This window comes from Pseudomonas sp. GW460-12-10-14-TSB1 (assembly GCF_017349775.1).
Taxonomy (GTDB): Bacteria; Pseudomonadota; Gammaproteobacteria; order Pseudomonadales; family Pseudomonadaceae; genus Aquipseudomonas; species Aquipseudomonas piscium.
This window is the reverse complement of sequence record NZ_JACNAC010000059.1, coordinates 1-40,725: the sequence shown is the minus strand read 5'-3', so window position 1 is coordinate 40,725 and position 40,725 is coordinate 1. Positions and strand designations below refer to the sequence as shown.

At 63.8% G+C, this 40,725-nt stretch carries 33 protein-coding genes; 14 read left to right on the top strand and 19 right to left on the bottom strand.

Features of this window, described 5'->3' with window-relative positions; translation table 11 throughout:
• Positions 1 to 137: 137 nt before the first annotated feature.
• Together J4D52_RS25695 and J4D52_RS25690 are read left to right on the top strand one after the other, a co-directional pair.
• The gene (locus J4D52_RS25695; protein WP_009047635.1) at positions 138 to 1,031 is read left to right on the top strand and encodes a LysR family transcriptional regulator; all 894 of its coding nucleotides are present in this window, start codon (positions 138 to 140) and stop codon (positions 1,029 to 1,031) included.
• Positions 1,032 to 1,041: 10 nt separating this feature from the next.
• Entirely contained in the window at positions 1,042 to 1,650 is a 609-nt protein-coding gene (locus J4D52_RS25690) for a tRNA-uridine aminocarboxypropyltransferase (protein ID WP_102676203.1), read from the top strand.
• A 106-nt stretch (positions 1,651 to 1,756) separates the two neighbouring features.
• On the opposite strand, the gene J4D52_RS25685 is transcribed toward J4D52_RS25690, so the two are convergent.
• Genes J4D52_RS25685 through J4D52_RS25675 form a run of 3 tightly spaced genes read right to left on the bottom strand, consistent with a single transcriptional unit; the run spans position 1,757 to position 6,660 of the window.
• Positions 1,757 to 3,112: an HlyD family type I secretion periplasmic adaptor subunit gene (locus J4D52_RS25685; protein WP_053277901.1), complete on the bottom strand. Its 1,356-nt coding sequence runs from the start codon at positions 3,110 to 3,112 to the stop codon at positions 1,757 to 1,759.
• A 10-nt stretch (positions 3,113 to 3,122) separates the two neighbouring features.
• The gene (locus J4D52_RS25680; RefSeq protein ID WP_063428942.1) at positions 3,123 to 5,282 is read right to left on the bottom strand and encodes a type I secretion system permease/ATPase; all 2,160 of its coding nucleotides are present in this window, start codon (positions 5,280 to 5,282) and stop codon (positions 3,123 to 3,125) included.
• A gap of 19 nt (positions 5,283 to 5,301) precedes the next feature.
• Positions 5,302 to 6,660: a TolC family outer membrane protein gene (locus tag J4D52_RS25675; RefSeq protein ID WP_025805133.1), complete on the bottom strand. Its 1,359-nt coding sequence runs from the start codon at positions 6,658 to 6,660 to the stop codon at positions 5,302 to 5,304.
• A 590-nt stretch (positions 6,661 to 7,250) separates the two neighbouring features.
• Here J4D52_RS25675 and J4D52_RS25670 point away from each other — a divergent pair.
• Positions 7,251 to 15,098, top strand: coding sequence for a retention module-containing protein (locus J4D52_RS25670; protein ID WP_207272171.1), 7,848 nt, complete (start codon positions 7,251 to 7,253; stop codon positions 15,096 to 15,098).
• 35 nt (positions 15,099 to 15,133) lie between these two features.
• Here J4D52_RS25670 and lapD read toward each other — a convergent pair whose 3' ends face one another.
• From lapD to J4D52_RS25650, 4 genes are all read right to left on the bottom strand, one after another.
• Positions 15,134 to 17,074 (bottom strand): cyclic di-GMP receptor LapD, encoded by a 1,941-nt coding sequence (gene lapD, locus J4D52_RS25665; protein WP_063428946.1) that lies wholly within the window; start codon positions 17,072 to 17,074, stop codon positions 15,134 to 15,136.
• 18 nt (positions 17,075 to 17,092) lie between these two features.
• Positions 17,093 to 17,800: a transglutaminase-like cysteine peptidase gene (locus J4D52_RS25660; RefSeq protein ID WP_025805136.1), complete on the bottom strand. Its 708-nt coding sequence runs from the start codon at positions 17,798 to 17,800 to the stop codon at positions 17,093 to 17,095.
• A 109-nt stretch (positions 17,801 to 17,909) separates the two neighbouring features.
• Complete coding sequence (locus J4D52_RS25655; protein ID WP_025805138.1) at positions 17,910 to 18,305, bottom strand: YbaN family protein; 396 nt, start codon at positions 18,303 to 18,305, stop codon at positions 17,910 to 17,912.
• A 10-nt stretch (positions 18,306 to 18,315) separates the two neighbouring features.
• A complete protein-coding gene (locus tag J4D52_RS25650; RefSeq protein ID WP_007929756.1) occupies positions 18,316 to 18,903 on the bottom strand; it encodes a YecA family protein in 588 nt (195 codons plus the stop codon).
• 274 nt (positions 18,904 to 19,177) lie between these two features.
• Here J4D52_RS25650 and recQ point away from each other — a divergent pair, with 274 nt between their 5' ends.
• From recQ to J4D52_RS25635, 3 genes are all read left to right on the top strand, one after another.
• On the top strand, positions 19,178 to 21,304 hold the full coding sequence (gene recQ / locus J4D52_RS25645; protein ID WP_063428948.1) for a DNA helicase RecQ: 2,127 nt from the start codon (positions 19,178 to 19,180) through the stop codon (positions 21,302 to 21,304).
• Positions 21,305 to 21,428: 124 nt separating this feature from the next.
• Complete coding sequence (locus tag J4D52_RS25640; protein ID WP_007929752.1) at positions 21,429 to 21,863, top strand: MarR family transcriptional regulator; 435 nt, start codon at positions 21,429 to 21,431, stop codon at positions 21,861 to 21,863.
• Between the two features lie 129 nt (positions 21,864 to 21,992).
• On the top strand, positions 21,993 to 23,219 hold the full coding sequence (locus J4D52_RS25635; RefSeq protein WP_063428950.1) for a FimV family protein: 1,227 nt from the start codon (positions 21,993 to 21,995) through the stop codon (positions 23,217 to 23,219).
• Here the strand turns inward: J4D52_RS25635 and J4D52_RS25630 are convergent.
• Positions 23,192 to 25,381: a patatin-like phospholipase family protein gene (locus J4D52_RS25630; protein WP_063428952.1), complete on the bottom strand. Its 2,190-nt coding sequence runs from the start codon at positions 25,379 to 25,381 to the stop codon at positions 23,192 to 23,194. The two genes, J4D52_RS25635 and J4D52_RS25630, sit on opposite strands and share 28 nt — an antisense overlap.
• Positions 25,382 to 25,452: 71 nt before the next feature.
• On the opposite strand from J4D52_RS25630, the gene J4D52_RS25625 reads away from it, so the two are divergent.
• Positions 25,453 to 25,740 carry a SelT/SelW/SelH family protein gene (locus tag J4D52_RS25625; protein WP_007929749.1) on the top strand — a complete coding sequence of 96 codons (288 nt, stop codon included), beginning with the start codon at positions 25,453 to 25,455 and terminating at the stop codon, positions 25,738 to 25,740.
• Here the strand turns inward: J4D52_RS25625 and J4D52_RS25620 are convergent.
• Positions 25,734 to 26,624, bottom strand: a complete 891-nt coding sequence (locus tag J4D52_RS25620) for a DMT family transporter (protein WP_025805143.1) — start codon at positions 26,622 to 26,624, stop codon at positions 25,734 to 25,736. The genes J4D52_RS25625 and J4D52_RS25620 overlap by 7 nt on opposite strands.
• Before the next feature lie 94 nt (positions 26,625 to 26,718).
• On the bottom strand, positions 26,719 to 27,477 hold the full coding sequence (locus tag J4D52_RS25615; RefSeq protein ID WP_063428954.1) for an AraC family transcriptional regulator: 759 nt from the start codon (positions 27,475 to 27,477) through the stop codon (positions 26,719 to 26,721).
• Positions 27,478 to 27,609: 132 nt separating this feature from the next.
• On the opposite strand from J4D52_RS25615, the gene J4D52_RS25610 reads away from it, so the two are divergent.
• The gene (locus J4D52_RS25610; RefSeq protein WP_063428956.1) at positions 27,610 to 28,431 is read left to right on the top strand and encodes a UDP-2,3-diacylglucosamine diphosphatase; all 822 of its coding nucleotides are present in this window, start codon (positions 27,610 to 27,612) and stop codon (positions 28,429 to 28,431) included.
• A 91-nt stretch (positions 28,432 to 28,522) separates the two neighbouring features.
• Here the strand turns inward: J4D52_RS25610 and J4D52_RS25605 are convergent, their stop codons facing one another.
• Together J4D52_RS25605 and J4D52_RS25600 are read right to left on the bottom strand one after the other, a co-directional pair.
• Positions 28,523 to 29,113 (bottom strand): HD domain-containing protein, encoded by a 591-nt coding sequence (locus J4D52_RS25605; protein WP_025805146.1) that lies wholly within the window; start codon positions 29,111 to 29,113, stop codon positions 28,523 to 28,525.
• A gap of 98 nt (positions 29,114 to 29,211) precedes the next feature.
• Entirely contained in the window at positions 29,212 to 29,523 is a 312-nt protein-coding gene (locus tag J4D52_RS25600; protein WP_063428958.1) for a DUF962 domain-containing protein, read from the bottom strand.
• Positions 29,524 to 29,685: 162 nt separating this feature from the next.
• Here J4D52_RS25600 and J4D52_RS25595 point away from each other — a divergent pair, with 162 nt between their 5' ends.
• Positions 29,686 to 30,747: an AraC family transcriptional regulator gene (locus tag J4D52_RS25595; protein ID WP_025805148.1), complete on the top strand. Its 1,062-nt coding sequence runs from the start codon at positions 29,686 to 29,688 to the stop codon at positions 30,745 to 30,747.
• On the opposite strand, the gene J4D52_RS25590 is transcribed toward J4D52_RS25595, so the two are convergent.
• A complete protein-coding gene (locus J4D52_RS25590; protein WP_025805149.1) occupies positions 30,704 to 32,158 on the bottom strand; it encodes a TrkH family potassium uptake protein in 1,455 nt (484 codons plus the stop codon). The genes J4D52_RS25595 and J4D52_RS25590 overlap by 44 nt on opposite strands.
• Before the next feature lie 120 nt (positions 32,159 to 32,278).
• On the opposite strand from J4D52_RS25590, the gene J4D52_RS25585 reads away from it, so the two are divergent.
• Entirely contained in the window at positions 32,279 to 32,845 is a 567-nt protein-coding gene (locus J4D52_RS25585; RefSeq protein WP_063428960.1) for a nitroreductase family protein, read from the top strand.
• Between the two features lie 136 nt (positions 32,846 to 32,981).
• Here the strand turns inward: J4D52_RS25585 and J4D52_RS25580 are convergent, their stop codons facing one another.
• The 6 genes from J4D52_RS25580 to J4D52_RS25555 all read right to left on the bottom strand — a co-directional run bounded on the left by J4D52_RS25580 (position 32,982) and on the right by J4D52_RS25555 (position 37,219).
• Complete coding sequence (locus J4D52_RS25580; RefSeq protein WP_025805151.1) at positions 32,982 to 34,322, bottom strand: HAMP domain-containing sensor histidine kinase; 1,341 nt, start codon at positions 34,320 to 34,322, stop codon at positions 32,982 to 32,984.
• 66 nt (positions 34,323 to 34,388) lie between these two features.
• Positions 34,389 to 34,826, bottom strand: a complete 438-nt coding sequence (locus J4D52_RS25575; protein WP_009047655.1) for a Spy/CpxP family protein refolding chaperone — start codon at positions 34,824 to 34,826, stop codon at positions 34,389 to 34,391.
• Between the two features lie 289 nt (positions 34,827 to 35,115).
• On the bottom strand, positions 35,116 to 35,793 hold the full coding sequence (locus J4D52_RS25570; protein ID WP_025805152.1) for a response regulator transcription factor: 678 nt from the start codon (positions 35,791 to 35,793) through the stop codon (positions 35,116 to 35,118).
• 7 nt (positions 35,794 to 35,800) lie between these two features.
• A complete protein-coding gene (locus J4D52_RS25565; protein ID WP_025805153.1) occupies positions 35,801 to 36,211 on the bottom strand; it encodes a translation initiation factor 2 in 411 nt (136 codons plus the stop codon).
• 110 nt (positions 36,212 to 36,321) lie between these two features.
• The gene (locus tag J4D52_RS25560) at positions 36,322 to 36,621 is read right to left on the bottom strand and encodes a YciI family protein (protein ID WP_063428962.1); all 300 of its coding nucleotides are present in this window, start codon (positions 36,619 to 36,621) and stop codon (positions 36,322 to 36,324) included.
• A gap of 1 nt (position 36,622) precedes the next feature.
• Positions 36,623 to 37,219, bottom strand: coding sequence for a septation protein A (locus J4D52_RS25555; RefSeq protein WP_025805155.1), 597 nt, complete (start codon positions 37,217 to 37,219; stop codon positions 36,623 to 36,625).
• Positions 37,220 to 37,306: 87 nt separating this feature from the next.
• On the opposite strand from J4D52_RS25555, the gene J4D52_RS25550 reads away from it, so the two are divergent.
• The 4 genes from J4D52_RS25550 to scpB all read left to right on the top strand — a co-directional run.
• Positions 37,307 to 38,170 carry a PHP domain-containing protein gene (locus J4D52_RS25550; protein WP_025805156.1) on the top strand — a complete coding sequence of 288 codons (864 nt, stop codon included), beginning with the start codon at positions 37,307 to 37,309 and terminating at the stop codon, positions 38,168 to 38,170.
• A gap of 13 nt (positions 38,171 to 38,183) precedes the next feature.
• Positions 38,184 to 38,813: an L-threonylcarbamoyladenylate synthase gene (locus J4D52_RS25545; RefSeq protein ID WP_009042694.1), complete on the top strand. Its 630-nt coding sequence runs from the start codon at positions 38,184 to 38,186 to the stop codon at positions 38,811 to 38,813.
• A gap of 120 nt (positions 38,814 to 38,933) precedes the next feature.
• Complete coding sequence (locus tag J4D52_RS25540; RefSeq protein WP_169915220.1) at positions 38,934 to 39,632, top strand: ScpA family protein; 699 nt, start codon at positions 38,934 to 38,936, stop codon at positions 39,630 to 39,632.
• Between the two features lie 12 nt (positions 39,633 to 39,644).
• Positions 39,645 to 40,725, top strand: a 1,081-nt coding sequence (scpB, locus tag J4D52_RS25535) for an SMC-Scp complex subunit ScpB (protein ID WP_102676204.1), incomplete at its 3' end; no start/stop codon positions are given.

The window sequence follows — 40,725 nt, the reverse complement described above, 5'->3', positions numbered from 1 at the left end:
TAGGAGCGACGCTTGCCCGCGATTGGCTGCATAGCAGCCATAATCAAGATCGCCAGATTCTCTATGAAGGAACGCCAATGGGGCCTGGATGACCCTGACACCCGATCCCCATTGTCGATTTTCCTTGTGGAGCTCCCATGGCCAACGCTTTACCTGATCTGAAACTATTGCGCATCTTCGTCAGCGTGGTGCGGCATCAGGGGTTCGCCAATGCCCAGCACGAACTGAACCTCTCCACGTCGGCCATCAGCACCTACATGAGCCAGCTTGAGTCGGCCCTGGGGCTGGTGCTGTGCCACCGTGGCCGCGGCGGTTTCAGCCTGACCAGCAAGGGCGAGCTGTTCCATCAGGAAACCCTGCGCCTGCTGGGCGAACTGGAAGGCTTCGAGCAGTACGCCGCGGCGCTCAAGGGCGAACTGCGCGGCACCCTCAACCTGGGGGTGATCGACTCGACGGTGAGCGACAAGGCCCTGCCGTTCGCCGAAGCCATCGGTGCCTACAGCCAGGAACACCCGGCGGTGCATTTGCACCTGTCGGTGCTCAGCCCCTACGAATTGCAGCTCGGCGTGCAGGACAACCGCCTGGACCTGGCCATCGGTGCGTTCTCCACGCGCATGAGCGGGCTGGTGTACATGCCGCTGTACCGCGAGCAGCACTGGCTGTATTGCAGCAGCCGGCACCCGCTGTTCAACGAGCGGCGCATCCCCGAGCAGGTGATCACCCAGCAGCGCATGGTCGGTCGTGGCTACTGGAGCCAGGCCGAACTGGCCCGCCACGGCTTCAAGCACAGCGCGGCGACGGTGGAGAGCATGGAGGCGCAGCTGATCCTGGTACTGTCCGGCGCCTACATCGGCTACCTTCCCGAACATTACGCCCAGGCCTGGGCCGACAAGGGCGATTTGCGTGTGCTGCTGCCGGCCACCTTCGGCTATCAGGCGCCGTTTTCGATGATCGTGCGCCGCGGCCGTAGCCGGGAGCCGCTGATCCAGACGTTCCGCGATCTGCTCAAGGCGCAGCTCAACCAGGTCTGAGGAGGCCAGTATGTCGAGAGTCCAGTGCCCGCGTTGCCTGCGCCCGAAAACCCATTGCCTGTGCCCGTTGATTCCACGACTGGACAGCCGCACCCGGATACTGCTGTTGCAGCATCCCAGTGAAGTGAACCACGCGTTGAACACCGCGCGGCTGGCGGCGCTGGGGTTGAACAATGCCGAGTTGATCGTCGGCGAGGTGTTTGACGATCTGCCGAAGCTGTTGAACTGCCCCGGGTATCAGGCGCGCCTGCTGTTCCCGGCGGAGGACGCGCAGCCGTTGCAGGCCTACTCCAGTGCGCCGGACGAGCAGCCCTTGCTGCTGGTGGTGCCCGACGGCACCTGGCGCAAGGCGCGCAAGTTGCTGCACCTCAATCCGCTGCTGGCCGCGCTGCCGCGGGTGACCCTGGCCGCAGGCGCGGTGTCCCGTTACCGGCTGCGCAAGGCACCCGGGCCGGGGGCCTTGTCGACCGTCGAAGCCATAGTCCAGGCCCTGCAGACCCTGGAGGCGCCAACCTCGTTCGAGCCTTTGCTGAAACCTTTCGAGGCCTTGATCGACGGGCAGATCGCGGCGATGGGGGAGGAGGTGTTCCAGCGCAATCATGGTGAGGGCAAGGCTTGAGGGCCTCATCGCGAGCAAGCTTCGCTCCTACAGGGAATGTACAACCCTCTGTAGGAGCGAAGCTTGCTCGCGATAGCGTTTCTCCGTACACCACAAATCCGAGGGTCTAACGCTCGCGCATCGCCTCGGTCCGCGCCTTGAGCACCGGCTTGAGCAGGTAGTCGAGCACGCTTTTCTCGCCGGTGATGATGTCCACCGTGGCGACCATGCCGGGGATGATCAGCAGCGGCTTGAGGTCGCCGCCCAGGTGATTCTTGTCGGTGCGTACCTGGATCAGATAGAAGCTGTTGCCCTTGTCGTCGGTGATGGTGTCGGCGCCGATCAGTTCCAGCTTGGCGCTCAGGCCGCCGTAGATGGTGTAGTCGTAGGCGCTGAACTTGACCATGGCTTTCTGCCCGGGATGGAGGAAGGCCACGTCCTGCGGCCGCACCTTGGCCTCGATCAGCAGGTTGTCCTCCAGTGGCACGATTTCCACCATGTCGCTGCCGGGCTGGACCACGCCGCCGATGGTGTTGACCTTGAGCTGCTTGATCACCCCGTGCACCGGCGAGGTCACGGTAGTGCGGGTCACCCGGTCGTCGATGGCGATGCTGGTGGCGGTGATTTTCGACAGGTCGGTGCGTTTCTCGTTGAGCTCCTTGGCGGCGTCGGAGCGGAAGCTTTGTTCGGACTCGTCGATCTTGCTCCTGATCTCGTTGATAGCCGATTCCGCCCGGGGAATGGCCAGGGTCGTGGCGTTCAGCGAACCGCGGATTTCCACCGCGCTGCGTTTCAGACGCAGGATCTCCACCGGTGACACCGCGCCGGTACTCACCAGCGGCGCCGACATGTTCATCTCCTGGTTGAGCAGGGCCAGGCTGGAACTGAATTGCCCCTGTTTCGAGCGGAACTCCGCCAGTTCCTGGGTCTTTTGCCGCAGCTGTTCGCTCAGGGTCCGCTGTTCGCTGGCCAGGCGGCGCTGGCGCTGTTCGTACAGCGAGCGTTCGTCCTCCGCCACCTGGGGCGCCTTGGCCACCACCTCGTCGGACGGCTTGAACGGCCGGCCCTCGGCTTCGGCGGAGAGGCGTTCGACCTGGGCCATCAAGGCATAGCGGTCGGCCTCGCTTTCGCCCTTGTTCGACAAGAAGCGCGTGTCGTCCAGGCGCAGCAGGGTGTCGCCCTTGTTCACCATCTGCCCTTCGCGCACGAAGATCTCGGTGACGATACCGCCCTCCAGGTTCTGCACCACCTGCACCTTGCTCGACGGGATGGCCTTGCCTTCGCCGGTGGTCACCTCCTGCAGCACCGCGAACTTGGCCCAGAGCAGGGCACTGACGAGCAGCCCTGTGGTCAGCCAGACGACAATACGCGAGCCGCGGGGCGAATCCTGCAACGAGGCGCCGGCGGTTTCGGGCATGAACTCGCTTTCCGCGCTTTTGCGCAGGCTGGCGAAGTAGCCGCGCGATTGCGATGAGGCAGGCATGGGGCGACTCCTAGACCGTCGCAGAGCCGACACGGCCCTTGCGCAGTGCATCGATGACCGCTTCTTTCGGGCCGTCGGCGACGATCCGTCCGTTGTCCAGGACCACCAGCCGCTCCACCAGGCTGAGCATCGAGGTGCGGTGGGTCACCAGCAGCAGGGTCTTGCCTTGTACCCAGGCGTGCAGGCGCTGGCGCAGGGCGTCTTCGCTGCTGTTGTCCATGGCGCTGGTGGGTTCGTCCAGGAGCATGATCGGCGGGTCCAGCAGCAGCGCCCGGGCCAGCAGCACGGCCTGGCGCTGGCCGCCGGACAGCAGCTGGCCACGCTCGCCCACCGGCCGGTCGAAGCCCTGGGGATGCTGGCGGGCCAGATCGGTGACCCCGGTCAGCTCGGCCACCTCCAGCATGCGGGCATCGCTGATGTAGTGGGCGCCTAGGGTCAGGTTGTCGCGCAGGCTGCCGGCCAACAGCGGCAGGTCGTGGGCGACATAGCCGATCTGCTGGCGCAGGTCGGCCACGTCGAGTTGGCGCAGGTCGAGGCCGTCCAGCAGCAACTGGCCTTCCTCGGGGGCATAGAAACCCATGACCAGGCGCCCCAGGGTGCTCTTGCCGGAGCCGCTGCGCCCGATGATGCCGATGCGCTCGCCGGGCTGCATGCTGAAGCTGATGTTGCTCAGGGCCGCGGCATTCTGCCCCTGATAACGGAAGGTCACCTGGTTGAGCGCCAGCGCGCCTTGTAGTTGCGTGCGTTCCAGCGGGCGCTGGCGGGCATCGCGTTCCTGGGGCAGGGCCATCAGGGCGTCGGTGCTGCGCATGGTCAGCTGCGCCTGCTGGTAGCGGGTGATCAGGCCGGCGATCTGCCCCAGCGGCGCCAGGACCCGGCTGCCGAGCATGTAGGTGGCCACCAGCGCGCCGACGCTGAGGTTGCCGGCGATGATGCTGTAGACCCCGGCGACTATGGTCGCCATGCCGCAGAACTGCTGGATGAACAGGGTGCCGTTGGTGGCCAGGGCCGAGAGATTGCGCGCGTGGCTGTCGAGGCGGGTGAGGGCGCCGTGGGTGCTTTCCCACCGGTGCTGGCGTTCGCTTTCGGCGCTGCAGGCCTTGAGGGTTTCCAGGCCGCCGAGGGTTTCGATCAGCAGCGCCTGGCGTTCGGCGCCCAGGCTCAGGCTCTTTTGCACGGTGTCGCGCAGGCGCACCTGGATCAGCATGGCGAAGAGGATGGTGAGGGGAAACGCCAGCAACGGAATCACCACCAGCCAGCCGCCGAGCAGGCCGATCACCAGCAGCATCAGCACGGCGAAGGGCAGGTCGATCAGGCTGGTCAGGGTCACGGCGGTGAGAAACTCACGCAGGCCCTGGAAGTCATGGATGCTCTGGGCGAAGCCACCGACGGTCGCCGGCTTGGCTTTCATCGCCATGCCGGTGATGCGCTCGAACAGAGTGGCGGAGAGGATCACGTCGGTGCGCTTGCCGGCGCTGTCCAGCAGATGGGCGCGCACCACCCGCAGCACCAGCTCGAAACCGGTGCCGATCAATAAACCTATGGCCAGCACCCAGAGGGTCGAGGTGGCCTGGTTGGGCACCACGCGGTCGTAGGTCTGCATGACGAAGAGCGGCACCATCAGCCCCAGCAGGTTGATCAGCAGGCTGGCGAGGATCGCGTCGCTGTACAGCCAGCGCGAGAGTTTCAGGGTGTCGCGGAACCAGGCTTCGACCCGCGGCACCAGGGAGTTGCGCAGTTCTTCCAGTTCGTGGCGTGGCCGGGCGAACAGCGCCTGGCCACTGTAGTCGTCGTTCAGCTCCGCCTGGCTGACCCACTGCTCGCCGCCTTCGGCTTCGCTGGGCAGGATCAGCGCCTGGCCGTCATCGCCCCAGCGGCGCAGGACCGCGCAGCGGCCATGCTTGAGGATCAGCAGCACCGGCAGGTTGAGCTTGGAGATCGCCGACAGCTCGCGACGCAGCAGGCGCGCCTGCAGGCTGGCGCGGGCCGCGGCGCGGGGCAGCAGGTCCAGGCTCAGGCGTTGCTGGGCCAGGGGCAGCCCCGCGCTGAGGCTGGCACGACTGACGGTACAGTCGTGCAGTTTGCAGAGGATCAGCAATCCGTCCAACAACGGGTCATCAAAGCTCAGGCGCGGATCGACGCCTGAGCTCCCGGGTTCCATGCTGGTCACATTGAAGTCCTCCGAGGACTTAACGCATCTCCGGCAGACGAGCGTCGCTCTTCACTTCGGTCTGGGCGATCGCTTCGGCTGGCACCACGACTTTTTCCTTGTTCAACAACTCGCCCATGTTCGCCAGCACGCGATACATCGAGAACTCCTCGGTGTAGCGCACTTCGGTGTAGCGGCGGTTGGCGTTGTACAGCTCGTTTTCGCTGTCCAGCAGGTCGAGCAGGGTGCGCTGGCCAAGACCGAACTGGTCCTGGTAGGCGGCCCGTACGCGGGTGGTGGTTTCAGCGTATTCGCGAGCGGTGGGGGTCTGCTTCTTGGCGTTGACCATGGCGTTCCAGGCCAGGGTGATGTTCTCGTTGAGCATGCGCAGCGCGTTGTTGCGGATGTCCATGGCCTGGTTGATCTTGTGCGCGTCAGATTGCAGGCGGGCCTTGTCGCTGCCGCCGCGGAACAGGTTGTAGTTCATCACCACGCCCACCCGCCACTCATTGTCGTGGCCCTTGTCGCCCTGCACGTTGTCGTTGGCGCCCACCGCGGCCTCGGCGTCGAAGCGTGGGTAGAACGGCGACTTGGCGACCTCGTACTGGCTCTCGGCCGCTTGCACGTCGGCCTGGGCCGATTTCAGGTAGGGGTTGTTCTCCAGCATGCTCTGCCGGGCATCCGGCAGGCTGGCGGGGATCTCGCCGCGCACCGAAGGCAGGCTTTCCAGTTCGTCGGGCATACGGCCCACGGCGCTGAAGAAGTTGGCCTCGGCGTCGGCCAGGTCGACCTGCGCGGTATCGTAGTTGTTTTCCGCCAGGGCGCGACGGGCCTTGGACTGGTCGAGGTCGGCGGTGCTGCCGACGCCGCGTTCGCTGCGCAGGCCGATCTGGTCGTTGACCCGCAGGTGCGCCTGCAGGTTGTTCTTGGCCAGGGTCACCAGTTCGCGGCGCTTGAGCACTTCCAGGTACACCTCGATGGTGCGCAGGGCCAGGCTTTCGGCGGTACCGCGGGTGTAGTAGGCCCGCGAGTTGGAGACCGACTGGGTGCGCCCGACTTCGTTGGCGGTATTAAAGCCGTCGAAAAGCATTTGCCGCAGGCGCAACTCCGACTGGGTATAGGTCAGCGTCTCGGTGTGGTGGTTGCCCAACGCGCGCGTGGTGGTGTTGTCGCTGTAGCCACGGCCATAGGCAGCATTCAGGTCCAGCGATGGATAGAAGCCCCCTTTGGCGACCTTGACGTCCTCATCAGCCGACAGACGGTTGTTCTGGCTCGCGCGCAGTTCCGGGTGGTTGTCCAGCGTGCTTTGAATCGCCTCCGTCAGAGACATGGCTTGGGCCTGATGAATGCAGGCCACGGCTAATAAAATCGCGCTACTGAGGGGGGTGAAAACGCGCATGAGGTACATCTCCCTGGTCCATGTATGGTGCTTTGCAGTCGCCAAAAAAATGACGAACTTTATAGGTCAAACCGTTTCAGGCTTGTAACAACAGAGCTAAGAACATCCTGAGCAGAAGCTAAGAAGAATTTCTCATAAGGCTTATGCTGAAAAAAACTTATGCACTCTGTGAAATCCAGCACATTGTTCAGTTCGAAAGCCCCGTATTTATAGGCTCTAGAGAGCTTTTTAGGGGTTTGAAAAGGTTCAACAAAATTTGCGACATAGGGCGGGAGAGGAGCGGTGGGGAGGGTGAGATACGGATTTTTCAGCGACATTTTTTTGTCACTTGCAGTGTTTTAATCCGTGTCGCGACTTTCGCGGGAGGGCTGTCCGAAGCCTGAATGCGTTTGATTGCATTCGGTTTTGCCTTCGGCAGAAACAGCAGGCCAGCGAGGGACGAGCGAGAGGGACAGGCCGGTGCGCAGGTTCGACTGAGCAGCAGTCAGTGAACCTTCAGGCTGGCGTTTCCCGTCGGTGACCCGATAACGCCATAGCACTTTTCCGTGCAACCAGATGCCGATAGCGGTCGGCAGCGGAGGAAAGTGCTCATGGCTAGGTTAATCGGTGTCGTCAGTAAGGTAATCGGGCAGGTGGTAGCGGTAGCGGCGGATGGCAGCCGACGCGTTCTGGTAGAAGGCGATCGTCTGTTTGCGGGGGATCAACTGGTGACCGGTGCGGAGGGCGCGGTGGCCGTACATCTGCAGAACGGCCAGGAACTGACCCTCGGGCGCGACAGCAGCCTGCAAATGACCCCGCAACTGCTGGCGAACCAGGCGCCCCATGTGCAGGCGCCTGAAGCCGTGACCCCCAGCGAGGCGCAGTTGACCGATGTCGAGCAACTGCAGAAAGCCATCGTTGCCGGCGCCGACCCGACGCAAACCGGCGAAGCCACCGCGGCCGGCCCCGGTGCTACGGGTGGCACCGCCGGCGCCCTGGGGGGCGGGCACACCTTTGTACTGCTTGAAGAAGTCGCGGGGCGGGTCGAGCCGATCATTGGTTTCCCCACCGCGGGCTTCAACGGAATCCCCGAGTTCGTGCCTGAGCGGATTGCCGCGGTACCGCCAAGCGACGACGGCGATATCGCGCTGCCGCCACCACCGAACAACCCGGTCACCCTGGTCGGCCTGTCGGTCGCCAATGGTGAGTTGACCCTCAGCGAAGCCAATCTGCCCCAAGGTTCGGCGAGCAATCCGGCGGCCCTGGTGCAGAACGGCACCTTCAGTGTTTCCGCCCCCGACGGCCTGCTCAACCTCAGTGTGGGCGGGATCGCCGTGGTCAGTGGCGGGGTGGCCGCGGGCTTCCCGCAGTCGATCACCACTGCCCTGGGCAACACCCTGACCATCACCGGTTTTGATCCTGCCACGGGGACGGTCAGCTACAGCTACACCCTGGTCGGCAACGAAATCCATTCCGCCGCCGACGGTGCCAACAGCCTGAGTGAACATTTCACCGTGCTGGCCAGTGACAGCAATGGCGATTCGGTGAGCAACTCGCTGGATGTCAACATCACCGACGATGTGCCCCAGGCGTTCAACGACAGCAATGGCGTTGCCTCGGAAAGCCAACTGACCCTGAGCGGCAATGTCCTGACCAACGATGTGCAGGGCGCCGACCGGGTCCCCAGCGGACCTATCACTGCCGGCACCTTCAACGGCACCTACGGCACCCTGGTGCTGGCCGCCGACGGTACCTACACCTATACCGTGCATACCAGCGATCCGGCGTTCCTCGCGCTCAAGGGCGGCGGCAGCGGTACGGACAGCTTCACCTACACCCTGACCGATGCCGACGGCGATACCAGCACCGCCAACCTGGTGTTGCAGGTGCACAACAACGACGACCCGGTGGTGATTCAGGGCCTGAACCTCGAAGGCGCGGAGCTTACGGTCTACGAGCAGAACCTGGCGGATGGCAGCAGCCCGGATGTGGGCGCGCTGACCCAGAGCGGTACCTTCAATGTCTCGGCGCTCGACGGCCTGCAGAGCCTGACCGTGGGCGGCATCACCCTGGTCAGTGGCGGCGTGGCCGCGGGCTTCCCGCAGTCGATCAGCACCGGCCTGGGCAATACCCTGACCATCACCGGCTACGACCCCGGCACCGGGGTGGTCAGCTACAGCTACACCCTGGTCGACAATGAGGCGCACCCGACCGGCAATGGCAGCAACACCTTGGGTGAGAGTTTCACGGTGGTCGCCACCGACGTCGACGGCAGCAGCACCAGCGGCACGCTGGATGTCAATGTGGTCGATGACCTGCCGACGGCAGCCAACGACAGCAATGCCGGCATCGCCTCGGAAAACCAGCTGACCCTGAGCGGCAATGTGCTGACCAACGATGTACAGGGCGCCGACCGGGTGCCCAGCGGACCCATCACCGCCGGCACCTTCAATGGCACCTACGGCACCCTGGTGCTGGCCGCCGACGGTACCTACACCTACACGGTCCATACCAGCGATCCGGCGTTCCTCGCGCTTCAGGGCGGTGGCAGCGGCACCGAGACCTTTGCCTACACCCTGACCGATGCCGATGGCGACAGCAGCACCGCCAACCTGGTGTTGCAGGTGCACAACAACGACGATCCGGTGGTGATTCAAGGCCTCAATATCGAAGGCGGCGAAATCACGGTCTACGAGAAGAACCTGGCGGATGGCAGCAGCCCGGATGCGGGCGCGCTGACCCAGAGCGGCAGCTTTACCCTGACCGCATTGGACGGCATGCAGACCCTGACCGTGGGCGGAATTAATGTGGTGACCGGCGGGGTGGCCGCGGGCTTCCCGCAATCGGTGACCACCGCCTTGGGCAATACCCTGACCATCACCGGCTACAACGCGGCTACCGGGGTGATCAGCTACAGCTACACCCTGGCGGACAACGAGGATCACCCAACCGCCAACGGTGCCAACAGCCTCAGTGAGCACTTCAATGTGGTCGCCACCGATACCGATGGCAGCACCGCCAGCGGTTCGCTGGATGTGAACGTGGTGGACGATTTGCCAACGGCGGTCAATGACAGCAATGGCGTCGCCTCGGAAAGCCAGCTGGTGCTCAGTGGCAATGTGCTGAGCAACGACGTGCAAGGCGCCGACCGGGTGCCCAGCGGTCCCGTCACCGCCGGTACCTTCACCGGCACCTACGGCACCCTGGTTCTCGCAGCCGATGGCACCTACACCTACACCCTCAATACCGCGGACGCCGACTTCAAGGCGCTGCACGGCAATGGCAACGGTACCGAGACTTTCGCCTACACCATCACCGACGCCGATGGCGACCCCAGCACTGCCAACCTGGTGCTGAATATCCATAACAACGACGACGGCGTGACCTTTAATGGCCTGGATAGCAACGGCGACGAACTGACGGTCTACGAAAAGAATCTGCCAGATGGCAGCAGCCCGAATGCAGCGGCCCTGACTCAGAGCGGCAGTTTTACCGTCACGGCCCTGGACGGCCTGCAAACCTTGACGGTGGGGGGCATCAGTGTGGTCAGCGGTGGAGTCGCTGCCGGTTTCCCACAATCGATCACCACCGACCTGGGCAATACCCTGACCATCACCGGCTACAACGCGGCTACCGGGGTGATCAGCTACAGCTACACCCTGGCGGACAACGAGGATCACCCAACCGCCAACGGCGCCAACAGCCTCAGTGAGCACTTCAATGTGGTCGCCACCGATACCGATGGCAGCACCGCCAGCGGTTCGCTGGATGTGAACGTGGTGGACGATTTGCCAACGGCGGTCAATGACAGCAATGGCGTCGCCTCGGAAAGCCAGCTGGTGCTCAGTGGCAATGTGCTGAGCAACGACGTGCAAGGCGCCGACCGGGTGCCCAGCGGTCCCGTCACCGCCGGTACCTTCACCGGCACCTACGGCACCCTGGTTCTCGCAGCCGATGGCACCTACACCTACACCCTCAATACCGCGGACGCCGACTTCAAGGCGCTGCACGGCAATGGCAACGGTACCGAGACTTTCGCCTACACCATCACCGACGCCGATGGCGACCCCAGCACTGCCAACCTGGTGCTGAATATCCATAACAACGACGACGGCGTGACCTTTAATGGCCTGGATAGCAACGGCGACGAACTGACGGTCTACGAAAAGAATCTGCCAGATGGCAGCAGCCCGAATGCAGCGGCCCTGACTCAGAGCGGCAGTTTTACCGTCACGGCCCTGGACGGCCTGCAAACCTTGACGGTGGGGGGCATCAGTGTGGTCAGCGGTGGAGTCGCTGCCGGTTTCCCACAATCGATCACCACCGACCTGGGCAATACCCTGACCATCACCGGCTACAACGCGGCTACCGGGGTGATCAGCTACAGCTACACCCTGGCGGACAACGAGGATCACCCAACCGCCAACGGCGCCAACAGCCTCAGTGAGCACTTCAATGTGGTCGCCACCGATACCGATGGCAGCACCGCCAGCGGTTCGCTGGATGTGAACGTGGTGGACGATTTGCCAACGGCGGTCAATGACAGCAATGGCGTCGCCTCGGAAAGCCAGCTGGTGCTCAGTGGCAATGTGCTGAGCAACGACGTGCAAGGCGCCGACCGGGTGCCCAGCGGCCCGGTCACCGCTGGTACCTTCACTGGCACCTACGGCACCCTGGTGCTGGCAGCCGACGGCACCTACACCTACACCCTCAACACCGCGGACGCCGACTTCAAGGCGCTGCACGGCAATGGCAACGGTACCGAGACCTTCGCCTACACCATTACCGACGCCGACGGCGACCCCAGCACCGCCAACCTGGTGCTGAATATCCATAACAACGACGACGGTGTGACCTTGGACTGCCTGGATATCCCGGGCGGCGAGCTGAGGGTCTACGAGAAGCACCTCAGCGACGGCACCAGCCCCAATGCCCCAGCCTTGACCCAGAGCGGCTTCTTCATCGTCACCGCGCCGGACGGCCTGCAAACCCTGACCGTGGGCGGGATCAATGTGGTGACCGGCGGGGTGGCCGCAGGCTTCCCGCAATCGATCGCCACCGCCCTGGGCAATACCCTGACCATCACCGGTTACGACGCCAGCAGCGGTGTCGTCAGTTACAGCTACACCCTGCTCGACAATGAAGACCACCCGACGGGGCTGGGGGCCAACAGCATCGCCGAGCATTTCACTGTGCTGGCCAGCGATAGCGACGGTAGCAGCGCCTCCGGGGTGATCGATGTGAATATCGTCGATGACCTGCCCACCGCGAATCCTGACGTGGTGATGGCCGATGAAGGCACCACCATCAGCGGTAACGTGCTGGGTAACGATATTGCGGGCGCCGATGGCCCGGCAGCCACGGGCGCGGTGGTCGGCGTGCGCGCCGGCAGCGATACCTCGACCTCGGCCATTGGCGGCTTGAACACCACCATCAACGGCCTGTATGGCACGCTGACCCTGGACGCCTTCGGCAACGCGACCTATCACAGCTATCCGAACTCGGTCACCGTTCCCGATTCGGAGGATGTGTTCGTCTATACCGTGCGTGACGCGGACGGCGATGAAAGCACCACCACCATCACCATCCAGATCTGCGGCAACCAGCTCACGGCGGTCACTGACCAGGATGTCACTGTCTTCGAAAAAGCCCTGGACCTGAACAAGGACGGCCAGGACCTGGCGGCCGGTACGGTGATCGGCAGTGACCCGGGCAACACCGGCGAAACCGCCACCGGCACCCTGGTTGGCTCGGTCACTGGTGGCAGCGGCACTATCACCTACACCCTGGTCGGCAGTGCCACTGGCACTTACGGGCAGATCCTGCTCAACCCCGACGGCACCTACCGCTACACCCTGACCTCGGCGCCGAAAACCTCGCCGACTGCCAACGACGGCCCCAACGTGCTGGGCGAAAGCTTCACCTACAAGGCCACCGACGCGGTGGGCAATACCACCACCAGCACCATCCAGATCAGCATCGTCGACGACGTGCCCAAGGCGGTCGCCAGCGAGCGTGCGGTCACTGCGCTGGAAGTCGATTCCAACCTGCTGCTGGTGATCGACGTATCCGGCAGCATGGCCGATCCGTCCGGGGTACCGGGCCTGTCGCGCCTGGAGCTGGCCAAGCAGGCGATCAGCACCTTGCTCGACAAGTACGACGACATGGGCGATGTGAAGGTCCAGATCGTCACCTTCAGCAGCAGTGCCACGGACAAGACGCCGATCTGGGTCGATGTGGCGACGGCCAAGTCGATCATCGCCTCCCTGACCGCCGGCGGCGGCACCAACTACGATGCGGCCGTGGCCGCGGCGAAGCTGGCGTTTGTCACCAGTGGCCAGATCAGTGGCGCGCAGAACGTCGGTTATTTCTTCTCCGACGGCAAGCCCACCGATGGCCAGGAGATCGGCACCGCTGACGAGACCGCCTGGAAAGCCTTCCTCGACGCCAACGGCATCAAGAACTATGCAATCGGCCTGGGCAGCGGCGTCAGCAACAGCAACCTCGACCCGCTGGCCTATGACGGCAGTACCCATATCGACACCAATGCCGTGGTGGTCACCGACCTGAACCAGCTCGACTCGGTGCTGGCCGGTACGGTACAGGGCACTCCGGTCACCGGTACCCTGCTCGGCGAAGGCGGCTCGTTCGGCGCCGATGGCGGTTTCATCAAGATCCTGGTGGTCGATGGCACCACCTACACCTATGACCCCAACGGCAATAGCAACCAGGGCTCGCTGAGCTTCAGCGGCGGGGTCAACCACGGCACCTTCAACACCCTGGACAACAGCCTCAGCATCGCCACCAATAACGGCGGCACGCTGGTGGTGAAACTCGACACGGGCGATTACACCTACAGCTCGCAGAAAATCACCAGCGCGGTGCTGACCGAGGCGGTCGGCTTCACCGCCAGCGACAACGACGGCGACCTGGCCAGCTCGACCCTGGTGATCAAGGTCAATCCGAACGTGGCGCCGGTGGCGGGCGACGACCACATCATCACCAATATTCTGTCGGGCACCATCCTGGTGCCGGCCGATGCCCTGCTGGCCAACGACAGCGATGCCAACGGCGATCCGCTGACGGCCGCGCCGACCAGCTTCAACACCGGCTGGTTATCCCCAGGGGCAGACTTTACCGCCGGCAGCCTGCAGACCATCGGCTTCACCGGAGGGTCCAACCAGACCCTGACCGTTGCCCGGGCCTCGTTCAATGCCAATACTGCGGCCATGACGGCCGCGGTGGTGATCAGCGGCTTCCTGGGCAGCATCAACAACGGCAATGACAACGACGAGGATGTGATCAGCGTCACCCTGAAACAGGGCGAGACCCTGAACCTGGATCACAACCTGACAGCAGGCCGGGTGGGCATGGAATACGCCTTCAATGGCGGGGCCTACACCGCGATCGCCGACGGTGGCTCATTCACCGCGGGGGCGGACGGCACCTACCAGATCCATATCACCAACCTGACCAACCCCAGCGGCGGCAACGCCAACGGTTCGGAAAACTACCAGCTGACCATGACCGTCAACTATGCCGGCGGCCAGGAATCCACGTCGGATTACCACGGCACCTACACCGCCAGCGACAGCCATGGCGGCAGCGACAGCGCGGCGGTGAGCATCAGCTATCAGGGCGGCCATACCCTGACCGGCACCGCTGGCGACGATGTGCTGTTGGCCGGCAGCGGCGACAACCTGATCAATGCCGGCGACGGCAACGACGTGCTCATCGCCGGTAGCGGCAACAACACCCTGCACGGCGACGCTGGCAACGACCTGCTGTTCAGCGGGCCGGGCAACGACCTGCTCGACGGCGGCACGGGCAACGACACCGCCAGCTACGCCCATGCCAGTGCCGGGGTCACGGTCGACCTCTCGCTGCTCGGTGCGCAGAACACCGGCGGCGCCGGTACCGACATCCTGACCGCCATCGAGAACCTGGTGGGCTCCAACTACAACGACAGCCTGACCGGCGACAACAACGCCAACATCATCACCGGCGGCCTGGGCAACGATGTGCTCAACGGCGGTGGCGGCGACGACTTGTTGATCGGCGGGCTGGGCAACAACAGCCTGAGCGGTGGCAGCGGCAGCGACACCTTCCAGTGGCAACAGGGCAACAGCGGGCATGACCTGATCACCGACTTCACGCCGGGCACCGACAAGCTCGACCTGTCGCAACTGCTGCAAGGCGAGAACGCCAGCAGCGCATCGCTGGATGACTACCTGCACTTCACGGTCACCGGCAGCGGTCCGTCCCTGGTCACCAGCATCGATGTCAGCGCGGCGGCGGGGGCCACGCCGAGTCAGACCATCGACCTGGCCGGGGTCAACCTGGCGGCGCATTACGGGGTGACGCCGGGTGCGGGCGGGGTGATCGCGGGTGGCGTGGATACCGCGACCATCATCAACGGCATGCTCAACGACCATTCGCTGAAGGTCGATAACGTCTGAGGCCAGGCTGGCGCCGGAGCTATGCGGGGGAGGGGCTACATCGGTTCCGGTGGGCCGATCAGCCGCCCCATGACCCCGAACAGGCCCAGGGCCTTGAGGGTGTCCAGTTCGCCCTGGGTTTCGACCCGTTCAGCGATCAGCGGCAGGTCGATGCTGTGGGTGGCGCGAAATACGGCCTCGATGAACAGCTGTTTGTCGCTTTGCCGGTCGATATCGCGGATGTAGCAGCCATCGATTTTCAGGTAGGCCAGGCCCAGGTGGGCGAGGTTGCCGATCTGGCTGAAGTTGCCGCCGAAGTGCTGCAGGCCGATTCGGTAGCCGCTGTCCCGCAGGCGCTGGCTCAGTTGCTGCAGCTCGCTGGCCGAGGGCAGTTGGCGTTCATCGATCTCCAGGGTCAGGAGCCTGGCCAGGTCGGGCAGGGCCTTGAGCTGGGCGAGGATCCGCTGCAAGGCATCGGGGTCGCGCAGGGTGCTGCCGGACAGGCTCAGGGCCAGCGGCCAGGCATGCTCGACCAGATAATCCAGGGTGTGTTCGAGCATGGCCAGGTCGAAGCGCGCCGACCAGCCGAGGCGCTCGATCCATGGCAGGAAATGCCCGGCGGCGACGGCTTCGCCCTGCGGGTCGAGCAAACGCGCCAGCACTTTGTGATGCAGCACCTCGCTGGTGTCGGCGCACTGCACCACCGGCTGGAAATACAACTTCAACTTGCCGTTATTCAGGGCGTCGTCGATCCAGGCGCGCCAGTCATGCTGCGGCTGGCTGGGGCCGGCGGTGAAATCCTGCAGCAACGCCCAGGGGCGCTCGGGGTGCTGCTGGGCTTGCGCCAGCGCCTGGTCCAGGCGCAACCATACGCTGCTCAGCGGGTTGCCGGGCTGGTAGGCGACTATGCCCAGGTGCGCTACCGGCGTGCAGTCGCTGGCCCCGGTCAGGCGCAGGTTCTCCAGGGTGGCGCTGATTTCCATGGCCAGGCGCTCGGCGCCGCGGCTGTCCAGGCCTGGTGTGAGCAGGCTGAATTCGCCGCCGCGATTGCGCGCCGCCAGCCAGTGGCGCCGATCGCTCTGGGCGCTGATGCGTTTGAGCAGGTCGCCGATGCTTTTGATCAGGGCATCGGTGCGTTGGCCGCCCAGGCGCTGGTTCAGGCCACTGAGGTCATTGACCCGCAGCATCAGCAGATAACCATCGCCACTCTGCTCGTTGAGCAGCAACTGATCGCCCAGCTGTTCGTCCAGCAGGCGCCGGTTGGCCAGGCCGGTCAGACTGTCCTGATAGGACTCGGCCCGCAGTTTCTCACTGCGCGCGGCCTCTTCGGCGAACAGGGCTTTGAGTTTCTCCACCATCTGGTTCATGGCCAGGACCACCCGTTTGAGTTCGGGGGTGCGCGGCACTCTCGGCAGGCTGATGAACTCACGATGGCTGATGGCTTCGGCCTGCCTGACCATGGCATCCAGCGGCCGCAACTGGCGCCGCAGCAGCCAGCCGCCGAATACCGCGCTGAGCAGCCCGCAGACCAGCAGCCAGACCAGGCCGCCGAGGCTGCTGTCCCAGAGCCTGGCCAGGGCGAACTGCGGATTGCTCAGCACCTCCACCCGCGCCACCTGTTCCCAGCCGCGCATGACCAGGGCGTCGCCGCCTTGCGGGTGCAGGTTCACCAGTCTGACGAACCACTGGGGTACGCCCTCGACGTTGGCGGGCACCGAACGCTCCACCAGGATGCTTTCGTCTTCGATGTTCACCACCCGGATGCTGTTGTAGTAGCCGCTGTCGAAGATCGAGCTGACCATCAGCTCCATCATCGCCGGGTCGTCGACCTGGCTGGTCAGGGACAGGCCCAGGGCGGTGGCCGCATCCTGGGCGTGGGAGCGCAGCTGGCTGAGCATCTGCTCGCGGGAGCTTTCCAGGCTGACAAAAAAACTGCCGCTGAAGGCCACCAGCAGGAACAGGCAGATGGCGAGAAACAGTTGCTTGAGTAGCGACATTCGGCACTCCTTGTCGGATCAGCCATTACCCACGGTGAAGCCCTCGTCCCGCATCTTTTTCAGCACGTCCTGCCAGCGCGAGAGTTTTTTCGGATCGATGCTGCGCGTATCGCCAGCCGCTCCGGGCAGGTACAGCCCCTCGGCATTGAAGGCGTATACCGGGTTCGGGTCCTGGCGTTGGGCGGCGGAACGAATGTCGCTGCTGAGGTTGTCCAGTATCAGCGGTCCGGCGCTGGGGCTGGGGTAATAGGCCAGGACCATGTGCGGCCGGTTGCCGCGTCTGGCCTTGACGTAGGTGAGGCGCAGTTTGTCGCTGGAGACCCCCAGGCTGCGCAGGCTGAAATACTTGGCCAGCGCATAGTCCTCACAGTCCCCGGCGCCTTTGACCAGGGCCTCGATCGGCGTGGCCCAATAGTCGCTCTGCTGCCAGGTGCGCTGGTCCTCCTTGAAGCTCAGTTGCTGGTTGAAGAAGCGGTTGATGGCGTTCAGTTGTTCGTCTTCCGGTTGCCCGGTCACGTCCTGCAATAACTGGTTCCAGGCCTCGAGACGCTCCCGGGCCGGGCCCAGGACCTGATGACGGTGCTCGAAGGTGCTCAGGACAGAAACGAATTCCCAGTTCGCCCGGACATTGCCCGGGTCGGTCCACAAACAGACCAGCAACAGCGACCAGCCGGCCAGCCGAAGCCGGAGCAGTGTCCAGTCGGGGCGATGCAGGCTTGCGGACATGGCGGGCTGCTCGAATGCAGGTTTCTGAAGTCTAGGCGGTATTTTTCGCGAGCATGGGCAGCTGGTCGGGTTGCCACGAACGGAGGAGGGAGGCGCGCAGGGGCCGGGATCAAGGCTTGTGCAGGGTCTTCTGGCGCAGGATGTAGAGGGTCACCAGCACCGCGCTGGTCAGCATGAAGCCACGGGCCCAGGGCAGGGGCACCAGGTAGCAGGACAGGCCGATGCTCAGCCACATCAGGCCGATGGCGTAGACCTTGCCTTTGAGCGGGATGCCGTGGCCGTCCAGGTAGTCGCGGATCCACGGGCCGAGCCGCGGATGGTCCACCAGCCACTGATAGAAACGCGGCGAACTGCGGGCAAAACAGGCGGCGGCCAGCAGCAGGAAAGGGGTAGTGGGCAATACCGGGAGGAAGATGCCGGTCACCCCCAGCACTACGCTCAGCCAGCCGATGGCCAGCAGAACGTAACGCAGGATCAGGGGGCGGTTGCCTATGGGCTTGGCCATAGGCAACGACTCAGTGGTGACGAGGCTTGAGAATGGCCGGTTTTTCGTCCGGCGCGTTGCACAGCAGGTACAGCGCGGTCAGGGCTTCCGGGATCTGCACGATCATGTCGTCCATCAGGTTGGCATCGCTGGCGATGTCGGAGAACTCGGGTTGTTCGTCGAACAGACCGGAACCGACCATGATCGGCAGGAGCATCTCGCTGACTTCTTCCTCGGCGGTTTCGAACCAGGCCGCTTCGCGCAGGAACACGCCTTCCATGAAGCCGATGCACCAGCCGCGCAGGTCGGAGTCGTCCGGCTCGTCGCCGAGGTCGAGGTCGCACGGCAGCTCGAACTCTTCGTCGGAGGCCAGTTGGCGGGCGATGTGGGCCTTGAGGGCAATCAGGGTGGATTCGATCTCTTCGCGCTGGGCGGCGTCGCTGTAGTGCGGCTCCTCGGCGAACAGGGCGTCGATCCACTCACGGTCGGGAACGCTTTCGGAACAGATGGACAGCGCAGTCAGGTAGCCGTGGGCGGCCACATAGTCCAGCGCCTCGTCATGCAGCTCATCGGCGTCGAGGAAGGCTTGCAGGCGGGTTAATTGCTCAGCGAAGGACATTGAAGGACTACCTTGGGAATAAACGATGCTGAATTCTAGGCCTTCTTGAGCGCTCAGGCCAGCCGCAGCGCAGATTTGCGCGCTTCTAAAGGTTACCAGCGGTCCATTGTCGTCGCCCTTCGCCGGCAAGTGCTCGGGTATACTTGCGCGTTTTGTGATGCCCTGCAGGCGTCGTAACGGTCCAGGAAAAGTCCGCTAACGGATTTGTCAGTGAAAACCGTGGTCTTTTCGGCCAGCCTGCGCACAGGGATTTCAGCGATTTTTGGAGTTTTTCATGCTCGAACAGGCTCAACGCGTCCTCAAGGACATCTTCGGCTACGACAGTTTCCGTGGCCGCCAAGGTGCGATCATTGAGCGCGTGGCCAGTGGCGGCGACGCCCTGGTGCTGATGCCTACCGGCGGCGGCAAGTCGTTGTGCTTCCAGGTTCCGGCCCTGCTGCGCGACGGCCTGGCGGTGGTGGTCTCGCCGCTGATCGCGCTGATGGACGATCAGGTCGCGACCCTGGAGGAACTCGGGGTCGCCGCGGCGGCGCTGAACTCCACCCTGAGCGCCGAACAGCAGCGCGACCTGGCCGCGCGCATCCGGCGGGGCGAAGTGAAGATGCTGTACCTGGCGCCGGAGCGCCTGGTGCAGCCGCGGATGCTGGCGTTCCTGCAGAACCTCGACATCGCCCTGTTCGCCATCGACGAGGCGCATTGCGTGTCCCAGTGGGGGCATGACTTCCGTCCGGAATACCTGCAGCTGGGCCAACTGGCGGAAATGTTCCCCCAGGTGCCGCGCATCGCCCTGACCGCCACCGCCGACAAGCGGACCCGCGAGGAAATCGTCAATCGCCTGCACCTGCAGAACGCCGAGCGTTTCCTCTCCAGTTTCGACCGTCCGAACATCTTCTATCGCATCGTTCCCAAGGAGCAGCCGCGCAAGCAACTGTTGGCGTTCCTCAGCGAACGGCGCAGCGATGCCGGTATTGTCTATTGCCTGTCGCGCAAGAAGGTCGACGAGGTTGCCGCATTCCTCTGCGAGCAGGGCTTCCCGGCGCTGCCCTATCACGCCGGGTTGCCCAGCGAGCTGCGCGCCTATCACCAGAAGCGTTTCCTCAACGAGGAAGGGCTGATCATGGTCGCGACCATCGCCTTCGGCATGGGCATCGACAAGCCCAACGTGCGTTTCGTGGCGCACCTGGACCTGCCCAAATCCCTCGAGGCCTATTACCAGGAAACCGGGCGTGCCGGGCGTGATGGCCTGCCCGCCGATGCCTGGATGGCCTACGGCCTGCAGGACGTGCTGATGCTCAAGCAGATGCTGCAGAATTCCGAGGGCGACGAGCGTCACAAGCGCCTGGAGCAGCACAAGCTCGACGCCATGCTGGCGTTGTGCGAGGAAACCCGCTGCCGGCGCCAGACCCTGCTGGCCTATTTCGACGAAGACATGCCGCAGCCGTGCGGTCATTGCGACAACTGCGTCGATGGCGTGCAGACCTGGGATGCCACCGAGCCGGCGCGCCAGGCGCTGTCAGCGATCTACCGCACCGGCCAGCGTTATGGCGTCGGCCACCTGGTGGATGTGCTGCTGGGCAAGGACACGGAAAAAGTCCGCAGCTTCGGCCATCAGCATCTTTCCGTATTCGGCGTGGGCAAGGCCCGTAGCGAAGGCGAATGGCGCTCGCTGTTCCGCCAACTGGTGGCTCGCGGCCTGGCCGACATCGATCTGGAGGGTTATGGCGGCCTGCGTCTGAGCGACAGCTGTCGGCCGTTGCTCAAGGGCGAGGTGACCCTGGAGCTGCGCCGTGACATAAAGCCGCAGACTGCCGCCAAGAGCAGCACCAGCCAGGCCAGCCAACTGGTACGTGGCGAAGAGCGCGAACAGTGGGAAGCCTTGCGCGCCCTGCGGCGCAAACTGGCGGAAGAACATGGCGTGCCGCCCTATGTCATTTTCCCCGACTCCACCCTGCTGGAAATGCTCCGCAGCCAGCCCGGCTCCCTGGCGGAAATGGCCCGGGTCAGCGGCGTCGGCGCACGCAAGCTGGAGCGTTACGGCGAGGCGTTCCTCGAAGTGTTGGGCGGTCAGGCAGAGGTGCCGAAAGTGGTGGCCGACATCCGCCACGAGCTGATTACCCTGGCCCGCGCGGGCATGACGCCGCTACAGATCGCCGGGCAATTGCAGTGCTCGGAAAAGAATGTTTACACAATGCTCGCCGAAGCCGTGGGCAAGCAGCAGCTGTCCCTGGAACAGGCGCTGGACCTGCCGGAAGACCTGCTCGGCGAGATCCAGGACGCCTTTCTCGACGGCGAAGGCGAGCTGCCCCCGGTGAGCGAAGTGGCCGAGTTGTTCGCCGGCCGCGTGCCGGAAGGTGTGCTGTATTGCGTGCGTGCGGCACTGGAGTCGGAATTCGAGATGTGAGTTGTCCGGCGGCAAGATGTAACGATTCAGTTCATACCAAACCTTGCCACTCGGCAACTGTCATGCTTAGCTGACTAATAATTAGTTTTTCTTAATTTTCAGTCTACTAACTCATGAGTTGTTTATGCCGTTAACCGATCAACACCGTTTTGGCATGCAGTTGGCGCAGATGTCCCGAGGCTGGCGCGCCGAACTGGATCGCCGTCTGGCCGGACTTGGCCTGTCCCAGGCCCGCTGGCTGGTGCTGCTGCACCTCGCCCGTTTCGATGAAGCTCCAACCCAGCGTGAACTTGCCCAGAGTGTCGGCGTCGAAGGACCGACCCTGGCGCGGCTGCTCGACAGCTTGGAAACCCAGGGGCTGGTGCAACGGCAGTCGGTGGTCGAGGATCGCCGGGCGAAGAAGATCGTTCTGTGCGCCCCGGCGCTGCCCTTGATCGAGCAGATCGAAACCATCGCCACGGCCTTGCGCAGTGAGTTGTTCGTCGGTGTCGATGAAGAGGATATGCGGGTATGCATGCGGGTTCACGCGCATATCCTGGCCAATCTGGAAAAGTCTTGAGGCATAACTAGCGCCGCGGATTTTTGAGCTACCGACACCGGCAGACTATAAGAAATACCAGGTCCACAGCGGCATGCGCAGCCAGCGTATCGCCGCTGTGGTCGCTTTCGGTCCTCAAAAAGGGTGCTCATGTTCCAGAGTCTGCTGGCCGCTCTGCGCGGTTTCGTCGGGTCGTCCTGGGTGGCGAAGAATCGTTCCTTGTTCCTGCTGCCGGTGCTGGCGACCTTGTATTCGTCCCTGGCCTCGGCGGTAGGCCTGGGTGAAATCACCGTGCATTCGGCGCTGAACCAGCCGCTGGAGGCGGAGATCGCCCTGGTGCAGGCGCAAGGTCTGGAGGAGGGCGAGTTGGCGGTCAGCCTGGCGACCGCCGGCGAGTTCAAACAGGCCGGTGTCGAGCGCTTGCCGTTTCTCGAAGACTTGCGTTTTACCCCGGTTTTGCAGGGCGAGCGCAGGGTGATCCGGGTGGTGTCGAGCAAGTCGGTGAACGAGCCGTTCCTGGATTTCCTGTTGCAGGTGAACCAGGCCAATGGCCGGCAGTTGCGCGAATACACGCTGCTGATAGATCCCCCGGGAAGCCCCGAGATAGTGCCGGCCCCGGCCAGGGAGGTGGCGAAACCTGAACCGACGATTGCCACCCAGACTCCCCCTGCGGCGGCCAAGGCGGTTGATCCGGTGGCCGGACAGTTGGCGCAAGCCCTGCAGGCCAACCAGCAATTGCAGAACCAGGCTCAAGAGTTGCAGAACACATTGCAGCAACGGGACGAACAACTGGCGCGCCAGCAGCAACAGCTGGTGGAGCTGCAACGTCAGTTGGCCGAAGTCCGGAGCAAGCCTGCTGATAATCCTGCCCCGGCTTCTGCACCTGCGACACTTACCGTCGTCAGTCCACCTCCGCCAGCTGAACAGGCGCCAGAGGCCGAAGGCTCGAATCCCTGGCTGATGCTTGCCGCCTTGCTGCTGACGGCCTTGCTGGTGGTGTTGGTCATGCGTCGCCGTCGTCAGTCCGCAGCCGTAGCGGAAGTACAGATACCCTCCGAGAGCCGGCCCACGCGAACGCTGGCCAGTGCCGTGACGACGGTTGCTGCCCAGGAGCCATTCAGATCAATGCCCTCTGTTACGCCGGTACAGCCCTCGCCCGTGGATCGACTGGCCGATCGCGAGCCATCGATCGATGTCGACTGGGACCTGATCGCACCCTCCGAGCCCTCCAGCACGCCGCCGTCTCCGGCTACCGCGCCGACATCCTTCAATGCCGATTCGATCGTCTGGCGCCTGGAAGAACCAGGCGAGCCAGGCTCCAGCACCCAGGCTGAGTCGGACACCGAGACTCAGAACGTCTGGCCCAGGTTGAGGTAGACCGCTTTCTGGTTGTCGTCGTTGATGCCATAACTGAAGTTCAGCGGCCCCAGCGGCGTGTCGAAACCGAGGAAGATACTGGCGGCGTTGATATAGCCACTGTCGAACTCGTTGTCGTTGTTCCAGGCTCGCCCACGCTCCAGGGAGCCGCCGATATACAGCGGGAAGTCCAGGGGCAGGTAGGAGCGGGGTGTCAGCCGTCGGTAGTAGACGCCCCGCATCAGGCTGATGTTCTGGCCCGAGAGGGCGTCCTCGCGAAAGCCCGACAGCTGGCGGGCTCCACCGAGCACGAAGCTTGAAGTCACCACTTCGGCCTCATCCAGGGTCCGGCCATACCGACCGCCGAGGATAAAGGTGTTCGGTCCGCTGCTCAGGGCCTTGTCCAGTTTGAACTCCCACTGCCGGTAGCGCTTGTCCGAACCCAGGCTGGGTTCGAACTGGCGCAGCGACAGGCCGATGTCCTCGCCCGCGTGGGGGAAGTAGACATTGTCCAGGGAGTCGAACGAGTAGCGCAGTTCGTAGTAGCCCTCGTTGAAGCTTTCGCTGGGCAGGTCCTGGTCGCCGACGCGCACATCGGCCTTGCCCCAGGCCTCGCCGACACCGAAACGGATCTCGCCGCTGTTGCCGATCTGGCGCCCGATATTGAGGCCGAGACCGTAGCGCTCCAGGCGGTATTCGGCGATCGGGTCGTTGTCCAGCACGGCTTCGATGTTCTGCGATTCGATGCCGACATAAGGCGCGATGAAATAGCGCGAGCCGACATCCAGCGGCTGATAGAACTCGCTGTAGAGTTCCTGCTGATCGCCGATCTGCACCCGGGTCAGCCATTCGGCGCCGAGGCTGTTGATGCCGTTGACCCGGTAGCTGGCGCCCAGGTTGAAGGCACTGTCGCCGCGCATGTCGTCGGACAGGTTCAGCCCCAGGCGCAGGTAATCGGTGCCACTGCGTTTGCCCCGGGCGTTGATCACCAGGGTGTGGTCATTGCCTTTGTGGACGACGCGGTATTGCACCTGCTCGAAGTAGTCCAGGCCATACAGCGTGCCCATGTCGGTCTGCAGCCGACCCAGGTCCAGAGGCTCGCCGATGTGCTGGCGGATGTAGTAGCGGATCACGTCGTCGCTGACTTTCGAATCGTTCTCCACCCGGATCGCGGTGATGATCGGGGTGCGCTGGCTGGGCGTTCGCGCGGCGCTGAGGCCGGCATCCATGGACTCGGCCTGGCGCAGCGGTGCCAGGCGTGCGTCGAGGATGCGGGTGGCGCGGTAGCCGGCGTCGATCATTTCCTGGGCGCGGCCGAAGTCGGTGACCCCGAAACTTGCCAGTGGCGGCTGGATCAGCACGTCATTCTTGTGCAGGGTCGCCAGTTGCTCCTCGGAGTTGCGCCGGGTCATCAGGGTGATCGACTGGTTCAGCACATCGACCACGGTCGCCAACTGCTGGCGCGAGCGCAGCGGGGTGCCGATGTCGACCACGATGGCGATGTCCACGCCCATGTCGCGGGCCACGTCCAGCGGAATGTTGTCGGTCATGCCGCCGTCCACCAGCAGCCGGCCATCCATCTCCACCGGGGCGAACACCGCCGGGATCGACATGCTGGCGCGAATCACCCGGGGCAGGTGGCCCTTGCGAAACACCACCTTCTCGCCGCTGGCGATGTCCGTGGCGACCGCGCGGAAGGGGATCGGCAGCTTGTCGAAGTCCCGGGTATCGCTGGCGTGGGCGAGCATGCTTTCCAGCAGCAGCGCCAGGTTCTGGCCCTGGATGACCCCCAGTGGCAGGCCGAGGCTGCCGTCGTCGCGGAAGCTGAGTTTCTGTTTCACCAGGAAGTCGCGGTCATCCTGCTTGCGGCGAAACGGCACGTCAGCCCGGGGCGGGGCGTCGGACAGCGCCTGTTGCCAGTCGATGCTCAGGGCCAGTTTTTCCAGCTCGTCGATCTTGTAGCCTGAGGCGTACAGCCCGCCGATCACCGCGCCCATGCTGGTACCGGCAATCGCATCGATCTTCACGCCTTGCTCTTCCAGGGCCTTGAGCACGCCGATATGCGCCAGGCCACGGGCGGCACCGCCGGACAACACCAGGCCGATCTTCGGCCGTGGTGCCTCGGCGGCGTGCAGGAACACGGGGAGCAAACACAGGATCAGGCAAGACAGCAAACGACGCATCATGGATCTCGGGGCGAGCGATAAAGGCGGCTATTATAACGACGCCCTTGAGCCCAGGAGTCGGCAGCACCATGTCAGAACGTAAACCCGAAGTGGTCATCACCTATTGCACCCAGTGTCAGTGGCTGCTGCGCGCCGCCTGGCTGGCCCAGGAACTGCTGAGCACCTTCAGCGACGACCTGGGCAAGGTGTCCCTGGAACCGGCCACCGGCGGCACCTTTCGCATTACCTGCGACGGCGTGCAGATCTGGGAACGCAAGGCCGATGGCGGTTTCCCCGAAGCCAAGGTGCTCAAACAGCGGGTGCGCGACCAGATCGACCCGCAGCGCGACCTCGGTCACAACGACCGCACTCAGTGAGACGGGGCTTGCGCCGCTACGGTTTTTTTGCTTGAGCCGGACAGGCTGCTGGACACCACAATGGCGAAGATGATCAAGACGCCGCCGATCAGCATGCGCAGCGTCGGCGTTTCGCTGAACAGCAGCCAGGCCAGGGTAATCCCGTAGACTGGCTCCAGGGCGAACACCACCGCCGCGGTGCGGGCCTTGATCACCGCGAGGCTGGCGACGAACAGGCTGTGGGCCAGGCCGGTGCAGAAGATGCCGAGCAGGCTGATCCATAACCAGTCGAGGGCCCGCACCTCGCTCAGCCCTGGGGCCGCCACCGGCAGCAGGCACAAGGCAACCACCAGATTCTGGCACAGCGCCGCCTGCACCGCCGGAATGCGCGCGGAGCTGGCGCGGTTGTTCAGTGACAGCAAGGCGAACAACAGGCCCGATCCCACGGCCCAGAGCAGCCCGCTGGTGGCTTGGCTGGCGAGGTCGAAATCCGGCGTGACCAGCACCAGGCCGACGCTGACCAGGGCCACCAGGACGATTTCGTTGAGGCGAATGCGCTCACGGAAAATCAGCCCTTCGAGGATCACCGTGAAGGCCGGGAAGCTGGCGAAACCCAGGGTAGCGATGGCCACGCCCGCGACTTTCACCGCGATGAAAAAACTCACCCAATGCCCGGCCAGCAACAGGCCGCTGAGCAGCAGGCGCCACCAGTCTGTGGCCTGCAGCCGTTGCCAGCGGATGCTGCTGGCGCAGCGGGCGAAGAACGCCAGGGCGAGCACCGCGAACGCCGCGCGACCAAAAACGATGATGGCCGGCGAAGCGGCGGCGAGTTTGCCGAATACACCGGTGAGGCCGAACATCAATGCGCCGATATGCAGGGCGCCAAGGGCTGTACGCGGAGTCATTTCAATCCTTCAAAACTGTTGAACGGAGCGGTGCCAGTCTAAAAGCCTCGGCAGGACCCGGTCTGTCGCGATCCTCGCGTTTTTTGTCGACAGCCTAGCGCTGGCCTGGCGTGCGCCGCAGTTTGCCGGGGGAGACACCGAATTCGCGCAGCACCGCCGCGGCGAAGGCGCTCTGGGAGCTGTAGCCGACGCGGCTGGCGATTTCGCCGATGGGCAGCGCCGAGTCGCGCAACAGGCCGGCGGCCATGTGCAGGCGCCGGCTGCGGATGTAGTCCATCGGCGTCTGCCCGCATTCGGCGACAAACCGTGCATGCAGGCGAGCGCTGGACAGCCCGGCGATCCGCGCCAGGTCGGCCACCTGCAGCGGGTGGGCGGCGTGTTGGTCGATATGGGCATTCAAGGCGGCGTAGGGCAGGCGTCGACCGCCGACGCTGGCGGGGCTGGCCTGGTTGAGGCTGGCCAGCAACAGCACGGCGCCTTGCTGGGCAATCAGTGGGTCGTTGACCGGGCTGCCAGCCAACCAGTTGACCAGTTGGCTCTGTGCCGTATCAAGGGGCAGGCGTCCGGCGTTGTCGAGCAGGCGGCGACTGGCATTGGCGTGATCGCCCAGTGACTGTACCAGCCAATGTTCGTCGGGCACGTCGAGCACCAGGCAGCGACTGCCGTTGGGGCTGCCGCAGGCATGATGGGCGCCGGAAGGCACCACCACGAAGCTCTGCTGGACCACCTGGCTACCCTGGCCGTCGACCTCGAAGTCGAGCTGGCCCGACAGTCCGAACACCAGTTGCGCGTGTTCATGGCTGTGGACGATCAGGTCGTGGCTGTATTGGCGTAGCGTGAGGATCGGTCTCATCGCAGTCTCCTTGGCAGAACGGCAGTCTACACCGACGACCCGGGGTTCAGCGCTGTCATCGGACTGCCGTATTTCTGTCACAGGCGATTAATCGCTGGGGTGCAAGCTCGCAGAAAATGCAGGAGTGTGCCCATGACCAGTGCCGAACTCGCCAGACCCAGCCGTAAACAACGCGTGCGCACCTTGTGGATTTCCGATGTGCATCTGGGCACCCGGGACTGTCAGGCGGAGCATCTGTCGCAGTTCCTCAAGGGCTATCACGCCGACCGGATCTATCTGGTCGGCGACATCATCGACGGCTGGAAACTGCGCGGCGGCATGTACTGGCCCCAGGCACACACCAATGTGATCCGCCGCCTGCTGACCATGAGCAAGCGTGGCACCGAGGTGATCTATGTCACCGGCAACCACGACGAATTCCTGCGCCGCTATTCGAAGCTGATCCTGGGCAATATCCAGTTGGTGGACGAGGCGGTGCACGTCACCGTCGACGGCCGGCACCTGCTGGTGATCCATGGCGACCAGTTCGATGTCATCACCCGCTACCACCGCTGGCTGGCCTTTCTCGGCGACTCGGCCTACGAGTTCACCCTGACCCTCAATCGCTGGCTGAATCACTGGCGGGCGCGCTACGGCTACGGTTACTGGTCGTTGTCGGCCTACTTAAAGCACAAGGTCAAGACCGCGGTCAGCTTCATCAGCGACTTCGAGGAAGCCATCGCTCATGAATGCGTGAAGCGCGAGCTGCACGGCGTGGTGTGCGGGCACATTCACCATGCCGAGATCCGCAAGGTCGGCGAGGTGGACTACCTCAACTGCGGGGATTGGGTCGAGTCGTGCACCGCCCTGATCGAGCACTGGGACGGCAGCATCGAGCTGTATCGCTTGGCCGATGCCCAGGCGCGGGAGGCGCAGCGTAAGGCCGAATCGGCGAAGGTGGCGGAGCTGGCTTGAGGCTTTGGTTGCCTGATCTGAGGTTATCGCGGGCAAGCCTCGCTCCTACAGAAGCAGGGAGGAGCTTGCCCTCGATGGCCTGCGAAAGCACTCAGGCCGGCGCGTGTTCCTTCATGGCTGCCTTGTAGATCGAGTTTTTCGGCTGGGCGAACAGGCGTTCGAGCATGGGTTCGAAAAAGCTCAGGGGCAGGCTGTCGTAGCTCGGATCGAACGCCGCGGCGTCGTACTTGGCACAGAATTCGGCGGTCTGCAGATACAGCGGATGGTCCTTGAATTGCTCGCGCAGGTGCCGGTCCATGCCCAGGTGATGGAAGAAGTAGTAGCCCTGGAAGATCCCGTGCTTCTCCACCATCCACAGGTTCTCGGGGCTGACGAAGGGCTTGAGGATCGCCGCGGCGATGTCCGGGTGATTGTAGGAGCCCAGGGTGTCGCCGATGTCGTGGAGCAGGGCGCAGACCACGTATTCCTCATCGCGGCCGTCATGCCAGGCCCGGCTGGCGGTTTGCAGCGAGTGGGTCAGGCGGTCCACCGGGAAGCCGCCAAAATCGCCCTCGAGCAGCTTCAGGTGCGCCACGATGCGCGCCGGCAATTGCTTGGCGTAGGCGCTGAAATCCGCGGCGATGATCGCCCAGTCTTCCTGGGTACCATCCTTCATGTGGGTGAAACGGGCGTGAGCGTTCATCGGCAATCCTCTTGTTGTTTTTTGCGCAACGACTGGAGTCTATGCCTTGGATCCAATCCTGCACTGACTGCGCGGGACGGCTTGCTGTCCGTCCAGGCCTAGAACGGCACCTTGCCGATCAGCATGTCGCGGTACATGACAAAATCGCCCACAAGGCTGTAGAGCGGATGCTGGAAGGTGGCCGGGCGGTTCTTCTCGAAGAAGAAATGACCGACCCAGGCGAAGCTGTAGCCGGCCACCGGCAGGGCCAGCAGCAACAGCCAGGCGCCTTTGCCGATGGCGAAGGCGAGGATGAAGATCACCAGGGTCGTGCCAACGAAGTGCAGGCGGCGGCAGGTGCTGTTGCTGTGTTCGCTCAGGTAATAGGGATAGAACTCGGCGAAGCTGTTGAATTGCTTGATGTTATCCACGACTGCGATCTCTGTGGTTGTTGTTCTGCCAGCGGGATGCTCTGCGGGGAGCTTATTTGAGTCTAGAGTCATCAATGGCTGGGGCCAGTGACAATAGGCGCCACTTTAGTATCCTTGGGAAATCGGCCGTGGCATGCGGCTCATCATGTAAAAGAACCCACCATGAGCGAACGAACGACTTCTGCAAGCTGGGCGATGGGAATTGTCAAAGCTCTGGAGATGGACGGCCTGGATTGCCGTGCATTGTTCAAGCAGATCGGGCTCGACTACGCGGCGTTGGACGACCCGGACGCACGCTTCCCCCAGGACTCGATGACCCGTCTCTGGCAACGTGCGGTGGAGCAGTCCGGCAACCCGGCGATCGGCCTGAACATGGGCAAGGTGGTGCGACCGGCCTCCTTCAACGTGGCCGGGTATGCCCTGATGTCCAGTCGTACCCTGTCCGAGGGGTTCCAGCGTCTGGTGCGCTACCAGCGGATCATCGCGGAAAGCGCCGATCTGAGTTTCCGACTTTTACCTGAAGGTTATGCGCTGATTCTGACGGTGCACGGCGATCATCTGCCGCCGACCCGGCAAAGTACCGAAGCCTCGCTGGCCTGTGCGCTGGCGCTGTGTGGCTGGTTGACCGGGCGTACGCTGCAGCCGCGCCAGGTATTGATGCAGGGGGCTGTGCCGGTCGATCTGGAGCCCTACAAGCAGGCGTTTCATGCGCCGCTGGTGTTCAACGCGCCTTACGATGCATTGATTTTCGAGCGTGCCGATATGGAAGCGCCATTGCCGACCGCCAATGAGGCCATGGCGTTGCTGCATGACCGCTTCGCCGGTGAGTACCTGGCGCGGTTCTCCGAAAGCCGGGTGACGCACAAGGCGCGTCAGGCGCTGTGCCGGTTGTTGCCCCAGGGCGAGCCGAAGCGCGAAGCCGTGGCCCAGACCCTGCACCTGTCCCAGCGCACCTTGCAACGGCGGTTGCAGGAGGAGGGCACCAGTTTCCAGACCCTGCTCGACGACACCCGTCGTGAGCTGGCCGAGCAGTACCTGGCACAGCCGAGCATGACCCTGCTGGAGATTGCCTATCTGTTGGGGTTTGCCGACCCGAGCAACTTTTTCCGCGCTTTCCGTCGCTGGTTCGATGCCACGCCCGGCGAATACCGGGCGCGGTTGCAGGAGTCCGGGGTCGCGATCAGTGACGCCAGAATGCCGGAATACACAACACGAATACGGTGATGATCTCCAGCCGGCCGAGCAGCATGCCCAGGGACAGAATCCACTTGGCGGCGTCCGGCAGGGTGGCGAAGTTGCCGGCCGGGCCGATGGTTTCGCCCAGGCCCGGACCGACCCCCGACACCGTACTGGCCGCGCCGGTCAGGGCGGTCATCCAGTCCACCCCCAGTAGCGACAGTGCCAGGGCAATCACGCAGATGGTGATGGCGAAGAAGAACGAGAAGGTCAGGATCGAACGGACGATTTCCTCGTCGAGGCGGTGTCCGTTGTACTTCTGCTTGATTACCGCGCGCGGGTGGATCAGCTGGTTCAAGTTGGCCTTGAGCAGGATATAGGCGACCTGGAAGCGGAAAATCTTGATCCCGCCGGCGGTCGAGCCGGAACAGCCGCCGACGAAGCCCAGGTAAAAGAACAGCATCAGCGAGAAGTTGCCCCACAGGCTGTAGTCGCCCAGGGCGAAACCGGTGGTGGTGACCACCGAGGTGACGTTCAGCGCGACGTGACGCAGGGCTTCCAGCCAATGCAGCTGGGTGGTCCACCAGTACCAGGTGCCGAGCACCAGCCAGGTCACCAGCAGCATGCCGAGCAGGCCCTGGACCTGCTGGTCCCTGATCAGCGCCCGGCGGTTGCCGCGCAGGGTGGCGACGTACAGGGTGAACGGCAGGCTGCCGAGGATCATGACCACCACCGCTACCCAGTGCACCGCCGGTTGCGGCCAGTGCGCCAGCGAGGCGTCGGAGGTGGAGAAACCGCCGGTGGAAATCGCCGACATCGCATGGTTGATTGCGTCGAACAGGCTCATCCCGGCCCACCAGAAGGCCAGGCTACCGAGAATGGTGATGCCGACATAGGCTGCCACGATCAGCCGCGCCACCATGTGCGAGCGCGGCATGACCTTTTCCGAGCGGTCCGAGGATTCGGTCTGGAACAGGCGCATGCCACCGATGCGCAGCAGCGGCAGGATCGCCACCGCCATGCCGATGAAGCCGATGCCGCCGAGCCAGTGCAGCAGGGAGCGCCACATCAGGATGCCCGGCGACATGTTGTCCAGGCCGCTGAGTACGGTGGCGCCGGTGGCGGTGATGCCGGACATGCTTTCAAAGAAGGAGTCGGTGTAGCTGATGTGCTGGGTCAGCAAAAACGGCAGGGCGGCGAAGATACACACCACCAGCCAGCTGGACACCGTCAGCAGGTACATGTCCCGCGGACGCAGGTGCACGTGTTCCGGGCGCCCCGGGATCACCAGGGCCAGGCCGGCGACGAAAGTGATCATGCTGGCCCAGAGGAACGACGGCAGGTCGCCGGTGCGCTCGAACAGCACCAGCGTCGCCATCGGAATGACCATGGCGATGGCCAGGGTGATCAGGAAAATGCCGATGATGAAACCAATGATCCGTAGGGTCGGCAACGCCATGAGGTCCGCTCGGGGCTGATAAGGAGGGCGCCATTCTACCTGCGGCGCAGAGCATGTAAACCGGCACCCGGAAGGCACTTATCGGTAGAATGGCCGGACATTTTTTTCAGGAGGTGGCCGATGGAGGCTCTCGACGCATTGCTCAACCGTGTTTCCGTACCGCGCCTGGTGGACCCGGCGCCGACAGCGGCGCAACGCGAAGCGCTGTTCGCAGCGGCATTGCGCGCCCCGGATCATGGCCAGTTGCGGCCTTGGCGCTTTCTGACGGTGGAAGGCGCGGCCCGTGAGCAACTGGGCGAGCTGCTGGTGGAGGCGGTGCAGTTGCAGGGTGGCGAAGTGACCCAGGCCGCCCTGGACAAGGCCCGCGCCATGCCGCTGCGCGCGCCGTTGGTGGTGGTTGTGGTGGCCCGCTTGCAGGAGCACGTCAAGGTGCCGAAGTCGGAGCAACGGCTGGCGGCCGGCTGTGCCGCCCACGGTATTCTGCTGGCGGCCTACGCCCAGGGTGTCGGTGCGGTGTGGCGTACCGGCGAGCTGTCCTATTCGCCCCATGTGGCCAAGGGCCTTGGCCTGGGCGAAGGCGAAGAAATCATCGCCTTCCTGTACCTGGGCACGCCGCTGAACGAGCCACGGGTCGCGCCCAAGGTGGATACGGCGGAGTTCGTCAGTGCCTGGTCGGGCAAGGCCTGATCCTAAAATTGGGCAGTAGTTGATAGCCAATCGCGGGCAAGTCGGATCGCCGCCCGCTCGCTCCTACAGGTTGGTGCCGTTCGCTAAATGGGTGAACGACGCGAGTCTGTAGGAGCGAGCTTGCTCGCGATGGGGCTCAAGGCTGAACCACGGCCCCAGGCACCAACGGCAACTCCAGGCTGGCGATAAAACCGCCCTGGGGATGATTGTCCAGCGTCAGGCTGCCGCCATGGCGTTCCGCGGCGCGCCGGGCGATGGCCAGGCCCAGCCCGTGACCCGGCGCGGTCTGCCCGGGGGCGCGGTAGAAGGGTTCGCCCAACAGGCGCAAATGTTCGGCCTCCACCCCGGGACCGTGATCCCTCACGCTGAGCAGGATCCGGTCTCCCTGACGCAATGCCTGCACTTCGATCGGCTGTCCGGCCGGGTTGAAGCGCTGGGCATTGCGCAGCAGATTGTCCACCGCCCGTTCGATCATGGTCGGCCAACCCTTGAGGCTGAGCTGCGATTCGGCCTGGATTTTCACCGGCTGTTCCGGGCACGCCAGTTGGGCATCCTTCTGCAGGTTGCCGAGCAGCGCGTTGAGGTCCACCTCTTCGGCGCTGGCGTTGTCGGCATCGACCCGGGCCAGAACCAGGATTTCGCTGATCAGCGCTTCCAGGCGATCGCACTCGCGGGTCAGGCGCGGCCACAGGCGTTCGCGTTCCTCGGCCGTGGCGCGTTCGGCCAGCGCCAGGGCGATGCGCAAGCGCGCCAGCGGCGAACGCAGCTCGTGGGAGACATCGCGCAGCAGCTGGCGCTGGCTGCCGATCAGGCTTTGCAGGCGCGAACCCATGCGGTTGAAGTCCTTGGCCAGCACACCGAACTCGTCGCGGCGAGCGGCCAGGCGGGCCAGGCTGTTCTGCTGGTAGGTGGTTTGCCCCAGGTCATGCACCGCACCGCGCAAACGGCTGAGGGGGCGGGTGATGGACAGGGTCACCAGCAGGCTGAACAGGGTCAGCACCACCAGCGCGATGGTCAGGGCGCTCAGCGGCCACAGCAGGCTGTCGCGGTGCCAGGCGTCCAGTTCCGGGTGGGGAATGCGGTAGATCAGCAGGTAGGTGTCGCCGGTTTTCGGGCTGGTGTACTCGGCGGTCAGGCGCCGCCAGGGCAGGCGCCGGTCATCGTTGTTCTGCCGGGCTTCGAAGGCTGCCGCACGGCGCGGGAAGGTGCCGCGGACCACCGGGTCGCCGGCTTCGTTCAGTACCTGTACGTTGACGTGGTACTGGTGCTTGCGCTGCTCCAGGATCTCCTGGGCGGCGTCTTCGCCCTGTTCTTCGTAGGTGCGCGTCCACTCCTCGGCCAGGGTATTGAGGCCCGGATGGCGACTGAGGATCCAGGCATCCTGGTTCAGCATGTGCCCAAGCAGAATCGACAGCCCTGCAACCAGGGTGATGGCCAGCCAGAAGCTGGCGAGGATGCGCCAGAACAATGAACGCACGGGAAGTCCTCAAACAAGGAAAGCCCAGTGGGAGCGCCACTGGGCTGTGGGATAAGCGCTAGTGCATTATTGCGCTTTTTGCGGTTGTTGCGCTTTCCAGGCCTTGAATTCGGCCCATTCGGCGCGGCGCTCGGCGTGTTTCTTCTGGATGGCGTCAAACTCTTTCTGCTGTTCCGGCTTGAGCAGGGCGCGGATATCCGCCTCGGTTTTCTGGCGCTTGGCGGCGATCTCGTCCTTCATCGCCTTCTGGTCGGCCGGCGACAGTTTTTCCAGGTACTTCTGCACCAGCTCTTTGCGTTCGTGCATCTGCTCACCCATCAGCTTGCGGATCTGCTGACGCTGTTCGTGGCTCAGGTCCAGCTGGCTGTAAGGGCCTTTGCCCCGCATGTGTTCGCTGTGGCGCGGGCCATCCATCGGACCCATGGGGCCTGCGCCTTCCGGCATGGCCATGGCCACGGTCGGCAGGGCGGCGGCGAACATCAGAGCGATCAGGGTCTTGCGCATGGTGTATCTCCTTGTCTCATTCCCGGTCAGTTCCGGATGTGTGCAGATTACGGAGATCAAGGTCAGCGGCGGTCAGCGAAGGGTAAAGCTTGGGTAAAGACGTTTTTTGGCGAAACTGACATAACTGAGCGCTGCGCATTCTGTAGCCGCTGCCGCAGGCTGCGATCGAGTGCGTAGCACTCGCAAAGAAGGGCGGCGGTTTCTTTCAGATGGAACGAAGTGTTCGTCTTCGCGCCCGTTCCGGTCGTTCGCAGCCTGCGGCAGCGGCTACAGGGAGCAACTGAACGGTTCAGAGGCTGTAGTAGTAGCCACGGCTGCGCAGGGCGACGATGCGCGGGCGGCCGTCGGGGTGCGGGCCGATCTTCTTGCGCAGGTTGCTGACGTGCATGTCCAGGCTACGGTCGTACAGGGTCAGCTTGCGGCCCAGGGCAATTTGCGCCAGCTCCTGCTTGTCCAGCGGTTCGCCCGGTTGCTTGAGCAAGGCTTCCAGCAGGCGGCTTTCGGAAACGGTGAGGGTGATGTCCTGTTCGTCGATGCTGACCACGCCGCGTACCGGGCTGAAGCACAGGTCGCCCAGCTCCATCTGGCTGGACACCGCGGTCGGGTGACTGCGGCGCAGCACGGCGCGCAAGCGGGCCGTCAGTTCACGCGGGTCGCAGGGCTTGGCCAGGTAGTCGTCGGCGCCCAGCTCCAGGCCGAGGATGCGGTCCAGGGGCTCGCCGCGGGCCGAAAGCATCAGCACCGGCAAGTCGGGGTGGTCGTTGCGCAACTGCTTGAGCAGTTCCAGGCCGCTGCCGTCGGGCAGCATCACGTCCAGCACCACCGCCGCCGGAGCGTGATCGGCCAGGGCGCGACGGGCACTGTGGCCATCGTGGCAGGCCCGTACCTGAAAACCTTCCTGGCCCAGCCAGCTGGTCAGGAGTTCGCAGAGTTCCTGGTCATCGTCAATCAGTAACAGGTCGCTCATGAATCACTCAATTTAGCCATTGTCGACGCTTTCTATGTCCACCACTGGCGAAGATACCGCAGAGCAGGGCCAATAGCGCTACCCCGGCGCCGGTGACGAACCATTGCTGCTGATCGGTCAGCAGGCGCGGCACGGAACTGGCCTGGACTTCGCGCAGTTGCAGCTTGAGGCGCTGGTTCTCTTGGCGCAGGCGGCTCAGCTGGGCGTTTTCACGCTCGCTGTCGGCGCCCTGCAATTGCCGGGTCAACTCTTCGCGCTGGCGCTCGCTGTCTTTCAGGCGCAGCTGCAATTCGTTGATCTGGCTGCCGGCACTCAGGGACAAAGGCGTGGAATGCCCCGGGTCCGCGGTTTCTTCGGCGGAGGCGCTCGCCCCGATCGTTAACATGACCAACAACAGGCACAACAGACCTTGGCGCATCGGAACTCCTGATTCCAATCGAGTGTTGGGCAAGTTGTCGGCAGTCAAACGGGAATAATGAGCGATTGAGAGCGCGATGAACCGATAAGGTTCACCGCGGAGGAGAGGATTTACGGCAGGACTTGCTTGAACGGCTTGACCAGGACGCTGGCATAGACACCGGCGGCGACGTAAGGATCGGCATCGGCCCAGGCCTGGGCGGCGCTCAGCGAGTCGAATTCGGCGACGATCAGGCTGCCGGTGAAACCCGCGGCACCGGGATCATTGCTGTCGACGGCAGGGTGTGGCCCGGCCAGTACCACGCGACCTTCGGCCTTGAGCTGCTGCAACCGCTCCAGATGCGCCGGGCGCGCGGCCAGGCGGTTTTCCAGGGAGTTGGCGACGTCTATAGCAATGATTGCGTAAAGCATGTCAGTCCTCGGTTTTCGAAGTGGTGGGTTCGGTGTCGTGAAGATGGCGCGACAGGTAGATGCCCTGGCCGACCAGGAACAGCACGGTCATGCCCAGGCTGCCGAAGACCTTGAAGTCGACCCAGATGCTCTGGAAGGTGAAGGCAACGAACAGGTTGGCGGCGCCGCAGAACAGGAAGAAGGCGATCCAGGCGATGTTCAGGCGGGTCCAGACCGGGTCCGGCAGGGTCAGCGCGTGGCCCATGATGCGCTTGATCAGCAGGCGGTCACCGATGAAATGGCTACCGATAAAGGCCAGGGCGAACAGCCAGTTGACCACCGGCGCCTTCCATTTAAGGAAGGTTTCGCTGTGGAAGGCCAGGGTCAGGCTGCCGAACACCAGGCAGGCGACCAGGGTCAGCCACTGGCTTTTCTCCAGCTTGCGCTGGGAGATGAACAGCGCGCCGTATACCACCAGGGAACTGATGATCAACACCGCCGTGGCGCTGTAGATACCGCCTAGGGTCACTTGTTGACCGGCAATGTCGACGACTCGGGGATCGATTTTGTAGACGATGAAAAACAGGAACAGCGGGATGAAGTCGATGAATTGTTTCACAGTGGCAGCCAGAAGCAGGATGTGGCGGCATAATAACAAACATCCATGGCAGCGAAAGCGCCAGCTGACTTGAGGTTGAACAGTCCCGTGAATGTTGATTTGCACTGCCACAGCACGGCCTCCGATGGCGCCCTGGCGCCCGCGGCTCTGGTTGCGCGTGCGTTCGAGAAAGGCGTGCGAGTCCTGGCCCTGACCGATCATGACACCCTGGAAGGCCTCGACGAGGCTCGCTTCGCGGCGCAGGAACTGGGGATGCAGCTGGTCAATGGCGTTGAATTGTCCTGCACCTGGGGTGGGGCGACCATTCATGTGCTGGGTTACGGTTTCGACGTCAATGCGCCGTCGTTGGTCGAGGCCATCGGCAAATTGCACGACGGTCGCTGGCTGCGTTCCGAAGAAATAAGTCGCAAGCTCGCGCTCAAAGGCATGCCGGGTGCCCTCGAAGGGGCCCGGGCGATCCAGCAGGAACTGGGCGACAGCGGCAATGCGCCGGCCCGGCCGCACTTCGCCGATTACCTGGTGCGCGCCGGTTTCGTGAAGGACCGCGCCGAAGCCTTTCGCAAGTGGCTGGGGGCCGGCAAGCTGGGCGACGTCAAGCAGCACTGGCCGACCCTCGAGGAAACCGTCGAGACGTTACGCGCAGCGGGGGCCTGGGTCAGCCTGGCCCATCCCTGGCATTACGATTTCACCCGCAGCAAACGTCGCCGCCTGATTGCCGACTATATTCAAGCAGGTGGCCACGCGATCGAGGTGGTCAACGGCCACCAACCCGCCGAGCAGGTGGGCAGCCTGGCCATCCTTGCTCGGGAGTTCGGTCTGCTGGTGAGCGCCGGCAGTGATTTTCATGGCCCTGGAGGCTGGTCCGAGATAGGCGAGTATCGCCCTGTTCCGGAGGATCTGCCGCCGCTCTGGTGTCGGTTCAAACATGACCCAATTATTGCCGCCGTCTGAACAGGTAGAGAATGTGAGTCAATTTTTCCAGATTCATCCGGAAAACCCGCAACCGCGCCTGATCAAACAGGCTGTCGAAATCATCCGCTCAGGTGGCGTGGTGATCTACCCGACCGACTCGTCCTACGCCATTGGCTGCCAGATCGGCGACAAGAGCGCGGTCGAGCGCGTGCGGCGCCTGCGGCAACTGGATGACAAACACAACTTCGCGCTGATCTGCAGCGACCTGTCGCAGCTGGGCCTGTTCGCCAAGATCGATACCGGTACCTTTCGCCTGCTCAAGGCTCATCTGCCGGGGCCTTACACCTTCATCCTCAACGCCACCCGCGAAGTGCCGCGGCTGTTGCTGCACCCGAAGAAACGCACCATCGGCCTGCGGGTGCCGAGCCATCCGATCGCCCTGGCGCTGCTGGCCGAACTGGGCGAGCCGCTGATGAGCGTCAGCCTGATCATGCCCGGCGAAACCGAGCCGATGAACGACCCTTATGAAATGCGCCAACTGCTCGAGCATCAGGTCGACCTGATCATCGATGGCGGTTTTGGCGGCATCATGGCCTCCACCGTGATCAACCTGGCCGATGGCGAGCCGGAAGTGATCCGTATCGGCTGCGGCGACCCGGCTCCCTTCATGGTCGAGGCCTGAATGTCCGCAGTGGAACACGTTGACGACCAGGCCGGAGCGCAGCAGGAGCTGCCCTTTGCGATGGTCTACGGCCAGGCGGTCATGGAAATGCCGCTGGACCTGTACATCCCGCCGGACGCCCTGGAAGTCTTTCTCGAAGCCTTCGAAGGCCCGCTTGACCTGCTGCTGTACCTGATCCGCAAACAGAACATCGACATCCTCGACATCCCGGTGGCGGAAATCACCCGCCAGTACATGGGCTATGTCGAGTTGATGCAGTCGGTGCGCCTGGAGCTGGCCGCCGAGTACCTGGTGATGGCGGCCATGCTGGCCGAGATCAAGTCGCGCATGCTGTTGCCGCGCTCGGCCGAGGTGGAAGAGGAAGAGGAAGACCCGCGCGCCGAACTGATCCGCCGCCTGCAGGAATACGAGCGCTTCAAGGCCGCCGCCGAAGGCATCGACGGCCTGAGCCGGGTCGGCCGCGACGTCATAGTGCCCAAGCTCGACGCCCCGGAAGCCCGGGCGCGCAAGCTGCTGCCGGATGTCGCCCTGGAAGAGGTGCTGATGTCCATGGCCGAGGTGTTGCGCCGTGGCGACATGTTCGAAAGCCATCAGGTCAGCCGCGAGGCGCTGTCCACCCGCGAGCGCATGAGCGAGGTGCTGGAGCGGCTCAAGGGCGGTGGTTTTGTGCCTTTTGTCGAGCTGTTCACCGCGGAAGAAGGACGCCTGGGGGTGGTTGTGACCTTCATGGCGGTCCTCGAGCTGGTCAAGGAATCCCTGGTCGAGCTGGTACAGAATGAGCCTTTCACGGCTATCCATGTGCGGGCGCGAGCCGAATAACGAGCTGAAACAATGAATCTGAATGAACCCCGCGAGCTGGCGCCGCTGCTTGAAGCCTTTCTGTTGGCCTCGGGAAAACCGCAATCCATGGAGCGCCTGTTCGAGCTCTTCGAGGAAGGCGAGCGGCCAGACCCCGCGGTCTTCAAGAAAGCACTGACCATTCTGGGCAAGTCCTGCGAAGGGCGGGCCTTCGAACTCAAGGAAGTGGCCTCCGGTTATCGCCTGCAGGTGCGGGAAAAATTCGCGCCCTGGGTCGGCCGGCTATGGGAAGAGCGGCCCCAGCGTTACTCCCGGGCGATGCTGGAAACCCTGGCGCTGATTGCCTACCGCCAGCCGATCACCCGTGGCGAGATCGAGGATGTGCGGGGCGTGGCGGTCAACAGCCAGATCGTCAAGACCCTGCTGGAGCGCGAGTGGATTCGGGTGGTCGGCTACCGTGACGTGCCGGGCAAGCCGGCGATGTTCGCCACCACCAAGGCGTTTCTCGATCACTTCAACCTGAAGAACCTCGACGACCTGCCGCCGCTGGCCGAGCTGCGCGAGATCGAAACCGAGCCGGTCCTCGACTTCGACGACGCGCCGGTGCCCGCCAGCCTGCAAGCCCTGGCCGACGCCAGCGCCGAGCCGGAAGAACCGAAGGAAGAGACCAGTTTCCACACCTTGCTGCTGGAGCTGGACTCGATGGAGGAGGGGATCAAGACCGACTTCGACGATCTGCATCGCGATGGCGCGGTGGATTCGTCCGGGGACGATTTTGTTGCCGACGCCGAGGTGGACGCCGGGATCGACCCCGAAGCGCAAACTCGTACCGAAGCCGAAGCCGAAGCCGAAGCCGAAGCCGAAGCCGCGGTGCCAATCGAGCACGACGCGGAGCTGGAAGCCGAGCACGAGGCCGAACTCGAAGCGGACGCAGGCGACGAGCAGGAACAAGAAGCCGATGACGATGTGCTCGGCGTCGCCGAAGCCCGCGCCAAGCTGCTGGCCGCCGTGGCAGCACTGGAACCGCCGGCTCCGGAGCTGAGCGACGAAGAGGCCGAAGCCCTGGCGCTGGCCGAGGCCATCGAGAACGAAAGACGCCTGCTGGAAGACGACT

Coding starts and splice junctions, on each gene's coding strand:
- J4D52_RS25615 (WP_063428954.1), bottom strand. CDS start 27,477: ATGAGACCGATCCTCACGCTACGCCAATACAGCCACGACCTGATCGTC.
- J4D52_RS25625 (WP_007929749.1), top strand. CDS start 25,453: ATGTCAGAACGTAAACCCGAAGTGGTCATCACCTATTGCACCCAGTGT.
- J4D52_RS25575 (WP_009047655.1), bottom strand. CDS start 34,826: ATGCGCAAGACCCTGATCGCTCTGATGTTCGCCGCCGCCCTGCCGACC.
- J4D52_RS25695 (WP_009047635.1), top strand. CDS start 138: ATGGCCAACGCTTTACCTGATCTGAAACTATTGCGCATCTTCGTCAGC.
- J4D52_RS25660 (WP_025805136.1), bottom strand. CDS start 17,800: ATGTCCGCAAGCCTGCATCGCCCCGACTGGACACTGCTCCGGCTTCGG.
- J4D52_RS25565 (WP_025805153.1), bottom strand. CDS start 36,211: ATGCGCCAAGGTCTGTTGTGCCTGTTGTTGGTCATGTTAACGATCGGG.
- J4D52_RS25650 (WP_007929756.1), bottom strand. CDS start 18,903: ATGTCCTTCGCTGAGCAATTAACCCGCCTGCAAGCCTTCCTCGACGCC.
- J4D52_RS25690 (WP_102676203.1), top strand. CDS start 1,042: ATGTCGAGAGTCCAGTGCCCGCGTTGCCTGCGCCCGAAAACCCATTGC.
- J4D52_RS25590 (WP_025805149.1), bottom strand. CDS start 32,158: ATGGCGTTGCCGACCCTACGGATCATTGGTTTCATCATCGGCATTTTC.
- J4D52_RS25640 (WP_007929752.1), top strand. CDS start 21,429: ATGCCGTTAACCGATCAACACCGTTTTGGCATGCAGTTGGCGCAGATG.
- J4D52_RS25635 (WP_063428950.1), top strand. CDS start 21,993: ATGTTCCAGAGTCTGCTGGCCGCTCTGCGCGGTTTCGTCGGGTCGTCC.
- J4D52_RS25670 (WP_207272171.1), top strand. CDS start 7,251: ATGGCTAGGTTAATCGGTGTCGTCAGTAAGGTAATCGGGCAGGTGGTA.
- J4D52_RS25560 (WP_063428962.1), bottom strand. CDS start 36,621: ATGCTTTACGCAATCATTGCTATAGACGTCGCCAACTCCCTGGAAAAC.
- J4D52_RS25570 (WP_025805152.1), bottom strand. CDS start 35,793: ATGAGCGACCTGTTACTGATTGACGATGACCAGGAACTCTGCGAACTC.
- J4D52_RS25630 (WP_063428952.1), bottom strand. CDS start 25,381: ATGCGTCGTTTGCTGTCTTGCCTGATCCTGTGTTTGCTCCCCGTGTTC.
- J4D52_RS25655 (WP_025805138.1), bottom strand. CDS start 18,305: ATGGCCAAGCCCATAGGCAACCGCCCCCTGATCCTGCGTTACGTTCTG.
- J4D52_RS25595 (WP_025805148.1), top strand. CDS start 29,686: ATGAGCGAACGAACGACTTCTGCAAGCTGGGCGATGGGAATTGTCAAA.
- J4D52_RS25605 (WP_025805146.1), bottom strand. CDS start 29,113: ATGAACGCTCACGCCCGTTTCACCCACATGAAGGATGGTACCCAGGAA.
- J4D52_RS25675 (WP_025805133.1), bottom strand. CDS start 6,660: ATGCGCGTTTTCACCCCCCTCAGTAGCGCGATTTTATTAGCCGTGGCC.
- lapD (WP_063428946.1), bottom strand. CDS start 17,074: ATGTCGCTACTCAAGCAACTGTTTCTCGCCATCTGCCTGTTCCTGCTG.
- J4D52_RS25685 (WP_053277901.1), bottom strand. CDS start 3,112: ATGCCTGCCTCATCGCAATCGCGCGGCTACTTCGCCAGCCTGCGCAAA.
- recQ (WP_063428948.1), top strand. CDS start 19,178: ATGCTCGAACAGGCTCAACGCGTCCTCAAGGACATCTTCGGCTACGAC.
- J4D52_RS25620 (WP_025805143.1), bottom strand. CDS start 26,624: ATGACTCCGCGTACAGCCCTTGGCGCCCTGCATATCGGCGCATTGATG.
- J4D52_RS25610 (WP_063428956.1), top strand. CDS start 27,610: ATGACCAGTGCCGAACTCGCCAGACCCAGCCGTAAACAACGCGTGCGC.
- J4D52_RS25585 (WP_063428960.1), top strand. CDS start 32,279: ATGGAGGCTCTCGACGCATTGCTCAACCGTGTTTCCGTACCGCGCCTG.